Source organism: Cupriavidus sp. CPT47-8839-RL05A, from assembly GCF_058792255.1.
Window position 1 is genome coordinate 81,387 of record NZ_JBYTEG010000017.1, and the last position, 57,671, is coordinate 139,057.

Here is a 57,671-nt window from a genome sequence, read left to right on the forward strand (position 1 = left end):
GGCCGAAGCCGAAGCCGAAGCCGAAGCCGAAGCCGAAGCCGAAGCCGAAGCCGAAGCCGAAGCCGAAGCCGAAGCCGAAGCCGAGGCCGAGGCCGAGAGCGGAGATCACGCCGTTGTCATTGGGGAATCCGAAGCGCTGGCAGCTGCCGAGCCCGAACTGGATGTCACCGGTGCCGAGGCCGTAGCCCAGGCCGTGGCAAGCTCCGCGATGGAAGAGGGCAGCGCTCTCGATGCCAGCATCCCGGCACCCGCGGAGGACAACGAACCCGGCGGATTGATGGACGGCAATGGCCTGATCGCCGAGGACGCGGAAGCGGATGCGGCCGAGCCTGCTGGAACAGCAGAAGCGCCTGAAGCGACGGAAGCCCCGGAGGTCCCTGAGCCTGCTGAGACACCTGCACTGAACCAGGCGCCGACCCCGGCCGCCAAGCCGCGCATCGTGCTGCCCGCCGTGGTCGGCCGCACCGTGCCGCTCGCTGCCGCCCAGCCTGCGCCCGTGCCGGTGCCGGTCGCGCCGCCGCCGCGCCCCGTCGTCGACTACCGCCTGCCACCGGCCGAACTGCTGGAGACCGGCGTCGACAGCGCCGAACAGGTATCGGAAGAGCGCCTGCGCGAAACCGGCGAGCTGATCGCCCAGCGGCTGGCCGAGTTCAAGGTGCCAGTGGCCGTGGTTGGCGCCGGTGCCGGCCCGGTGATCACCCGCTTCGAGGTCGAGCCCGCCATGGGCGTGCGCGGCGCCCAGGTGGTCGGGCTGATGAAGGACCTGGCGCGCGCGCTGGGCGTGACCTCGATCCGCGTGGTCGAGACCATTCCCGGCAAGACCTGCATGGGGCTGGAGCTGCCCAATGCGCGCCGGCAGATGATCCGGCTGTCGGAGATCGTCAACGCGGCCTCGTTCCAGGCCCACCATTCGCGGCTGGTGCTGGCCATGGGCAAGGACATCACCGGCAATCCGGTGGTGACCGACCTGGCCCGCGCGCCGCACCTGCTGGTGGCCGGCACCACCGGCTCGGGCAAGTCGGTGGCGGTCAACGCCATGATCCTGTCGATGTTGTACAAGGCCACGCCCGAAGACGTGCGCCTGATCATGATCGACCCCAAGATGCTGGAACTGTCGGTCTACGAGGGCATCCCGCACCTGCTGGCGCCGGTGGTCACCGACATGAAGCAGGCCGCGCACGCGCTCAACTGGTGCGTCGGCGAGATGGAAAAGCGCTACAAGCTGATGTCCGCGCTGGGCGTGCGCAACCTGGCCGGCTACAACCAGAAGATCCGCGCCGCGGAGGCCGCCGAGCGCAAAGTGCCGAACCCGTTCTCGCTGACGCCGGACGCGCCCGAGCCACTGTCGCGCCTGCCGATGATCGTGGTGGTGATCGACGAACTGGCCGACCTGATGATGGTCGCCGGCAAGAAGATCGAAGAACTGATCGCGCGCCTGGCACAGAAGGCGCGCGCCGCCGGCATCCACCTGATCCTGGCCACGCAGCGCCCCTCGGTGGACGTGATCACCGGCCTGATCAAGGCCAATATCCCGACGCGCGTGGCGTTCCAGGTCTCGTCCAAGATCGATTCGCGCACCATCCTCGATCAGATGGGCGCCGAGAGCCTGCTCGGCCAGGGCGACATGCTGTTCCTGCCGCCCGGCACCGGCTACCCGCAGCGCGTGCATGGCGCCTTTGTTGCCGACGACGAAGTGCACCGCGTGGTGGAGCACTGGAAGCAATTCGGCGAACCGGACTACGATGAAACCATCCTCGCCGGCGACCCGGCCGAGGCCGGCAGCACCGACCTGTTCGGTGACGGCGGCGGCGAGGGCGAGGCCGACCCGCTCTACGACGAAGCCGCCAGCTTTGTGCTGACCAGCCGCCGTGCATCGATCTCCGCCGTGCAGCGCCAGTTGCGCATCGGCTACAACCGCGCGGCACGCCTGATCGAGCAGATGGAGGTAGCTGGATTGGTGTCGCCGATGGGCCGCAACGGCGCGCGCGACGTACTGGCGCCGGGGCCGGGCAACTGACGGGTTCGGCAACCACGACTTCCCGGAGGCAGCATGCAGCCTGAACACGGAAACCTGCTGGCGGACGTCCCGGCCGGCGCGGCCCAGGAACTCTTCCAGCCGCTGCTGGAACGGCCCGGGCTGCGGATCGAGCGCATCGTCTCCAACGGGCAGACCAGTCCTGAGGGCTTCTGGTACGACAGTGCAGAGGCGGAATGGGTGCTGCTGGTCAGCGGCAGCGCCGCCATCGAGATCGAAGGCCAGTCCGGCCAGCATCCCATGAAGCCGGGTGACTGGCTGCACCTTCCGGCCCACTGCCGCCACCGGGTGGCGTGGACCGATGCCAGCCAGCCCAGTGTCTGGCTGGCGGTGCATCACGGCGCGGGCTGAGCGCCCGCGCGCATTGCGGCTGGCGCCTGACGGCTTACTCCCCGGATTGCTCCGGAAACACCGGCTCGCCCAGGTTCAGCATCAGCCGGTTCGCCCAGGCAAAGATGGCGATCGAGTGGATCAGGTCCAGGATTTCCGCATCCGTGACGCCCGCTTCCCGCAACGGCTTGAGTTGGTCGGCAGTGACTACGGCGGGCCGCTCGGTCAGTTCGATCGAGAACTTCGCGATTGCCCGCTCGCGCGCAGTCGTGCCGGCGGTATGGGGATCGTCGAACACCTGGCGGATCACGTCGTTGCGCTTGGCCAGTTGTTCGAAGCGCTGGGCATGGACCGATGCGCAGTAGACGCAGCCATTGATGCGCGACACCACCGTGGTGGAGAGCTCGCGTTCGGCGCGCGGCATGCCGCCGGGGGCGTACATGATGGCGTTGAAGGCGGTGGAGCGCTGGCGCAGGATTTCGGGCTGGTGCACCAGGAAGCGGTAGTAATCCTGGACCTTGGCCTTGGGATGGCTCTCTTCGAGTACGGCGACCTGCTCGGGCGTGGCCTGGTCGAGTTCGACCACGTCCAGCCAGGCCTTCCAGTCGAGGACTTCATTAGTGAAGCCGTGGGATTTGATGATCTCGCTCATGCCTGGGCTCCTGCGGCGTTGTCGTTCAGTGCTTTCAGCGCATCCAGGCCGGCCACCAGCCGGACCTGGTACGACAGGAAGGCGACCAGTTGCGCCAGCGTGACCACTGCCGGGGTGCTCAGGCCGGCGGCGGGCAGGGCCTGCAGCGCGGCCTTGTCGCCCTCAACGGGCTTTTCGATCAGCTTGCGGGTGAACTCCAGCATGGCGCGCAGGCGCGTGTCGGCAATATCCTCCGGCTGGCCTTCGGCCGCGGCGCGGACCTGGCTGGCATCTGCGCCGGCTTGCTCAAGGCGCGCGCGATAGTGTGCGGCCAGTGCCGTCGACGGCGTCAGGCGTGCCGCGTACAGCGCAACCAGCAGGCGCTCTGCCAGCGACAGGCCAGGCAGGGCGGGGTCGAACAGGGCGTCGTAGCTGCCTTGCGTGGCGGCCACGACCTTGTTGCGCTGGTGGCGCAGCGCGTGCGTGGCGCTACCCGGCGCGAGGCCGGTGAGCTGGTCGATCAGGTCGACCGTGGAAGTCGGGGGCTGGGTCATCGGACTCTCTAGGTTCAGGTCGGGTGGGATTCAGGCCTTGGCGGTGCGCAGCGCCGGCGGCGGGGCCGGCACCCATTCGTCGCCGAAGACTTCGGGTTCGGCATAGGCCTGCAGCGCGGCGTAGTGCAGCTCAACGTCTTCCTGGTACAGCAGCGCGGCAATGCCCTGGCCGAGCCGGCGTGCGCCGTCGCTGATCGCCGGGATGTCGCCGGACACGGTGCCATGGGACAGCGCCGCCGGATAGCAGAAGCAGTGGATGCGCGTGACGCCGGGGCAGGCGCCGGGCGTCTTCTCCTGGAATTCGAAGGCTGCGCCGAGATCGGGAGAATCGGACAACTCGCGGTCTTCCTGGCCCGCGGGCGGCGCATGGCGGTCGCGCCAGAAGCGGATATGCGGGGCGAAGGCGGCGAACTCCGGCCGTGTTTCCAGCGCGATGCGAAAGCCCGTCGAGAAGATCAGGAAGTCCAGCTCGAACGTGCCCTGCGGTGTCTGCACGTACAGGACATCGCCTTGCGCCTCGATCGCTTCCAGCGCTGCGCCCAGGTTGAAGTAGGCATTGGCATGGCGCGACACGCGCAGCGTGCTGCCGCGCGGCGGCGGCACCTGCTGGGTGTTGATGTAATGGCGCAGCCGCCATTTCCAGGCATCGGACAGCCCGTAGTGGCCGAAAGTCAGGCCCGGATTGCCGGCGCCCTTGCTCTTGTTGACGCGCGGAATGTCCGGGCGGCGGATCAGCATTTCGACGCTGGCGGCGCCCGCCTCCAGCGCGGTCGCGGCGCTGTCCATGCCCGAGGCGCCTGCGCCGACCACGCCCACGCGCTTGCCGCGCAGCTTGGCGTAGTCCATCTCGTCCGAAGAATGCGCCCACAGGTGGCGCGGCAGCGTGTCCGCGACCGGCGGCACGTAGGCACCGCCCAGGCCGTCACGGCCGGTGGCCAGCACCACGCGGCGCGCCAGCACGGTGTGCGGGCCGTCCGGGGTCTGCATCGACAGCGCCACCAGGCCGTCCGCGCGCGGCACGATGGCATCGACCTGGTGCTGGTTGCGGATATCCAGCGCCAGCACCTCTCGGTACCAGCGCAGGTAGTCCATCCATTGCAGGCGCGGGATCTTGTCCAGCGTTTGCCAGGCGGCCTCGCCGAACTGCGCCTCGAACCAGGCGCGGAAGGTCAGGGCCGGCAGGCCCAGCGCGGGGCCGGTCAGCTGCTTGGGCGAGCGCAGCGTCTCCATGCGCGCGGTGGTGGCCCACGGGCCTTCGAAGCCCGCCGGGGCGCGGTCAAAGGCGCGCACGCGGATGCCCAGGTGCGTCAGCGTGGCGCAGGCTGCGAGTCCCGCCATGCCGCCGCCGATGACGGCGGCGTCGAGCACGTCCTGGCCATCGTGGCTGCGCGGCATGGTCCAGGCCTTGGCGGGCAGGTCCAGCCAGGACAGGTCCCGGCGCAGGCGCGCTTCAAGCGCGGCCAGGCCGGCGGCGGGGATAAGGGCGGGAGCGGATAGGTCAGTCATGGCTTGGAAGTCCGGCATCTTGCGTGAGCGTGTCAGCGTCGTCGCTGGCATTGCCATAGAGCGATTGCAGCAGCGCGCCGTGTTCGGCGGGATCGCGCCGCACCAGGTCGGGCAACAGCGCGGCGGCGGCGTCCGCCACGGCCTGCACCAGCCCCAGCACCGCCGTGCTGGCCGGGCGGGCCTGTGGCGTGATCACGCCGAAGTAGAAAGGGATATCGGCATCGATGGGCCGCACGGCGATATCGGCCAGCGGCAGGCCGCGGGCGGTCACCGGCTCCAGCACGGCGATGCCCAGCCCGGCGCGCACCAGGGTCAGCGCGCTGATCGAGGTGTTGGTGTCGATCACGCCCGCTTTGGGCACGCCGGCGCCAGCCAGGGCCCGGTCGACGCGGCGGCGCAGCCGGTACGGGTTCTGCATGGTGACGATGCGGCGCCGGCGGCAGTCCTGCAGCGCGATCGCAGGCTGCGCGGCCAGTGCGTCGTCGGCACGCACGGCTGCGACGCATGCGGACTGGCCGATCCAGTGCACGGTCACGCCGCGGTGTTCCAGCGGCAGGCTGTTCAGGCCGATGTCGGCGGCGCCGGTCAGCACCGCGTGCACCACCTGTTCGGGCGACACACTCTGCACCGCGACACGTTCCGGCGCGCACAGCCCGCGCTCAAAGGCCAGCGCCAGCGCCGGCGGCAGCAGGCCGGCCGCCAGCGCCGGGGTCGCGGCAATGCGCAGGGGCCGGCCATCGCCGCGCGCCAGCGCCGCGGCGCGGGTGCGGATCTGCTGCATGCCGGCCAGCGTCTGCTCGACTTCGTCATAGAGCAGGAAGCCTTGCTCGGTCGGGCTGACGCGCGGGCCGCTGCGGGTGAACAGGGCAAAGCCCAGCTCGGCCTCCAGCTCCTGGATCAGCCGCGTGATGGCCGGCTGCGAGCGGCCGAGCAGGCGCCCGGCGGCGGTGACGCTGCCGGTGGTGACGACTGCGGCGAAGGCTTCCAGTTGCCGGATTTCCATGGCGGGCCGGGTCTCGGGATTAATGTATGTGTAATCCGGATTCTGACGCCTTCATCATGCAAATGGCAAATACTATTTCGGGATAAGGACATGCGACAGCTATGATGTAGCGATGCCGGGCGCACACCGGCCCCATATCGGGACAGACGTTTTGGCTTGGATCCACGGCAGTCGGGAGATTGGGAGAACAGGGCGCGCGCTGTGGCGGGCAGTGGCGTGGGTGCTGGCTGCCGCACTCGCGGGCGCGATGCCGGCGCGCGCGGCAGATCCGCTGCGCATCGGCTCCAAGCGCTTCACCGAGTCGTACATCCTTGGCGAACTGCTGACCCAGGCCGCGGGGCCGCCCGGCGCCGCGCAGCACCAGCCAGGGCTGGGCAATACCGCGATCGTCTTCGAGGCGCTGAAGGCCGGCAGCATCGACCTCTATCCCGACTACACCGGCACGCTCGCCGCCGAAATCCTCAAGCTGCCCCCCGGGGCCGGCCTCGATGCCATCCAGCGGGCACTGGCGCCGATGGGGCTGGGCGCGGCAATTCCGCTTGGTTTCGAGAACACCTACGCGCTGGCTGTGTCCGATGCCCGCGCCGGCGCGCTGCGCCGGCTGAGCGACCTCGCCGCGCAGCCGCAGTTCAGGCTCGGCCTGTCCCACGAGTTCCTGGGGCGCGCCGACGGCTGGCCGGGGCTGGCCAGCCGCTATGGGCTGCCGCAACGCCCGCTCGGGCTGGATCACGGCGTCGCCTACGAGGCCTTGGCCGCGGGACAGGTCGATGCCATCGACATCTATTCCACCGACGCCAAGATCCGCAAGTACAAGCTGCGCGTGCTGGAGGACGACCGGCATTACTTCCCGCGCTACGACGCGGTAGTGGTCTACCGCCTCGACGTTCCGCAGCGCTTCCCGCAGGCCTGGCAGGCATTGGAGCGGCTGGCCGGGCGCGTCAGCGCCGACGACATGATCGCCATGAATGCGGCGGCGGAGATCGATGGCCAGTCATTCGACGCGATCGCGCGCGCGTTCCTGGCCGGCACTGCGGGGCAAAAGGCAGCGCATGACGGTGCCGGGCCGCGCGGCCGGCTGTTTGCCGCGCTGTTCGGGCCCGACACCACGCGCCTGGCGCGGCGCCATGTCGGCCTGGTGGCGGGGGCGGTCGGTGCCGCCACGCTGGTCGGCGTGCCGCTGGGGATGCTGGCGGCGCGGCGGCGCCGCACCGGACAGGCGGTGCTTGGCGTGGTCAGCGTGCTGCAGACGGTGCCGTCGCTGGCGCTGTTGGCGATGCTGATTCCGCTGCTGGGCCGCATCGGCGTCTGGCCGGCCATGGTGGCGCTGTTTCTCTATGCCTTGCTGCCGATCGTGCGCAATACCGCGACCGGGCTGGAACAGGTGCCGCAGGGTATGCGCGACGCGGCGCGTGCGCTCGGGCTGCGCGGCGGGCAGGTGCTGCGCTACGTGGAGCTGCCGCTGGCCTTGCCGGTGCTGCTGGCGGGCATCAAGACCGCGGCCATCATCAGCGTGGGCACTGCGACCATCGCGGCCTTTGTCGGCGCCGGTGGTTTCGGCGAGCGCATTGCCACCGGGCTGGCGCTCAACGACACCACGCTGCTGCTCGCGGGCGCGATCCCGGCAGCGGTGCTGGCACTGGTGGTGCAGGCCGCGTTCGAAACCCTGGAGTGGGCGCTGCGCCGCCATCGCGATGCGCGCTAGCTGCCTTGCTGCGCGATCAGCCGCCCGAGGGTGGCGACGGCGGCCTCGGCCTCGTCGCTCCACAGGTGCCCGTAGTTGAGCCGGATGCAGTTGCGGTAGCCCTGCCGCGCGGAGAAGATCGGACCCGGCGCAATGCCGATGCCGGCGTCGAGCGCGGCATGGTGCAGCGCCAGCGCATCGAAGCCCGGCGCAAACTCGACCCACAGGAAATACCCGCCCTCCGGCCGTGACACGCACACGTCTTCCGGGAAATGCTGGCCGATGGCATCGATCATGCGGCCCTGCTGCGTCTCCAGCATGTGGCGCAGCTTGCGCAGGTGCTTGTCGTAGCCGCCGTGCTGCAGGTATTCGGCCAGCGCCACCTGCGTGGGCACGCCGGCCGACAGCGTGGTCATCAGCTTGAGCCGCTGGATGGCCTCGCCAAAGCGGCCCGGCGCCACCCAGCCGATGCGGAAGCCCGGCGCCAGCGTCTTCGAGAACGAGCTGCAGTGCATCACCAGCCCCTGCGTGTCGAAGGCCTTGGCCGGCAGCGGGCAGCGGTTGCCGAAGTAGAGCTCGCCATAGACATCGTCCTCGATCAGCGGCACCTGGTGGCGCGCCAGCAAGGCCACCAGCGCCTTCTTCTTGTCTTCCGACATGCTGGCGCCGAGCGGATTCTGGAACTGCGTCATGAACCAGCACGCCTTGACCGGGTGCCGTGACAGTGCGGTGTCGAGCGCGCCCAGGTCGATGCCTTCGGCGGGGTCGACCGGGATCTCCACGGCCTTGAGCCGCAGCCGCTCCAGCGCCTGCAGCGAGGCATAGAAGCCGGGCGATTCGATTGCCACCACGTCGCCCGGCTGCGTCACCGCCATCAGGCACAGGTTGAGCGCCTCGAGCGCGCCGTTGGTGACGATCAGGTCCTCGGCCGGCTGCGGCGCGCCCGCGCCCAGGTAGCGCAGTGCGATCTGGCGGCGCAGCGCGGCATTGCCCGGCGGCAGGTCGTTGACCGAGTACCACGGGTCGAGCGCGCGGCCGGCGCGCGCCAGCGACTTGCCCAGCCGCTCCCACGGGAACAGCTCGGGCGACGGAAAGGCCGAGCCGAACTGCACCAGCTCGCGGTCGCGCGCGCCTTCCAGCACGGCGAACACCAGCTTGGAGATGTCCACCTGCGTCGACACCTGGCGCGACGGCCGCGCCTGCGGCTGGGGCAGCTCGCGCCGTGCCGGTCCCGCCACGTAGTAGCCGGAGCGCTCGCGCGCCCGCACCAGTCCGCGCTCTTCCAGCCGGTAATAGGCCTGGAACGCGGTCGAGGGGCTGACGCCATACTGGGCCACGGTCTTGCGGATCGACGGCAGGCGCGTGCCCGGCGGCAGGCTGCCATTGCGGATATCGGCGGCCAGGGTTTCGGCAAGGGCTTCGTAGCGTTTCATGGCGGCTTGGCGGGGGCGGGGCGGGTCAGCGCATTATCTCCCCGCCAGGCAAACTGATACGTAAATTTTCCTGGTATCTGATGCTGTTATGGATGGCGCGCACAGCCCATAATCGGCATCTCGTACACAAAGGCGTTGTGCAAGGAGATGCCATGAACCCGTTGAGGCTGTTGCGGACCGTGCTGTGGGGCTTCTTTGGCCTGCGCCAGGGGCAGGAGCACCAGCGCGACCTGGACACCTTGCGCCCGGTGCCGCTGATCCTGACCGGCGTGGCCGTGGCCGCGGGGCTGGTGGTGTGCCTGGTGCTGGCGGCAAACTGGGCGGTGTCGGCTGCGTGAACTGACTGCCCCCATGCTTCTCTTGCCCCAAGGACTTGATATCGCCACATCCCGCGCGCTGCGCAAGCTGGCCAGCCTGACGCTGGCGGTGCTGCTGCCCATGGGCATGGCGCTGGCCGCCACCGACACGCAACAGATCGAACGCGGCCGCTACCTGGCGCGCATCGCCAACTGCGCCGCCTGCCATACCAGCGAAGGCGGCAAGCCTTTCGCCGGCGGCCTGCCGATCCGCACGGCGGTCGGCACGATCCATTCGACCAATATCACGCCCGATACCGGCAGCGGCATCGGCGCCTATACCCTGGCCGAGTTCGACCGCGCCTTGCGCCACGGCGTGGCGCGCGACGGCAAGCGGCTCTATCCGGCGATGCCGTATCCCTCGTACGCGCGCATGCGCGCCGAGGACGTGGCGGCGCTGTACGCCTACCTGCGTGCCGAGGTGGCGCCGGTCACCCAGCACAATCCCGCGCCGCAGATGCGCTGGCCGTTCAGCATGCGCAGCCTGCTGGCGGTGTGGAACGTCCTGTTCGTCGATGACGACCCGGTCCGCACCGACCCCGCGCGCGGCGCAGCCTGGAACCGCGGTGCCTACCTGGTGCAGGCGGTGGCGCACTGCGGCGCCTGCCATACGCCGCGCGGCAACCTGTTCGCCGAGAAGGGGCTGGACGAGCGCAGCCGCCATTTCCTGTCCGGGGCGAGCGTGGAGGGCTGGTCCGCCACCAACCTGACCGGCGACCAGGTCACCGGCCTGGGCGCGTGGTCGCGCGCGGATATCGCCGAATTCCTGCGCACCGGGCGCAACGGGCACGCGACCTCGTTCGGGCCGATGTCCACGGTAATTTCCACCGCCACCCAGTACATGAGCGCGCCCGACCTCGATGCCGTGGCCGCCTACCTGAAATCCCTGCCCGGCGCGCGCGGCGAGGACAAGCCGTTCCGGCACGATGCCGCCACCGCGCAGCAGCTGCGGCAGGGCCGCTTCGATGTGCCCGGTGCGCGCCAGTACGCGGTGTTCTGCATGCCTTGCCATGGCGCCGACGGCAAGGGCTTTGCCCGCGTGTTCCCGCCGCTGGCCGGCAACCCCACCGTGGCCGATCCCGACCCGGCCTCGCTGGTGAACCTGCTGCTCGACGGCGCCGTGACCGCGCGCGTGGGCACCGCGCCGGCGGATTACCACATGCCCGGCTATGGCTGGACGCTGGACGACCAGGAACTGGCCAATGTGCTGACCTTTATCCGCGGCAGCTGGGGCAACCGCGCGGCGCCGGTGCCGGAAGCCGCCGTGGCGGCACGGCGCAAGGCGCTGGCCGCGCAGCACCCGGCCGCGGCAGGCGACGCATCCCGATGAGCACCCGATGACGATTACGCGCAGAGACTTCCTCAACGGCACCGCCCTGACCATTGCCGCCGGCCTTGCGCCCGTGCAGTTGCTGCACGCGCAGCAGGGCGGGGCAGGCGTGGCGTATCCGCCCGCGCTGACCGGCCTGCGCGGCAACCATGCCGGCACCTACACGCTGGCGCACAGCCTGGCGCGCGAGGGCGCGAAATACCCGGTCGTAATGGCGCGCGAGGCTTTCGACCTGGTGGTGGTCGGCGGCGGCCTGAGCGGGCTGGCGGCGGCGTGGTTCTACCGGCGCCGTTTCGGCGCCAACCGGCGCATCCTGATCCTGGACAACCACGACGACTTCGGCGGCCATGCCAAGCGCAACGAGTTCACGGTGCGCGGCAAGCGGCTGGTGACCTATGGCGGCAGCGCAGAAATGCCGGCAGGCGCTGCCAGCGACGCCGCGGTGCGCGAACTGCTGGCGGGGATCGGGCTCGATGCCACGCGCCCGCCTGGCACTGTGCCTGCGGATCCCTATGCCGCGCTCGGCATGGGCCGCGCCGTGTTCTTCGATGCCGAGCATTTCGGGCGCGACCAGTGGGTGGCTGGCGATCCGTTCGGCGAGCTGATCGATTCCCGCAGCGGGCAGCAGGCCGGTGCCCCGGATGCGGCTGCCCTGTCGCGCTTCCTGGACAACACGCCTTTGCCTGCCGCGGACCGCGCTGCGCTGGCGCGGCTGGCCGCCGGCACCACTGATTACCTGCCGGCGCTGTCCGGGGCCGAGCGCGCGGCAGCGCTGCGCTCCATGCGTTACGCCAGCTTCCTGCGTGACAAGGCCGGCATCGGCCTGGCCGGGCAGCGCTTCCTGCGCAGCCGCAGCAACGATGCCTATGCGCTCGATGCCGATGGGATTTCGGTTGCCGACGCCATTGCCATCGGCCTGCCTGCCGGCGCCAACATGCCCGCGCCGGCGGGCAATGCGCGGCTTGGCAAGTCGCCGGCATCGCGCCTGTGGTTTCCGGATGGCAATGCCTCGCTGGCACGGCTGCTGGTGCAGAGCCTGATCCCGGGCGCGGCGTCGATCGCGCGGCCGGCCGATGTGGTGTCGGCCGCGTTCGACTACAGCCGGCTGGACCGCGACGGGCAGCCGGTGCGCCTGCGCCTGAACAGCACCGCGATCGCGGTCGAGCCCGACGGCAATATCACGCGCGTGACCTACGGGTTCAGCGGCAACCTGCATCGCGTCGAGGCGCGCCACGTGGTGCTGGCCGGCTACAACATGATGATCCCGTACCTGCTGCCGTCGCTGCCGGCCAAGCAGAAAGAGGTGCTGCACAACGAGGCCAAGGCGCCGCTGGTCTACACCAAGGTGGCGCTCGACCACTGGCAGGCGTTCGCCGCGCTGCGCACGCGCCGCATCCACGCGCCGGCCATGGCCTATACCGACCTGTGGCTGGAGCCGCCGGCGGGCAGGCAGCCCTCCGATCCGGCCGTGCTGCACATGCTCTATGTGCCGACCGTGCCTGACAGCGGCATGCAGGCGCGCGACCGCTTCCGCGCGGGCCGCGCCTTGCTGCTGGGCACGCCGTTCGACACGCTGGAGCGCGACATCCGCGCGCAGCTTGACCGCATGCTCGGGCACAAGGGCTTTGCTTCGAAGGACGTGATCCGCGGCATCACCGTCAACCGCTGGGCGCATGGCTACAGCTATATGCCCGACAGCCTGGCCGCTGAGAACGTGGCGCCCGACGCGGTGTGGCCAGGGCTGGCCGGCGTGGGCAATATCAGCATCGCCAACAGCGACAATGCCGGCAGCCCTTCGCTGACCGCGGCGGTGGGACAGGGGAAGCGGGCAGTCGAGCGGCTGCCCGGGTAGCAGGGCTTCAGCCTTCGCGCGGCGGCGTCAGCGCATCGATCTCGGCGTCCTTGGCTTCCCACTGGCGTGCCAGCCAGTTGTGGAATTCCGTGCGGAAGGCCTTGTCGCTGCCGTAGTCGGCCTCGCAGAAGGCCGGCGGCACCGGCAACTGCCGCATGCGCACCAGCACCGGGCCGGCGCGTCCGCAGGCCAGGTCCCAGAAGCCTGGCGCGCCTTCCGGGTACACGATGGTGACGTCGAGCAGGGAGCGGAACTTGTTGCCCATCGCATTCAGCGCCACCGCCAGCCCGCCGGCCTTGGGCTTGAGCAGATGGCGGTACGGTGAGTCCTGGGCCGCGCGCTTGGCCTCGGTGAAGCGGGTCCCTTCGGCAAATACCATCACGCTGGTCGGCACCAGCGAAAACTTCGCGCAGGCGCGCTTGGCCGTTTCCTGGTCCTGGCGCCGCAACGCCGGATTGCGCCGCAGCTGCGCCTTGCCGTGGCGCTTCATGAACGGAAAGTCCAGCGCCCACCACGCCAGCCCGATCACCGGCACATAGATCAGCTGCTGCTTCAGGAAAAACTTCAGCAGCGGGATGCGCCGGTTCAGCGAGCGCTGCAGCACGAAGATATCGGCCCACGACTGGTGGTTGCAGTTGACCAGGTACCAGTCGGCATAGCGCAGTCCCTCATTGCCCTGGACGTCCCACGGCTCACGCTGGATCCACGCGAACCAGCCGGTGTTGCCGGAGATCCAGGCGGTGGCGATGCCGTTGAGCATCGGATCGATGCGCCGCCTGACGGCGGCAAACGGCAGCACCAGCTTGAGCAGCGCGAGCGGGAACAGCAGCGCGCACCAGAACAGCGTGCTGCCGCTCAGCAGCGTCCAGCTGAGCGTGCCGGTGAGCCACGCGAAGCGGCCGCGCGGCACCGGAGCCGGACGGCGGCGAGTTGGCGGTGGGGAGGGCTGACTGGTTGAGGCATTGGTGCCGGTGGCACCGGTTGAAGGGGAGGGAACTGAGGTCATGGATGCCAGTTTGCAGGCTTGAAAAGGTTGAGGGCTTGCGCGTGATCAAGGCAGGCACTATTGCGTGCGTACTTCAACTTGCCCAAAGGGGTGCATGGCATGCATTCTGCCTTGCCGCGGGGGAACGCACAGGCCTCAGAACACGATAGTCGCCGTCCCCATGAATGTGTTCGTACTCTTCAGGCGGTTCTTGCTGGCGACGGTCGGCACCCAGCGCAGGCCAAGCGAGAGCAGACTCTTGGCGCCGATCTTGGTGTCGTAGGTGACGATCGGGCCCACCGCCCAGTCATGTCCGCGGAAGCCGTTCAGGCGGTCGGCGAGCGGGCCGCTGTCGTCGCCGAGCTGCTGCGTCGTGCCCGCGATCAGCCCGAGGCCGGCACCGTTGGCAAAGCGCTTGAGCAGCATGGTGTCGAGCGTGAACAGCGGCGCGTTCTGGTAATCGGTGGCGTTGTTGCGGGTGTAGAACTGGATCCCCGCCACGGCATCGAACTCAAGCCCTTGTTCGGGAAACAGCTTGGTGTAGGCCACCTGCGGAATGAAGGTCCAGTTGTTCAGGCTGGGGTTGGCCAGGGCGTTGGGGTCGTACTTGCCGGTCGGCGCCCACACGTTCAGGCTCAGCGCCACGTGCTCGGTCTTCGAGAAATGGTAGCCCGCGATGATCGGTGCGAAGGTAATGTCGAACAGGTTCGATGCGGTGTCCTGCGTCTTGCCCCCCAGCCCGCCCACGCTGAGGTTGGCGGTCACCTTGGTCCAGACATAGGGCAGCGTGAAGCTGGAGGCAAAGTTCCAGGGGCCGGTGTCGGTGTCCCAGACTTTCATCACCGTTGCCAGGGTGAACGCGACTTTGCCGTCCACGCCCAGCGCTGCCTTGCCCGCGATGGGCACGCTGCGGCTGCCGCTGATCGAGCCATCCAGGTAGATCTCGCCGACGTTTACGATCAGCGCCGGCTCCGGCGACACGACCCCTACATTGGGAAGCACGCTGGTGCCGGTCACGGGTCGCCCCAGGGCGCCTTCAGTCGCGTGCGCACCTGCACAGGCAAAGAGGAAGGGGGCAGCAACGGCGAGCCGGTTTGCGATGGTCTTTGACATATTCACGGAATATGAAGTGCAAGGCCGGCCCGGCGCTTGCCGGAATGCCGGACCCTGGCGCATGCCTGCCAGCGCCAGCTACAGTGAAATCACACGGTAAGGCAATGCCCAACCCTTATATTTTTGCGAAATTGCATACTACCAGCAAAGACCGCCGTCACTGCCAGCGCGCAAACCGATGAAAATCTTCATCACGGCATCGTAAATATTTACTTCACAAGCCCTGAGACGCTCTGCGATGATGGAAACGCCATATTCAATGGCGGGTGTTACCAATTTCGTTCAGGGCGGCCTTTCGAAATGAATTCAGTCATGCAGAAACTACGGCTAGCTGCGGGTAGCGTTGCGGTGATCTTGCCGCTGCTTGCCAGTGCGGCCGGGCCATCGACAGAGGACATGAATTCGTCAAACAATCCGCTTAGCCCGACTATTACCCTGAACCTGCAGGACCAGTATGTCGGGCGCTATTACGGACTCGGCGACGAGGACGGCAACAGCGTCTTGTTGCGCGGCACCATTCCACACAAGCTGTTCGGGTTGCCGCAGATCGTCCGGTTTACGATGCCGGTCGTGACCACGCCGAACGTGGCGCCGGACGGCAGCAAGACCGGGCTGGGCGACCTGAACCTGTTCAACCTGGTCCTGCTCAAGGGGATGGGGATGGAATGGGGCATCGGGCCCCAGCTGACCATCCCGACGGCATCGCGCGACCAGACCGGCACCGGGAAATGGCAAGCCGGCCTGGCCGGCGTGGCTATCTCCCCGCAGAAATGGGGCATGGTCGGCGGGCTCGTGACCTGGCAGCATTCATTTGCCGGGGAAAGCGACCGGCCCACCCAGGACAACCTGACCGCGCAGCCGTTCCTGATCTATAACCTGCCGCAAGGCTGGTACCTGCGCAGCACCGCCACCTGGAATTTCGACCTCAAGCGTGGGAATTATTACATCCCCCTCGGTATCGGCGCGGGCAAGATCTGGAAAATCGGCAAGGAAACTTACAACGTGTTTGCCGAGCCGCAATGGACGGTGGGGCACGAGGGAGTCGGGGTGCCCAAATTCCAGGTGTTCATGGGCTTGAATATCCAGTTCCCACTGTAGCCATAAACAGGGACCCTTCATAACTTGCTGATGACCCGCTCCCAGGCAAGCCAGCGCATTGCATCGCTGCTAGGCGCACTGGCCTTGCTCTGGTGCGGCGCCGCCTTCGGCCAGGCTGAAGCGCCGGCTGAAAAGAAACCGCTGTCGTTCTTCGATCCTGAGGACGGCAAGCTGGACATGAGCGACTTCCTGCTCAATCACAAGGGCGCGCTGCCGGTGCCGGTCGTTATCACGGAACCAGCCGTTGGCTACGGCGGCGGGCTGGGGCTGATGTTTTTCTCCGAATCCATGGCGGATGCGGCGGCCAGCGCCAAGGCCAGTGGAAAGGGGCCCGCACCGCCGAACATTACTGCCATCGGCGGTGCGTATACGGAAAACGGCACCTGGGGCGCCGGCGTGGCGCACTTCCATACCTGGGACGGCGACCGCTACCGTTATCTTGGGGGCATCGCCAAGGTCAATGCAAACCTGGACTACTTCGGCTTGCTGAACCAGCCCCGTGCCTACGAACTCAGAGGCGTGGCATTGGTGCAGCAACTGCTCGTGCGGGTTGCCGATACGCGTTGGTACGTGGGGCCGCGCTACGTGTATTTCGATTCGACCGCGACCTTCAAGGTTGGCGATGCGGGTGAACTCGGCAGCTTCGACAAGACCCAGCGCATCGGCAAGGCCGGGCTGGTGGTGGACTACGACTCGCGCGACAACATCTTCTATCCCAGCCGCGGCAGCTATGCCGAGCTGGAGGCGCAGTTTGCGCGCGGCGGCTTTGGCAGCACGCAGTCATTCAATATGTACAACGCGCGCGGCTTCACCTGGCTGCCGCTGGCGCGCACCGTGATCCTGGGGCTGCGCGCCGATACGCGCTTTTCCACCGGCGACGTGCCGTTCTACGCGCAGCCGTTCGTGGACTTGCGCGGGGTGCAGAAGGGGCGCTACCAGGACCGCAATGCGCTGGCGGCTGAAATGGAGCTGCGTTGGGACGTGACGCCGCGCTGGTCGCTGCTGGGCTTCACCGGTGTCGGCAAGGCATACGGGCGCTGGCATGATTTTTCCGATGCCTCGACCGTCTACAGCGTCGGTGCGGGCTTTCGCTACCTGATTGCGCGCAAGCTCGGTGTCTCGATCGGTCTTGACGTGGCCCACAGCAAGGGCCAGAACGCCTTCTATATCCAGGTGGGGAGCGCATGGCACTGAGTTGCCGGAACCGCTCCATGTGCCGGTAGGGTGTCCTGGCGCCCACGCGCTCAACCTGCTCGCTACGCTATGGCAGCCAAGAAGATCAAGGACAGGAGGGGCATGATCGCCAGGCTGTCTGCCCCCGATGAGACGGCCAGCCGGAACTACCTACGCGAAGCGGTGCTGCTCTGCGAAACGCATCTGGCCGGGCTGCCGGATGTCTCCAGGCCTTACTTCGGCGGGCACTTCGTCTGGCAAAACCGCGTTCACTACTATGTGGCCGGCCAGGAGAACGGCGGCCGCAGCCGCTTGATCGAGGTGTTCGTGATCGACGCTGGCGAAAACCTGGAGCCGCTGCACGCCTTTCAGTATCCGCCACCGCTGGCAGCGCTGTTTCCGGCAGACTACGGCATCCTCAATGAGGGTGAGGAAGATCCGGCGGCCCTGACGAAGATGGTGCCAAGGGCAGATAGCGAGCGATGAGCAGGGCGCCAGTGGCAGTGCGCGCAAGAAAAACTTAATTCACTTGGCCTCCGAACGAGAAAAAGCTGACTTCTGATAGCCGTAGCCATCTGAGATCATGGTTTGCGCTGAGTCAGCATGATTCTTGTATACAAAGAGGCGGAGTGAATGAGCGGACGACGTAAAGGCAGCAATCCCGGCGCGGGCGCGGGGCGTTCCGGCTCGGTTGCGCTTGCCGCGGGACGGCGCAGCGGGCAGAAGGCACTGATCCTGGTGCTGCTGGGTCTCGGGGTCGCAGCAGGCCTCGGCGCCAGCTACTGGTACATGCAGGGGCGGACGCCAACGGCGCCCGCCATCGTCATCGGCGATGGCAAGCGCGGACCCGCTGGCATGGTGCGCGTGCCCGGCGGCGAATTCCTGATGGGCAGCGACAGCAAGATGGCCCAGGCCAACGAGAAGCCGGCACACAAGGTGCGTGTGCACGCCTTCTGGATGGACCAGCACCACGTCACCAATGCGGAATTCCGCAAGTTCGTCGAAGCCACCGGCTACGTCTCGACCGCGGAACGGGCACCTGACTGGGAAACCCTGCGGGTCCAGCTGCCGCCCGGCACGCCGCGCCCGCCCGACAGCGCCATGGTGGCCGGCGGCATGGTCTTCGTGGGCACGCCGCGGCCGGTGCCGCTGCAGGACTACTCGCGCTGGTGGCGTTATGTGCCCGGTGCCGACTGGCGCCATCCGACCGGCCCCGGCAGCTCGATCGAAGGCAAAGACAACCACCCGGTGGTCCAGGTCTCGTATGAAGACGCGCAGGCCTACGCCAAGTGGGCCGGCAAGCGCCTGCCCACCGAGGCGGAATGGGAGTTTGCCGCGCGCGGCGGGCTGGAGCAAGCCACCTATGCCTGGGGCGAGCAGTTCGCCCCCGACGGCAAGCAGATGGCCAATGTCTGGCAGGGCCAGCAGAACCAGCCGTTCCCGGTGGTCAGCCCCAAGGCGGGCGGGGCGCTCGGCACCAGCCCGGTTGGCACGTTCCCGCCCAACGGCTATGGCCTGGCCGACATGACCGGCAATGCCTGGCAGTGGGTGTCCGACTGGTATCGGGCCGACCAGTTCCGGCGCGAGGCCGGCAAGGCCCAGCCGATCGAAAACCCGATGGGGCCGCTGGTGTCCTGGGATCCGTCCGAACCCGGCGTGCCGGTCAACGCGCCCAAGCGCGTCACGCGCGGTGGCTCGTTCCTGTGCAACGAGGATTTCTGCCTGAGCTACCGCCCCAGCGCACGGCGCGGGACCGATCCCTTCAACAGCATGTCGCACCTCGGCTTCCGCCTGGTGATGGACGAGAGCCGCTGGGCCGAACTGCAGCGGCGGCCACCGGTGGCCATGGCCGGCAAAGCAGACCCGTTAGCGCGCTAGCCCCGCGCGCGACACGTGACTTCAACCACGGCAGCACGTGACAGGAGCGAACAACATGAACATCGCAGCGTCCCCGTCAATCCTTGCCAGCCACTTGCGCAAAGTCATCGCGGCGCTGGCGCTGGCCGGCCTGGCGCTGGCCGGCTGCTCCACCCCCGCGACTGCGCCCGCTGCGCCGGATACCGCGGCGCAGGCGGTGCAGCCGGCGGGGACGGCACTGGCGTCGTGGCGCGATGGTCAGGCCCGGCAGGCACTGCTGAAGTTCGTTGCCGACGTGACGCGGCCGGGATCGCCCGGTTTCGTCGCACCCGAGGAGCGCGTCGCCGTGTTCGACAACGACGGCACGCTGTGGAGCGAGCAGCCGCTGTACTTCCAGTTCTTCTTCCTGCTCGACCAGATTCGCGCCGCGGCGCCGCAACACCCGGAGTGGCGCAGCAACCCCGCCTTCAAGGCGCTGATGGCCAACGACATGGAGGGCCTGATGCGCAACGAGAAGCAGCTGGCCGGCCTGATCGCCACGGCCAACAGCGGCATGACCACGGACGAGTATGACCGCACCATCCGCGACTGGCTGGCGAAATCGCGGCATCCCAAGTTCAACCGGCCCTATACCGAGCTGGTCTATCAACCGCAGCTGGAACTGCTGTCCTACCTGCGCGCCAACGGGTTCAAGACCTACATCGTCTCCGGTGGCACCATCGAGTTCATGCGCCCCTGGAGCCAGGCTGCCTACGGCATTCCGCCCGAGCAGGTGATCGGCTCCTCGCAGGCCGTGCGCTACCTGGTGCGCGACGGCAAGCCGGTGCTGGTGCGCGACCCCAAGCTGGAATTCGTGGATGACGGGCCGGGCAAGCCGGTCGGCATCTACCGCCATATCGGCCGCCGGCCGATCCTTGCCGTGGGCAACTCCGACGGCGACCTGCAGATGCTGGAGTACACCACCGGCGGCGACGGTCCGCGCATGGGCGTGCTGGTGCATCACGACGATGCCGAGCGCGAGTTCGCCTATGACCGCCAGTCAAAGGTGGGCAAGCTCGACAAGGCACTGGACGCTGCCCGCGCCAAGGGCTGGACGGTAGTCAGCATGAAGCAGGACTGGCAGCAGGTTTACCCCACGGCTGGTGCGAAGTAGGCAGAAAAGGAAGCCGGCATGCCACGTGTGCCGGACGCAGGTCGAAGCAGTTTGACTATCGGGAGCAGCAATGCAACGAATGACAGAGTCCACCCCGGCAAGGCGCGGCGCGCGCTTTGCCATGGCCGCAATGGCGATCGCCATTGCGGCGATCGCCGGCTGCAAGAAGGCAGACGAGCCCAAACAGCAGGCGCCTGCCGCGCAGCAGCCGGCAACGCCGGCTCCGGCAGCGGCGCCGGACACGTCCGCGACGCCGGCACAGCCGCCGGCGCAGTCCAACCTGCCGGTTGCGCCTGAAGCCGCTTCCGCGCCAGCTGCTGTCAATACGTCGGGCAAGAAGCCCAACATCCTGGTGATCTTCGGCGACGACATCGGCCAGACCAACATCAGCGCCTACAGCATGGGCGTGATGGGCTACCGCACGCCGAACATCGACCGCATCGCCCGTGAGGGGATGATGTTCACCGACTACTACGCCGAAAACAGCTGCACGGCGGGCCGCTCGTCGTTCATCACTGGCCAGTCGCCGCTGCGCACCGGTCTGTCCAAGGTGGGCGCACCGGGTGCTCCCGTCGGCCTGCAGGCTCGTGACGTGACCATTGCCGAAGCCCTCAAGCCGCTGGGCTATGCCACCGGCCAGTTCGGCAAGAACCACCTCGGCGACCGCGACGAGTATCTGCCGACCAAGCATGGCTTCGACGAGTTCTACGGCAACCTCTACCACCTGAACGCCGAGGAAGAGCCGCAGCGCCCGTACTGGCCGAAGGACAAGAACGACCCGTATGTGAAGAATTTTTCACCGCGGGGCGTGCTGCACTCCACGGCCGACGGCAAGATCGAGGATACGGGCGCACTGACCACCAAGCGCATGGAGACCATCGACGACGAGACCACCGACGCTGCGCAGAAGTTCATCACCAAGCAGGTCCAGGCCGACAAGCCGTTCTTTGTCTGGATGAACACCACCCGCATGCACGCGTTTACCCATGTGCGTCCGTCCATGCAGGGCCAGAGCGGCATGCCCGGCAACGAATACGCCGACGGCATGATCGAGCACGACGGCGACGTCGGCAAGCTGCTCAAGACGCTCGATGACCTGAAGGTCGCGGACAACACCATCGTTATTTACACCACCGACAACGGCCCCAACCAGTGGTCCTGGCCAGACGCGGCAACCACGCCGTTCCGCAGCGAGAAGGACACCAATTGGGAGGGCGCGTTCCGCGTACCGGCGATGGTCCGCTGGCCAGGCAAGATCAAGCCAGGCACCGTCAGCAACGAGATGTTCTCCGGGCTGGACTGGTTCCCGACGCTGCTGGCGGCCGCCGGCGATGGCGATATCAAGGACCGGCTGCTCAAGGGCGCGTCACTTGGCAGCAAGAACGCCAAGGTGCACCTCGACGGTTACAACCAGTTGGGATACCTGACCGGCCAGACCAACAAGGGCGCACGCAACGAGTTCTTCTACTTCAATGACGATGGCGATCTGGTGGCAATGCGCTTTGACAACTGGAAGGTCGTGTTCTGCGAGCAGACTACGCCGGGCGGTTTCCAGGTATGGCAGGACCCGTTCAAGTGCCTGCGGGTACCCAAGGTCTTCAACCTGCGCATGGACCCGTATGAGCGTGCGGATATCGTGTCTGACCAGTACAACGACTGGCTGGGCAAGAACGCGTACCTGACCGGCATGGCAACGCTGAAGGCGACGGCCTTCCTGGAGACCTTCGTCACCTATCCGCCGAGCCAGCATCCGGCGAGCTTCAGCATCGACCAGGTACGCAAGCAGGTCGACAAGAAGATTGAAGAATCGATGAAGAAGAAGTAATGCAGTCAGTCATCAGCGCCGTCCGCCTGTGACGGCAGTTGAAACCGGCGAAGGCCCACGTACGCGCGGGCCTTCGCGCCAACGGTCCAGTTCATGATCGAATCTCATGCCGCCCCGGGCGGCAATGGTGGCAAGGACGGGCGCCGGGCGCGCTCCGCGAAGACCGAATATTCCGCATCCGCCTTGGCGCTGCGGGGCAACACGGCCGACCAGACGTGGCTTTGGGCGGCCGTTTTGCTGTTTATATCCGGCACGGCCGGACTGGTTTACCAGATCGTCTGGATCCGCCAGCTGTCGCTGGTGGTGGGCGTCGACGTGCACGCGGTCACCACCGCGGTCAGCGCCTTCTTTGCCGGGCTGGCCCTGGGCGGCTGGCTGTTCGGCCGCGTGGCCGACCGCCACGGCAATCCGCTGCGCCTGTATGCGTGGCTCGAAATCGGCGTGCTGGTGCTGGGCATCGGCGCCACCGTGGCGCTGGCGCATGCGGCAGCGCCGTTCGCCTGGCTGGAGCAGCGCACCGGATGGCTGGCGTGGGCCTTGCCCTTTGTGCTGGTGATCCTGCCTGCAGCCGCCATGGGCGGCACCTTGCCGGTGCTGATGCGCGTGCTGACGCCAGGCGCCGGCCGTGTGGGCGTGCATGGCGGGCGGCTGTATGCCGCCAACACCGCCGGCGCGATCGCCGGCACGCTGCTGGCCGGCTTTGTGCTGGTGTCGCTGCTGGGCATCCTGGGCAGTGCGGTGGCGGCGGGCGTGCTCAATGGCGCCGCCGCGCTGGCGGCCTGGTTGCTGGCGGCACGTACGCGAGCTGCGGCCGAACCGGTTGCCGCCGCTGCCGGGCAAGGCGCCGCTGCCGGCGGCGATGCCGCCAACGGCCGGCTGGCGCTGGTGCTGTATGCCGCTGCCGGCGGCATTGCCCTCGGCTACGAAGTGGTCTGGTCGCAGGCCATCGTGCAGTTTCTCAGCACGCGTACCTTCGCCTTTACCGTGGTGTTGGCAACGTACCTTGCCGGCCTGGCCATTGGCAGCGCGCTGGCTGCGCGCCATGCCGACCGGGTGCGCGACCCCTGGGGCGCCTTCGGCCTGCTGGTGGCGGGGGCGGGGCTGGTGGCGTTGCTTGAATTCGTGTTGCTGGGCGAATGGCTGCTGCGTGCGCAGGGCAGCCTGTCCGCCTGGGTGCAGGGGCTGACGTCCAGCCCGCTGGTGGCGGCCTGTGCCAGCTTTGCGCTGGCGGCGCTGTCGGTCGTGTTCGTGCCCACGCTGTTGCTGGGCGCGGCGTTCCCCTTCGTGCTGCGCGTGAGCGTCGATAGCCGGCACGTCGGCGCCGGCGTCGGCAGCGTGGTGGCGCTCAATACTCTGGGCGGCATCGCCGGCACGGCGCTGGCCGGTTTCGTGCTGGTGCCTTACCTGGGGCTGGTGCACACGCTGTCGCTGCTGGCAGTGGCGGCCGCCGTGGTCGGCGTGGTGGCGGTGGCGCTGGGTAGCGGCGTGGGCCGCGTAGCGCGCTGGGCGGTGCCGATGGTCGGCGTGCTGGCGGTGCTTGCCGCCGCGCTGGCCCCTGCGGACCGGCTCGCCACGCTGCTGGCGCGGGCGCGCGGCGGCGAACTGGTGTTCTATGAGGAGGGCCGTGGCGCGACCGTGGCGGTGGTGGAGCAGACCTCGTCCAGCAACCGCTTCCGGCGCCTCTATATCCAGGGCGTCTCCAATTCAGGCGATGCCATGACCTCGCAGCGCTATATGCGGCTGCAGGCGCTGTTGCCGCTGATCGTCCATAGCGGCACGCCGAAGTCGACCCTGGTGATCGGTCTTGGCACCGGCATCACGGCAGGCGCCACGCTGGCCTGGCCTGGGCTGGAACACCGCGTGGTGGCGGAGCTGCTGCCGCCGGTGGCGCGTGCCGTGCCCAGGTTCGAGGGCAATTTCGGCGTGGCCACCGACAAGCGCATCGACATCCGCCTGCGCGATGGCCGGCGCGAGCTGCTGCAGAGCGCGCAGCAGTACGACCTGATCACCCTGGAGCCGCCGCCTCCGTCGGCGGCCGGCGTGGTCAATCTGTATTCGACCGATTTCTACCGCCTCGCGGCAGCGCGGCTGCAACCCGGCGGGCTGGTGGCGCAGTGGCTGCCGCTGCCGACGCAGAACGACGAGGACACCCGCATGCTGGTGCGCAGCTTCCTGGACGTGTTCCCGCACGCCATGCTGTGGACCACCGAGCTGCACGAGATGATGCTGGTGGGTTCGCTGTCGCCGCTGGCGCTGGATGCCGCGCGCATCCGCACGCGCTTTGAACAGCCGGAAGTTGCTGCCGCGCTGCAGGCCGTGGGGGTGCGCTCGCCGGCGGCGCTGATGGCGACCTGGGTCACCGACCGCGCCGGCCTGGACTGGTATGCGGCCGATGCGCCGGCCGTCACCGATGACCGCCCGCGCATCGAATACGCCGGCTGGGTCCGCCGCGACGCCTTCCCGGAAACCCTGTCCAGGCTGCTGTCGCTGCAAAGCGAACCGCCGCTGGCGGGCGCCGATGACGCATTCTGGCGCGACCTGCGCCGCGAGCGCGAAGTGCTGCACACCTTCTACCGCGCCGGCCTCGATGCCTACCGCGGCGACCGCGAAGCCTGGGCCAGCCATATCACGCAGGCCATGCGCGCTGATCCCGACAATCCCTACTACGCCTGGTTCGTCGGCGGCCAGTCAGCTCGCCCCGCCCGCCGCGCACCTGCTGAACCAAGGAACACGCCATGAGCGCACGCGACGACGTCCTGGCCCTGCAGCAGCGCATGGGCGAATCGATTGTGGGGCAGCAGCGCATGATCGAACGCCTGCTGCTTGGCCTGTTGGCCGATGGCCACCTGCTGGTGGAAGGGTTGCCGGGGCTGGCCAAGACGCGGGCCATCAAGATGCTGGCGCGCAACCTGGATGCGCGGCTGTCGCGGATCCAGTTCACGCCGGACCTGCTGCCCGCCGACATCACGGGCTCGGAGGTCTACTTCACCGAAGGCGGCAAGGGCGAGTTCCGCTTCCAGGCCGGCCCGGTGTTCGCCAACCTGGTGCTGGCGGACGAGGTCAACCGCTCGCCGGCCAAGGTGCAGGCGGCTCTGCTGGAAGCCATGGAGGAGCGCCAGGTCACCGTCGGAGGGACCACCCACAAGCTGGAGCCCCTGTTCCTGGTCATGGCCACGCAGAACCCCATCGAGCAGGAAGGCACCTATCCGCTGCCTGAAGCGCAGATGGACCGCTTCCTGATGCACGTCAACGTTGGCTATCCGGAGGCAGATGCTGAAGGCGAGATCGTCAGGCTGGCGCGCGGCGAGGAAGTTGCCGACGGTGCTGCAGGTACGGCGACGCAGGCGCACAAGCTTGCGCAGGACATCATCTTCGCGGCCCGTGCCGAGATTCATGCGATTCACGTGAGCGATGCCGTGGCGCGCTATGTGGTGGCACTGGTGCACGCCACGCGCGAGCCCAAGCAGGTCGACGACGATCTCGACAATTGGATCCAGATCGGAGTCAGCCCGCGCGGGTCGATCGGGCTCGACAAGGTGGCGCGGGCGCATGCGTGGCTGCGCGGGCGGGACTTCGTCACGCCGGAAGACGTGCAGGCCATCGTGCACGAAGTTTTTCGCCACCGGCTGATCCTGTCGTACGAAGCGCATGCCGCCGGCATCACGGCTGACGCTGTCATCGACCGCCTGGTGCAGCAGGTCGCCGTAGCCTGATCCGCCGGAGGCGACCGCATGCGCGCCAACCTTCGATCCCGGACCCGCTCGCCCGTGCCGGACGCCCATGACGCGGCCAGCCGCGCCACGCCGGGCGTCAGCGTGGATGCAGCGGCACTGGCCGCGCTGGAAGTGGCTGCGCGCGACTTCCACTTCCTGCCGCGCCAGCCGGTGCACAGCGTGCTGGCCGGCCGCCACGCCTCCAAGGTGCGCGGACGCGGGCTGACCTTCGAGGAACTGCGCCTGTACCTGCCCGGCGACGATATCCGCAGCATGGACTGGCGCGTGACCGCGCGCACCGGCCAGCCGCACGTGCGCGTCTACACCGAGGAAAAGGACCGCCCAGTGCTGCTGGTGGTGGACCAGCGCATCAATATGTTCTTCGGCAGCCGGCGCGCGATGAAGTCGGTCAGCGCGGCCGAGGCCGCGGCGCTGGCCGCCTGGCGCGTGCTGGCCGAAGGCGACCGCGTCGGCGGCGTGGTGTTCGGCGATGCGAAGGCCGAGGAGTTCACCCCGCGCCGCAGCCGCGAAGCCGTGCAGCAGCTGCTGGGCGGCATCGCGCGCTTCAACCAGGCCTTGCGCGCCGATGCGCCGGCGCGGCGCGCCGCGGGGCAGCTGAACGCGGCGCTGGAGCGCGCCGCGCGCATGGCGCGCCATGACTGCCTGGTTATCGTCATCAGCGATTTCGACGGCCATGACGACCGCACCCGCGACCTGATGCTGGAAATGGCCGCGCGCAACGACGTGCTGACCATCCTGGTCCACGATCCCTTCCTGATCGAGTTGCCGGAGTCCGGCCAGCTGGTGGTCAGCGACGGCGAACTGCAGGTGGAGCTGGGCTTCGGCCATGCGGCCACGCGACGCAGCATTGCGGAGTTTGTCGATACGCACGCCAAGGCGCTGCTGGACTGGCACCACGCCATCGGCGTGCCGCTGCTGCCGCTGTCGGCGGCAGAGGAAACGGCGCTGCAGCTGCGCCGGCTGCTGGGCCGCCCGCTGCAGCAGACGCCGGTGCGGCAACGCGCAGGAGCGGCGCGATGAGCCTCACGCACAGCACCGCAGCGGGCGTCGAAGACAGCACGGGCGTCGCTACGCTGGCCACCCTTGCCGACGTAGCCGTGCCGCCGCCCCCGTCGTGGGTGCCGCAAACCATCGGCTGGCCGATCGCCGGCGGCTTGCTGCTGCTGGTCCTGGCCTGGGCCGGCTGGCGCGCGTGGCGGCGCTACCGCGCCAACCGCTACCGGCGCGAGGCGCTGGCCGAACTGGCAGGACTGCCGCTGGGCGCTGACCCCGCGCACCGCGTCGCAGCGCTGCGGCAGATGGCGGCGCTGCTCAAGCGCACGGCGCTGGCCGCGTGGCCGCGCGCCCAGGTTGCCAGCCTGGCCGGCGGCGGCTGGGCCGAATTCCTGCAGGCACACGCCGGGCGCGCCCAGGATGCCGCGCCGCTGCTGGCTGCGCTGGTGCAGGACGCCGAATACCGCGACGACGCGGTGCTGGCGCAATGGCCCGAGACGCAGGTGCAGGCGGTGGCCGGCGCGTGCCGGCGCTGGATTGCGGAGCACCATGTACCAGTTTGAATACCCCTGGCTCTTCGTGCTGCTGCCGCTGCCGTTGCTGCTGTGGTGGTGGCTGCCGCCGTACCGCGAGGAAAGCCCGTCGGTGCGCCTGCCGTTCTTTGGCGAGGTGGCCAGCGCCGCCGGCCTGACCCCGGCCACCGGGGCCGTGGTGCCGCGCCGCAACCGGCTGCAATGGGTGCTGGCGCCGCTGGCGTGGGTGCTGGTGGTGACGGCGCTGGCGCGGCCGCAGTTCCTGGAGGCGCCGATCCAGAAGGTGCAGCCGGCGCGCGACCTGCTGATCGCGCTGGACCTGTCGCAGTCGATGGACACGCGCGACTTCCGCGACCCGTCCGGCGCGCTGATCCCGCGCGTGCAGGCGGTGCGGCAGGTGGTGAGTGGTTTTGTCGCCAGGCGCCCGGGCGACCGCATCGGCCTGATCGTGTTTGGCGACGCGCCGTACCCGCTGGCACCGTTCACGCTGGATCACCCACTGGTGCAGACGCTGATCACCGGCCTGCTGCCGGGCATGGCCGGGCCGAGCACGGCGCTGGGCGATGCCATCGGGCTCGGCATCAAGATGTTCGAGCACAGCGAAGCGCCCGAGAAAGTGCTGATCGTGCTGACCGACGGCAACGACACCGCCAGCCGGATGCCGCCCGAGCGCGCGGGGGGGATCGCCAGGGAGCGCAAGGTGGTGGTGCATACCATCGGCATCGGCGATCCCAATGCTTCGGGCGAGGAGAAGGTCGATCTCGGCGTACTGCAGCGGCTGGCCGCGCAGACCGGCGGGCGCTACTTCTTCGGCGCCGACCAGGCCGGGCTGGAGACCATCTACGCGACGCTGGACCGGATCACGCCGCACAACCAGAAGACCTTGTCATGGCGGCCGCGGCGCGAGCTGTTCATGTGGCCGCTGGGGGCAGCGCTGGCGCTGGTGCTGGCGTACCAGTTGCTGATGTTCGGCTACTCGGCGTGGTTGTCGCGCCCGCGCCATTCGGCTGAAAGCGCCGACGAGATGGTGAATGCCGGCGGGGAGGGGCGCTGATGCAAGCCCTGCTCGACACGCTTGCGCACTTCCATTTCCTGCGCCCGTGGTGGCTGCTGGTACTGGTGCCGGCAGCCCTGCTGGTGTGGGCGGTGCAGCGCCGCGGCGACGTGCGGCGGCGCTGGCGCCAGACCATCGCGCCGCACCTGCTCGACGCGCTGATGATCAGCGAACGCCGCCGCGTGGCGCTGCGCCCGGTCCACCTGACCGCGCTGCTGCTGGCACTCGGCGCCATCGCGCTGGCGGGGCCGAGCTGTCGGCAGGAGCGCCCGCCGTTCCTGGACGACAAGGCGCCGCTGGCGATCGCCGTGGACTTGTCGCGCACCATGGACGCAGTGGACGTCACGCCCACGCGGCTGGAGCGCGCCAAGCTCAAGATCAAGGCGCTGCTGGCGCGCCGCGACGGCGGCCGCACGGCGATCTATGCCTATGCCGGCTCCACCCACCTGGTGCTGCCGCTGACGGACGACACCAACCTGCTGCAGACCTTTGTCGATGCGCTGCAGACCCGCATCATGCCGGTGCCGGGGCGCGACATGGCACAGGCGCTGCGCACCATCGACGCCGACCTGGCGCATGAGCCGGTGCCCGGCACCATCCTGTTCCTGACCGACGGCGTGGACCCCGCCGCCGCCAGGGCCTTCCGCACGCAGGCGGACAGCGGCCGCAGCCAGCCGGTGGTGCTGGCCATCGGCACGGAACCGGGCGGGCCGCTGCGCAATGCAGAGGGCGGCTATGTCGAACAGGACGGCGCGCGCGTGTTCGCGCGGCTGGACGTGGCGGCGTTCAAGCGCTTCGGCGACGACAGCGGCGCACCGCTCGCCACCTTCACGCCCGGCAGCGACGACGACGTGGCGTGGGTGCAGCGCCATGTGCAGTCGCACCTCGAACAGATGCAGGCTGGCGACCGCACGCGCTGGAAGGATGAAGGCTGGTGGCTGGTGCTGCCGGTCACGCTGCTGGCCATGCTGTGGTTCCGCAAGGGCTGGACCGTGCGCTGGAGCGCCGGCCTGCTGCTGGCGCTGGCGCTCGCCGCACCGCAGCCGGGCTTGCGCGCACAGCAGGCCGATGCCGCGCGGCCGTGGCGCTTTGCCGACCTGTGGCTGACGCATGACCAGCAAGGCCGCCGCGCCTTCGAGCAGGGCGACTTCGCGCGCGCCGCGACGCTGTTCGACGATGCGATGTGGCGCGGCGTCGCCCAGTATCGCGCCGGCCAGTACGCGCAGGCGGTGCAGAGCTTCGCGCTGGTCGATTCACCGCAGGCCGACTACAACCAGGGTAATGCGCTGGCGCGGCAGGGTCAGTACCAGCAAGCCGCCGCGCGCTACCGCCAGGCCCTCAGGCGCCAGCCGCAATGGCCGGCGGCCACGGCCAACCTGGCACTGATGGAAAAGCTGCTGGCGCAGCAGAAGCCGAAAGACAAGCCAGAGCCCGACGACCAGGAAGAGCCCCCCGACGTGCCGCCGGATGAAATCAAGTACGACGCCGCGAAGCCGCCGGAGCAGGGCGGCCAGTCCATGCATATCGGCCTGACGCAGGACGCCGAGATGTGGATGCGCGCGATCCAGAGCACGCCGACCGACCTGCTGCAGCGCAAGTTCGCGCTGCAGCGCGGGCAGGCCGCACCGCAGCAGGGGCAGCCATGAGCGGCCGCGCCGTGTGTCAGCGCGCGTGGCTGCGGCAGCTTGCGCCGCTGGTCTTGCTGATGGCGGCATTGCTGCTGCCCTTGCTGGCGCGTGCCGCCGAGCCCATCGTGCGCGTGGAAGTGGGCGCGAAGCAGCCGGTGCTGGTCGGCCAGCAGGTCAGCATCGATGTCACCATCCTGGCGCCCAACTTCTTCATGTCGGCGCCGGCCTTCCCGGTGCTCCAGGTGCCGGGCGCCGTCGTCACCATGCCTGACCAGCGCGCGCTGAACTCGATCGAAACCATCGATGGCGTTGCCTACGCCGGCATCCGCAAGACCTATGCCTTTACCGCCGAGCAGGACGGCGACTTCGAGCTGCCATCCGCGACCGTGCGCTTCACTTATGCAGGCGACGACGGCGCGCCGCGCGAGGGCAGCGTGACCTTCCCGCCCACGCGGATCAGCGCGGGAGCCGGCGGCGCGGTGAAGGCCGGCGCCGGAACCGGAGGGCCCTTGCTGCCGGTGGCCCGGCTCACCGTGACGCAGGCGCTGGACCACGCCTCCGACGAAGGCACCGTGCGGCTGCGCGCGGGCGATGCCCTGGTGCGCACCGTCACCACCTTTGCGCCGCAGACCCAGGCCATGATGATCCATCCACCGCACGCCGCGGCGCCGCGCGGGGTGCGGGTCTTCAGCGCCGATGCGCGGCTGTCCGATCACGCCCAGGACGCGCCCGGGCCGGGCGGCACGCGCGTGGATGCCATCACCTACGTGTTCGAGCGGACCGGTACCTACACGCTGCCGGCGGTGACAGTGGATTGGGTCGATCCGATCACACGCAAGCCGGCAAAGTCCGAAGCGCCCGCGATCAAGGTGGTAGTGGCTGCCGCGCGCGCGGGCAGCGCGCTGGCCCCGGGCGGTCCGTCTGCCGGCGCGCTTCCGGGCGAGGGCGGCTTGCCCTGGCGGACGTTGCTGTGGGGGGCAGTGGGGCTGCTGGCTGTGCTGGCAGCCGGGCTGTCGTGGTGGCGTATGCGGCCGGCGCTGGCCCGGCTGCGCCAGCGGCTGGCCGAGCGCAAGCGCGCCCGCGCCGAAGGTGCCGACGCGCAGCTGGAAGCAACGCTGCAAGCCTGCCAGGCAGGCAATGCCGCTGCCGCCAGCCAGGCGCTGGGGGCATGGACGCGCGCCGCCCATGGCACCACCCCCGCAGTGTGGGCAGAGTCGCTCGGCGATGCCGCCCTTGCCGATGCCGTGACCGGCCTGCAACGCCACCTCTACGGCGCGTTGCCGGCCCAGGCCGCCTGGAATGGCACCCCGTTGGCCCAGGCCCTGCGCCGCCATGCCGCCAGGGCACCGGTGCGCCGGCACCGGCAAGCCATACGCGCACTGCCTCCGCTCAATCCCTGACAACAAGTCCCCCGCAAGCGACGCCCCCTATGAAATGCTCCGTTGATCTGTTTGCAGGCAACCCGTTGATGGTGCTCTTCATCACCGTGGGCCTGGGTTACTTCATCGGCAAGGCACGCGTGGGCCCGATCCAGCTAGGGGGAGTCTGCGGCACGCTGATCGTCGCGCTGTTCATGGGGCAGACCGGTTGCCAGATGCACGGCGAGCTCAAGGACATGGCCTTCGCGTTGTTTATCTTCGCCATGGGCTACTCCGGCGGGCCGCAGTTCTTTGCCAACCTGAACCGGTCGAGCCTGCGCTATATGGTCCTGCCGGTGGTGGAAGCCATCGTCGTGCTCGCCATCGCCATCGGTGCGGCCGCCTACCTGGGCTTCGATCCCGGCACCGCCGCCGGCCTGGCCGCCGGTGCGGCGACGGAATCGGCCGTGGTCGGCACCGCCGCCGAAGCGCTGAAGCACCTGGGGCTGGACGCCGCCACCGTGAGCCGCTACGAGGCCAATATCGCCACGGCGTATACGCTGACCTACCTGGTCGGCCTGATCAGCATTGTGTTCTTCACCAGCCAGATCGCGCCGGCCTTGCTGGGCATCGATCTGCGCAAGGCCGCCAGGGAAGTCGCCGCGAAGATGGATGCCGCGTCCGAGGACGACGTCGCGACGCAACCCGCGCTGCCGCGCCTGATCGGGCGCGCCTATTCCGTGCACCAGGCCGCCGGCATGACGGTGAGCGAGCTGCAGCAACAGGTGGGTGGCCGGGCGTCCATCGTCACGGTGCTGCGTGATGGCACCAGCATCGAGCTTGGCGATGACGACAAGGTCCAGGCCAGCGATATCCTGGCCATGGTCGGGATCCGCAGCAACCTGCTGAAGGCGGCAGCCCTGATCGGGCCCGAAGTCCTGCTGCCCGAGGCCCACACGGATGCCATCCAGCTGGTCGAAAAGCAGGTCATCGTGAACAAGCCCAGGGTCAACGGCAAGACCATCGGCGAACTGGCCCGCCTGGCCGGCGCACGCCGCCTGCGTGAAGTCTGGATCCTGCAGGTGCGGCGCTCGGGGATGTCGCTGCCGATTACGCGTTCCACGCCGCTGCAGCATGGGGATGTGGTCACCATCGTCGGCCTGGAGCCGTCGCTGTCCGAAGCCATTGCCGGAATCGGCGTGGAAGCGAAGGCAACCGAGGTCACCGACCTGGTTTTCCTGTGCGTGGGCATCCTGGCAGGCCTGCTGGTGGGAACCCTGAGCCTGAGCCTTGGCGGGATGCATATTTCGCTTGGCAGCGGGGGCGGGGCGCTGCTCAGCGGCCTGGTGTTCGGATGGATCAATTCAAGAAGGCCGTCGCGCGGCACCTTCCCGAGGTCGGCCGTGCAGATCCTGAAGGACCTGGGCCTGGCGGTCTTTGTCGCATGCGTCGGCTTGTCCGCCGGGCCGGATGCGATCTCCCTGATCCGGGAGCACGGCGCGGTGCTGCCGCTGATCGGGCTGGCCGTGTCGCTGGGGCCGGCGTGCCTGTCCTTGTGGATCGGGCACAAGATCCTGAAGATCGAAGGCCCGCTGCTGGTTGGCGCGATTGCCGGGCAGCACGTGAGCACCCCGGCGATCAGCGCCATCCTGGCCGCCAGCCACAGCTCGGTGCCGTTGCTGGGCTACACCATTACCTATGCCATTGCCAACGTGCTGCTGCCGGTGCTGGGGCCGATCATTATTTCGCTGGCGTTCAAGTTCACTTAGCTGACATGTGCGCATGAAGGGCCGGTGCCGGCCTACGCATAATCGAGCGGCAGCGCCGTGGTGTACTTGATCTGCTCCATCGCAAAGCTGGAACTGACGTCTGCCAGCTCGGCGCCCTGGATCAGCTTCTTGTAGACGCGGTCGTAGGCGGCAATATCCGGCACCACCACGCGCAGCAGGTAGTCGGTATCGCCGGCCATGCGGTAGAACTCGGTCACTTCCGGGATCGATGCCACCAGCCCGTGGAACTGCGCCAGCCATTTCACGTTGTGCTGGCTGGTGCGGACCGAGACAAAGACCGTGACCCCGGCATTGAGCTTGTCGGCGTCGAGCAGTGCCACGCGTTTGCGGATCAGACCGGCGTCTTCCAGCCGCTGGATCCGGCGCCAGCATGGCGTCGAGGTCAGGCCGACGCGTTCGCCGATCTCTGCCACCGGCACGGTGGCGTCTTCCTGCAGGATGGCGAGAATCTGTTTGTCGTAGCGGTCCATGGCGCGTAGCGGTTCAGGTGAGGGTGGGCAGGCGCGCGCATGCGGCGCGGCTACGCGCGGAAAAAGCTAGGCGTCGGCGGTCGCCACCAGCAGGTTCACGCCGGTGGCAATGTGGTCGCGGTGCACGCCGTAGAGGTGCAGGGACACGGCGATCTCGTCGCTGGCATTGCCCAGCGCATGGATATGCTGCAGCCCGGCCGGCACGCTGAAGGTATCGCCGGCCATGCGCGTGACGGTGTTGGCATGGCGCGCCTGCCGGCTGGCGGGATCCCACCGGTAGTGCTGCTCGCTCAGCGTGCCGCGCAGCACGCGGTAGGCACACCAGGTGCGATGGCCGTGCACGGGGCTGGCCTGGCCCGGGCGCCAGACCAGCACCATCGCCGAGAAGCGCTCCAGCGGGTCGGCATGGACCAGGTGGCGGGCATAGGTATCCGGCTTGCCGAGCAGGGCGCCTGGCGGCAGTGTTGCAAGCAGCGTGTCGGTGTCCGGCAGGTGCATGGCGATGTGGCCGGCCACCATGCGCGCGCTGTGGGCGAAGGTGGCCTCGAGATTGAGCGCCAGCTGGTCGAGCGGCGCGGCTGGCGAGGGGAGATGCGGGAGAGTTGCCGGAGGGGCGGCAGTCAGGGGAGATCCGGTCGGCATGGCAGGCACCTTGGTCTTGTTCTGGGTACGTGTCCATGATATTTGCGGGCAGGAGCACAGGCGTGCGAACTGTCGTTCAAAATCGACAGGAATTGTAATTCTATTCCTCAGATCAGCATATCCTTAGAATCAGATGCTCGAATCAGGTCGGGGCAGGTGGTTGGACAGCTCCCTCATGATCTTCAGTCCAGCTCGGCGAGCAACGCCTTGGCCTGCTGCAGGTCCGCGGTGTCGAAGCCTTCGGTGAACCGGCCGTAGCCCTCGGCCAGCATCTCGCGGGCGTCGACCTCCTTGCCGTGTTGCCGCCACAGCCGGCTCAGGGACATCACCGCGCGCAGCTCCAGCGACAGGGCGCCCTGGCGGCGCGCGATCGCAATCGCCTGCTGGAAGCAGGCCTCGGCCTCGTCCCGGCCGGTGCCCGCCGCGCCCGCGCAGCCTGGCTGCAGCAGCGTCAGTTCCCCCTTGAGCCGATACAGCTCCGCCTCGTACAGGCGCTCGTGGGTTCGGTCCGCCACGGCCAGCGCCTCGGCCAGCATCTGCAGCCCTGCCTCGGCCTGTCCCGCTTTCCCGTGGGCTTCGGCCAGCAGCGCCAGGAAATGTGTCTGCCAAATCGCTGCCCCGGTGGCCCGGTAGGCGCTCAGGCCCTGCTGCATCGTCTCGATGCCTTCCGCCGTGCGTCCCTGCGCGACCAGCGTCCAGCCCGAGAGGATGGTTCCGGAAGTCAGCCAGAACGGGAAGCCGTGCTCGGTCGAGAGGGCGAGAAGTGCTTCAACCAGTTCATGCATCGGCTGCGTCTCGCCGCGGTACAGGCGAAGCATGGCGGCGAAGGTCAGGGCATTGGCCGAGTCAGGAGGGTGGGACAAGGTCCGGGCCAGCGCGAGCATTTCCTGGCTGCGCGCGAGGGCCTGGTCCGGATAGCCGAGCAGCCACAGGTCCAGGGCCAGGCAGGCCAGCGCCAGCACACCGGGCTCCAGGAAGAAGGCAGGCGACTGGCACTTGCCCGAGTCATAGAGCACCAGGGCCTGTTCCAGCTGCGTGCGGGCAGCGCCCAGTTCGCCGAGAGCGAGCAAGCTGACGCCCACCGCCCGATAGGCTTGTACCAGCAACGCCGGGTCCTGCGCCTCCTGGGCCAGCGTCAGGAGTTGTTTGCCCAACTCGTGTGCGGTCGACAGCTCCCCGCGGACGATGAGCGACGTGCGCAGCCCCATCAAGGCGGGGAAGAGCTGATTCGCTTCCCCGAGTTGTCGACACAGTGCCAGCGCGCGGGTGTAAGTCGCCTCGACTTCCGGGGCAGCGAGTCCATGGGTGGACATCCAGGCCGGACCGAGCGTGATCTGCAGTGCAAGTTCCTGCCGTGCGCGTTCGGGACCATCAGGCAACGTCTTGAGCAAGGCGAGGGCCTTGGTCAGGTGGGCGACCGCTTCGGCATTGGCAGAGCGCTGCGCCGCCTGCCGCCCGGCGCAATGCAAGTATTCCACTGCCTTCGGCGCGTTGCCGCTGCGGCTGAAATGATGCGCCAGATCGCTGCAGTGTTCTTCGAGCCGGGCCTCAAACAGGGCCTCGATCGCCTGGGCGGTGCGCTCATGCAGCGCACGGCGCCGCTCGCTCAGCAGCGAGCCGTAGGTCACTTCCTGGGTCAGCGCATGCTTGAAGCTGTACTCCACCTCCGGAAACGCCGGCTGCTCGTAGATAAATTCCCCGGCTTGCAGCCGCGTCAGCAGGTTCTTGATTGTGTCCTCGGGCTGCTCGATGACGCGTGCGAGCAGGCTCCAGGGAAATACCTTGCCGACCACCGCCAGGGTCTGCAGCAGCGCTTTCTCGGCCGGCTGCAGGCGGTCGATGCGGGCGGCGAGCACCCCCTGCACGGTGGTCGGGATGTGCAGCATGGTCGGGATCTGCTCGAGACGGTAATGACCGCGCTCGCCGCGCAGCACGTTCTCCTCGATCAGCGTCTGCACTACTTCCTCGATGAAGAAGGGGTTGCCTTCGGTCTGTTCCAGGATCAGGTGCTCGAGCGGTGCGAGTCCGGCGGAGTCGCCCAGCAAGGCCCGCAGCAGTTCCCGGGCGTCGGCTTCGTCCAGGGGATCCAGCCGCAGCTGGGTGTAGTAGCTCTTGCGGCCCCAGTCGTGCCGGTACTCGGGCCGGTAATTGACCAGCAGCAGGATGCGGGCGCTGGCCACGCTCTCGCCGAGAAAACCAAGGAAGGCCTCGGTCTCGCTGTCGAGCCACTGCAGATCCTCGACGATCAGCTCCAGCGGCTGGGCCAGGCTCTCGCGCACCAGCAGCCGCTTGATTGCCTCGAAAGTACGCTGCCGGCGGACCTGGGCGTCCATCTGCGCCAGCACCGAGTTCGGCTCGGCGGCACCAAGCAGGTGGAACAGATAGGGCAGGGTGTCTTCCAGCGCGCGATCCAGGGTCAGGACCTTGCCGGTCAGCTTCTCGCGCCGCCGGCGCTCATTGTCTTGCGCCGTGATCTCGCAGTAGTTCCGCAGCAGCTCGATCAGCGGCAGATACGGATAGGCCTTGCCGTGTGATACCGAGAAGGTTTCCAGCACCAGGCATTGGCGCGGCGCGAGCTGCTTGAACTCGAGGCATAGCCGCGACTTGCCGACCCCCGGCTCGCCGACCACGCCGACGATCTGGCCGTGTCCGGCTTGCGCCCGCGCGCGCGCTTCGCGCAGCTGCTCGAGCTCGCGAGCGCGGCCGACAAAGCGCGCCAGCCCGCGGCTGGCCGACACCTGCAGCCGGGTGCGCAGCGGGCCGAGGCCGAGGACTTCGAAGACCGCGAGCGGCTCGGGCAGCCCCCTGATCGCCGTCGCGCCGAGCGCCTTGAAGGCGAAATAGCCTTCGGTCAGGTTGTGGGTGTGTTCGCTCGCGACAATCGAGCCGGGCACCGCAATGCCCTCCATGCGCGAAGCAATGTGGATCGAATTGCCCACCGGGTCGTAGTCGGTGTGCAAATCCTCGGTGCGGATCGCGCGCACCACCACTTCGCCGGAGTTGACGCCGACGCGGATCTGCAGCGCGATCCCCTGGGCCAGACGCACCCCATCGGCGTAGCGGCGCATGGCCTCCTGCATGCGCAGCGCCGCCAGCAAGGCCCGCTGCGGATGGTCTTCGTTCGCGATCGGCGCGCCGAACAGCGCCAGGATGCCATCGCCCATCGACCTGGCCACATAACCTTCATAGTGATGCACGGCCTCCATCATCAGCGCCAGCACCGGGTCGATCAGGCGGCGCGCGTCTTCGGGATCGAGGTCATGGATTAGCGCGGTCGAGCCGGCCATGTCGGCGAACAGCGCGGTCACCGTCTTGCGCTCGCCGTCCGCCTCGCCGCGGGCTTCCATGTCCGCCTGCGCCGCCCGGATGCGCTCGGCCAGGTAGGAAGGTGTGTAGTCGACGGGGGCGCTGGGCGCAAGTGTGGTGATCGGGGGCGTCGCGCTTGACGGGGTCAGCGGCGCGCCGCATTCGCTGCAGAACTTGGCGCTCGCGCTAGCCTCTTGCCCGCAGGCCGGGCAGGCACGCACAAGCCTGGCGCCACATTCCTCGCAGAACTTGGCGCCTGCCGGATTCTCGAACCCGCAGCTTGCGCAGCGCATAGGGCTTGTCCCCTTTCCGGGACTTGCAAGACTCAACGATTGAATTTTATCAAACGATGCGGTCTCCTTTGGCCCGACGACTGAGCTGAAATCGTCGTCACGAAAAGCAAGTCGACCTGCCGGGAAAGATACTTGATGAATTGCCCCCGCGGTGGTGAGACGCAGCATCAACCCGGCCTGATTGCCTCGCCTACAATGATTCAGGCTGCACGATTTGCCCCGGACCCATGCATGGCTGCGCGGCAGCTCGGGCGACGGTGCCGCAAAGGAGCTTGATCGATGCGCTCGCCAGCGAGGGACGCCACGCGCCTGAGACGCCTTGCGACCTGGGTTGTTGCCGCCATCGTCGCGCTGATCGCTGTCGGCCGCGTCGCCGGCCTCATCGTTGACTGGCTGTGGTTTGCCTCGGTTGGCTACGCCGGGGTGTTCCGCACGATATTCGCCACCCAGGCGCTTCTGTTCCTTGCCGTATTCGCCGTTTCGGCAGGCGCGCTCTGGCTATCGGGCTGGCTGGCGCACCGCAGCGCGAGCCAGGCGCAGGCCTGGAGGCCGGAGGTCCTGGGCCAGCCGGTTGGCGAGATTGCGGCGCGCGTCCCCTGGCGCGCCGCCATTGCCGGCGTCGCCGTCCTGGTGGGGCTGCTCATGGCAGTCGGTGAACTGTCGAGCTGGGCCATTGCGCTGCGCTATTTCCATCAGGTGCCTTTCGGCAAGACCGATCCGATCTTCGCCAAGGACATCGGTTTCTACTTCTTCACGCTGCCGGCGTATCTTGCACTGAGGAACTGGCTGCTCCTGCTGCTGTGCTGCAGCGCAGTAGTTGCCGGCGTGGTCTACGGCTTGCGCGGCGACATCGCGCTGGTCCGGTCGCCGCGCGGGCTTTCGCCGGCGGCCGCTACCCATGGATCGGCATTGCTCGGCTTGTTCTTCGCGCTGCAGGCGTGGTCCTACTGGCTCGACCGCTTCATGCTGCTCTACGGCGACAACGGGGTCGTGGTCGGCGCGAGCTATACCGATGTCCATGTCGGGCTGCCGCTCCTGTGGCTGCAATTCGGCCTGGCTGCCGCGGCTGCCGCCGCTTCGTGGGCCAATATGCGCTGGCGGGACTACCGGGTGCCTGCGGCCGCGGCGCTGCTGGTGGTCGGTAGCGCAATCGTGCTCGGCACGATCTGGCCGGCACTGTTCCAGCGTTTCTATGTCAAGCCGAACGAGCTGCAACTCGAGACACCGTATCTCCAACACAATATTGCGCTGACGCGCGAGGCCTATGGCTTGACGCAGATCGAGGTAAAGCCGTTTCCGGTCGAACAGAACCTGAATCTCGCCGCGCTCCAGGCCAATCGGCCGACCATCGACAACATCCGCCTGTGGGACCTGCAGCCGCTGCGCGATACCTATGCGCAGCTGCAGGAGATCAGGACCTATTACAAGTTCCTCGCGACGGACATCGACCGCTACCAGCTCGGCGCAGGCTACCAGCAGGTCATGCTGTCGGCGCGGGAGCTTGAGCCGGCACTGATTCCGGCCAATGCCCAGACTTGGGTGAACCTGCATCTGTTGTTCACCCATGGCAATGGCGTGGTGATGTCGCCGGTCACCGAGAAATCCGCCGAAGGCCTGCCCTCGCTCTATCTGCATGACATTCCCCCGCTCTCCGACGGCGGCCCGGTCATCCAGGAGCCGCGCCTCTATTTCGGTGAAGGCGGCAAAGGCTATGTCATCGTCAAAGGCAGCGTGCCCGAGTTCGACTACCCCAAGGGCAAGGACAACGTCTATACGGCCTACCGCGGGCGCGACGGCATCGGAATCGGCGGCATCGCGCGCCGGACCCTGTTCGCCTGGCATCTCGGCGATCCCAATATCCTGCTGAGCGGCTACATCACGCAGGAAAGCCGCATCCTGCTCCATCGCAATATCCGGGACCGCGTGCGCACGATTGCGCCGTTCCTCAGCCTCGACCATGACCCCTATGTGGTCGTGAGCGACGGTCGCCTCTACTGGATCCAGGATGCCTACACCACCAGCCGCTGGTTCCCTTATTCGCAGCCCGGCACCGGTGGCGGCGCCAACTACATCCGCAACGCCGTCAAGGTCGTGATCGATGCGTACAACGGCACGGTCGACTTCTACACCAGCGACCCGGCCGATCCGATCGTGCAGGTGTACCAGCGCATCTTCCCGGGCATGTTCAGGCCGCTGGGCGCCATGTCGCAGGACCTGCAGCGGCATATCCGCTACCCTGAGGACCTGTTCCTGATCCAGGCGCGGATCTACCGCGCCTACCACATGGAAGCGGCAGAAGTCTTCTATAACCGCGAGGATCTGTGGGAGTTTCCTCGCCAGCTGACCGGCATGAGCACAGGGAACACGCCCGCCGCGCGGATGATGCCCTACTACATGATCCTGCGGCTGCCGGACGAACCGCGCGCCGAGTTCGTCCTGATGCTGCCGATGGTGCCGAGCCAGCGCGAGAACATGATCGCCTGGCTGGCTGCGCGCTCCGATCCCCCCAGCTACGGCAAGCTCGTCGCCTACACCTTCCCCAAGGAAAGGCTGGTCTACGGGCCGTTCCAGATCGAGGCGCGCATCCAGCAGAATACCGAGATCTCGCAGCAGATTTCGCTGTGGAACCAGATGGGCTCGCGCGTCATCCGCGGCCATCTGCAGGTCGTGCCGATCGAGAACTCCATCCTCTATGTCTCGCCGCTCTACCTGCGTGCGGAGTCCGGCCAGTTGCCCGAACTCAAGCGGGTGATCGCCGCCTATGGCGATCGCGTGGTCATGGAGGACACCCTGGGCGCAGCGCTTGCGGCCCTGTTCAAGGAATCCGCGCCGGCGGCGATTCCGGCGCAGGGCGCAGCGAACGCCCGCGCGCGCGAAGCACTCGCGCACTATGACCGCGCCGTCGAGCGTTTGAAGGCGGGGGACTGGAGCGGCTTTGGCGCGGAACTCGATGCCTTGCGGCCGCTGCTCGAGGCGCTCGGGGCAGGGGGTGCCGATGAGCGGAAGTGAGCGGCGTGCCGGGAGCCGCCGGCAGGAGCGCCATCCTATGTCGCCAGCTCCCTGATCTTCTCGACGACCTCCGGATTGGCAAGCGTGGATACGTCGCCAGGCTCCTGGTGGTTGGAGATCGCCGCCAGCACGCGGCGCATGATCTTGCCCGAGCGTGTCTTGGGCATGTCGGGAACAATCACGACCCGATGCGGACGCGCAATCGCGCCAATCTGGGATACCACCGCGGCCGAGACCTTGTTCGCGATCTTGGTGGAAGGCGACAGTCCCGGCTTGAGCGATACATAGAGATCAGGCACCTTGCCCTTGACCTCGTCGGCCACCGGCACCACCGCCGCCTCGGCGACGTCCGGCACCAGCAGTGCTGCGGATTCGATCTCCTTGGTGCCGAGGCGATGGCCGGAAACATTGATCACGTCGTCGATGCGGCCAAGGATGCGAAAGTAGCCGTCCGCCGCTTGCATTGCGCCATCGCCCGCCATATACGGCCAGTCGTGCCAGTCCTTGCTGTCGGGATTCTTGCAGTAGCGCGCATAGTACTGGCGCACGTAGCGGTCCGGATCCTTCCAGACGGTCTGGAATATGCCCGGCCAGGGATTGCGGATGCAGATGTTGCCCGCCTTGCCCGAGCCGGCCGGGACCTCATTGCCTTCCTCGTCAAAGATCACCGGATGAATGCCCGGGATCCCCGGGCCAGTGCTGCCGGGCTTCATCGGGTGGATGCCCGGCAGCGTGCTGCAGAGGAAGCCACCATTCTCGGTTTGCCACCAGGTGTCCACGATCACCGCCTCGCCCTTGCCGACTTCACGGTGGTACCACTTCCAGACTTCGGGCTCGATCGGCTCGCCCACCGTGGTCATGTGCTTGAAATGGCAGTCGTACTTCGCCGGCTCGTCGGGCCCGTTGCGCCGCAGCGCGCGGATTGCGGTGGGCGAGGTGTGGAAGATATTGACGCCAAGGCTTTCCGCAATACGCCAGGGCCGGCCGGCGTCGGGCCAGGTCGGCACGCCTTCATAGACGACAGACGAAGCGGCGAGCGCGAGCGGGCCATAGACGATGTAGGAATGCCCGGTGATCCAGCCAATATCGGCCATGCACCAGTAGACGTCCTCGGGGTGGATATCCTGGATGTACTTAGAGGTCCACGCCACATAGGACAGATAGCCGCCAGTGGAATGCTGGCAGCCCTTGGGCCGGCCCGTCGTGCCGCTCGTGTACATCAGGAACAGCGGCGCCTCCGCCGGCATCGGCTCGGGCTCGACACGCCTGCCGCGGAACCCGGCGAGCACGTCATTGAGAATGACATCGCGGCCCTTCACCAGTAGGGCGGCACTGGAATACTTGCCCGAGTAGCGCTGCCAGATCAGGACCTTCTCGACCTGCTGACCGGCGCTGGCGGCTTCTGCCACGGCGATGTCGGCCTTTTCCTTGTGATCGAGCAATTCACCGCCGCGGTGATAGGCGTCCATGGTGATCAGCAGCCGGCTCTCGGAGTCCGCGATGCGCTCGGCGCAGGCCTTGCCGCTGAAGCCGCTGAATACCTGCGAATGAATCACGCCGATGCGGGCGCAGGCGAGCATGGTGATGGGCAGTTCGGCCACCATCGGCATATGCAGCGTGACGCGGTCGCCGGCCTTCAGGCCGCAGAACTCGCGCAGCAGGGCGGCCAGCTCATTGACGCGAACAAAGAGTTCCTGGTAGGTGAGGTGATGCACCGCCTCATCCTCCGGCTCGGGCACGAAATGAATCGCGGTCTTGTTCCTGTATGCAGCGAGGTGGCGATCCACGCAATTGTGGCAGGCGTTGATCCTGCCGCCGACGAACCAGCGCCAGAAAGGCGGGTTGCTGGTATCCAGGGTCGTTTCCCAGTATTTGTACCAGTCCAGCAGGTCTGCGAACTCCTTGAAGCACTCGGGGAAACGTTCGAGGGAGAAGCGCTCGAAAATATGGGGATCGGTCAGATTGGCCTGCGCAATGAACTGGCCGGCCGGCGGGACATAGTCCTCCTCGGGCCAATGGACCGCGATTTCGGCCTCGGACACATCGGCCAATTCCTGCTGGGCAGCATGGCGTGGCGATTTGCCTTCAGACATGACGATCCCCCTTCACTTTCCATGGCATCCATCCAGGTATGGTCGGTGCCACTATCCTGCGATAGCTGCCTGAAACGACTAGTCCATATTAAGTCCGGGCACGGGGAGTTTCCAGGAATTCGCCCTGCCGCTGTCCGCCGAGCCCGGAGCTTGCCTGGCGGCCGCCATAAGCTAGATTCGTAGGAGGGCATTGGAGGAATGAGCAATGACCAACGATCTTCTCGTGGAACGCGTGGACGTGTGGGCGGCAACCATACCGGACCGTCCCGGCGGCCTCGCCGAGGTACTGGAGACCTTGCGCGATGCCGGTGCGGACCTGCAATTCGCGATTGCGCGCCGCACGCCGGAGGACCCCGGCAAGGGTGTCGTGTTCGTGACACCGCTGCAGAATGACAGGGAAATCCGTGCAGCTGCCCAGGTCGGCTTCAACGTCACGCACAGCCTGCATTCGGTGCGAATCATGGGCGGGGACCGGCCCGGCATCGTGGCGGAACTGACCCGAAAGCTGGCGGAAGGCGGAATCAACCTGCGCGGATTCTCTGCCTCCGTCATCGGGATGCAGTTTGTCGCGTACGTGTCGGTGGACTCGCTCGACGATGCGAACAAGGCAATGGCAATCCTGGGCAAGGGCTGAAGCGAGGTTCAGCCATCTCCTATCATGGAATCACGCCTTGCCTCTGAACGGGCAGGCAGATGGGGCCCGGCGCGAACCGGCTGATTCATGTTGATGGCGTCTCCGACGTTCCCCTCGCGGCCGGTTGCGCCGTGGCGGTCCGTCCGTTGGCGAGACTTGGCGACTTGCGCCGAAGTTGCGCATCGCTGGCATGCAAATTGGGAGAATTCCATGGGCAACAACCAGCAACAAGCTGTCTTGGCGCTGAACCAGCTGATCGAGGCTGGCAAGGACAGCGAACTGGCCTGCATGAGCGGAGCCAGCGAAGTGCGCGATGCAGCGCTGCGCGACATTCTGACCAGCACCGCGGAATCGTACCGGGCGTCGGTAAAGGAATTGCAGTCGATGGTCAGCGCCATGGGCGGCGCGCCAGCTGACCGGGGCAGCATGAATGGCATGCTGTACCGCCGCTGGATGGCATTCCGCCACATGCTGTCGCCGAACAATGACGACGCCGTGCTGGGCATGTGCGAGCACGAGGAAGATGCCGCCAGGCGCGAGTATCAGTCCGTCATGATGAAGCCGCTGCCGCCAGAGGCCAGCGCGGCGCTGCAGCGCCAGTATGAGGCGCTGACGCAGCATCATGGGCGCATTCATGCCATGCGCGGGATGCAGATTCACTGAGGGCCCGGCTTGCGCGCGATGGGAGAAAGCCATGGCAACCTACGAGTTCAAGGACAAGGATCTCCAGTTCCTTGCCCAGGGCGCCGACTCCTGTTTCCCGTCCCCTGACGCTGCCTTCGTTGAGTGCGCGGACAGCCATCCGGCGTTCCTGGTGACATGGCCGGAGAGCGGACCGACGACGATGCATCTCAAGGTGCAGATTCGGGCAAGCCAGTACGCCAGTTACCTGACGGATCCGTTCAGGGGACGCGAGGTTCTGCGCAAGGCGGTGGAAGACCGCCTTGCGCTGATCCACACGGTGAAAAGCGGGCTCCTGGTCGCACCCGACATCTAGTGCTTTTGTACCGGCTTGTGCGCCCGCGGCGGCAGTCCTGAAAACACCGCCGCTACGAGCGGATGCCGAACAAGCCGTGCCAGAACGAATCGAAGGCGCCGGCATGACGCCTGGGCCGCGTTTCCTCGTCGGGGTTTGACGCTGCCGCCCCGTCGGGCGCCTGGGCGGCCTCGGTGTCCGGCGCGTGCGCGGCCCGCGCACTTGCCCGCCGCGACTCCTGCAGCGCCCATATACTGTCCGCGATGCGTGACGCCAGTTCCGCCTCGCAGTCGCGGCCGAGCAGCACGCCGAAGATGACGTCGCGGTTGTGGCCGTCGTCGGCAAAGCGCATCGCGATACCGAGCATTTTCTCGTAATGTTCCTGCGCGATGCGCTGGCTCTCGCGTTGCGCCTCGCGCTCCTGCTCTTCCTGAGCCTCGCGCTCGGCCTGCCAGCGCTGCATTTCCCGCTCGAATACCTCGTCGTAGATCTGGCGCTGCCCGGCATCGGAGAGAATGGTGTAGGCGTCGCGAATTTCCTGGAATGCCGCATGCGCCTCAGTTTCGCGGCCAAGGTTGCGGTCGGGGTGCCACTTCATCGCGGCGCGGCGGTAGGCGCGCTTGATCTCGTCCAGGGTGGCGTCCGGTGCCACGCCGAGGGTTGTGTAGAGGGTGGTCATGGGCCGATTGGGCGTCGTTCTTCCGGGCGGGCATTCATCCTAGCACGGGGTGACCCGCAGCCATGGCATGGGAGAGCGGCCCCGGTTCAAGGGCACGCAAGCGCCGCGGCAGCGTACAGTAGCAGCGCCAGCAGCACCACCGCGGTGAATCCGACGTGGATCGCGACCAGCGTGGCAAGGACCGCCGCCACCACCGAGGCGCAGGCGTTGATGCCCCATGCCCAGGGCACCAGCGTTTCGTCGCGCGCCGCGACCCGGGCCAGGCCGAGCGGGAACGGCATTCCCATCAGGAACGCCAGCGGCGCGATCAGCAGCACGGAGACACCTATCCTGGCCGGGTCCGGCAACCCGATCAACAGCCTGAAGACCGTCGGCAGCGCCGCCAGGTAGACCAGCGCGGCCACGCAGATGCCGCTGACGGCCAGCGCCGCCTGCCGCCTGCCGCGGTCATTGCCAGCGCGCGCGGGCATGCGCTGGGCGTATCGGCTACCCAGTCCCGCAAAGCAGAGAAAGGCGCACAGCACCACCGCGACCGCATAGAGCGGGTGGCTCAGGAACAGGATGAATTTCTGGATAAAGGCGATCTCCACGAACATGAAGCCGAGGCCGACCGCCAGGAAGTAGAAGCCGGCCCGCCATTCGGGCAAGCGCCGCATGGCTGCGCCATTGCCGCCCGGCCCCGCGGCGGGCTGCGGCCGGGGGCGCCGCCGCAGGATCCAGAGCGGGACCACGATCAGCAGCAATGCCAGGGCGGTGGCCTGCAGCAGCGTGGCCACCAGCACCGGATAGCCCCATTCCAGCAAGGGCAGTCCACCCTGCGCCTTGAGCGACAGCAGTTCAGGCAGCGTGCGCCATTTGAAGAAGTGGAAGAAATACGGCCTGTCGTCGGTGGCGGGCCGCACATCGAACTTGTAGCGGGACAGGAACCGGTCGCGTTCCGGGCCGAGCAGGGCCTGCGCGGCGTCGAAGAAGTAGGGCTGGTCCAGCACGTTGTAGCGATTCGCCTGGCCGGGCTGGATGCCGGGATAGTATTCGACGTCGAAGGAACGGGCGCGGCAGAAGTCGGCGAGGGCGGCAAGCTCCGCTGCACTGAATTCCCCGTTCTTGACCACCAGCGTGGCCGTCTTCCAGCCACGGACCAGCGCCAGCCGCCGGGACGGCTCGGGCACGCCCGCGCCTTCCATGGCGGCCACGGCGGTGGTGAGCAGTTTGGGTATGTCGCGCGGCGGCAGCGTGACCCAGCGCGTGATCGCGAGCAGGCCGCCGGGCCGAAGATGGCGCAGGTAGCCCTGGAAGGCCTCCACGGTATAGAGATAGCTCTCGGAGAGCGCGTACAGTCCGGCCGATGAGGTGCTGAATGAATCGAGCAGGGCCACCTGGATGAGGTCGTAGCGTGCCGTGCTGGCCGCCAGGAAGCCGCGCGCCTCGCCGGCAAAGACACGCACGCCGGCGGCACTGTACGGCTTGCCGGAAAACGCAGCGAAGCGGCCCTGCACCAGGTCGATCACCTGCGGATTCAGTTCCACGGCATCGACCGCGCTGGCCTGGTGGTAGACCGCCTGCAACACGTCCGCACCCGCACCGCTGCCCAGCACCAGCACCTTCGGATTGCGCAGCAAGTGGTAAGGCACGGCAGAGGTGAGGTCGCCCAGGTAGGCAAGCGGTTCGCGCCGGCCGTCATGGCGGTTGAGCGCACTGAGCCCGTCGCCATCGGTAAATACGGCCAGTTGTGCTGGCGGCTCCTGGCTGGCATTGAGGCTCAGCCCGGGCGCATGCCGCAACGGGATCGAAGGGCTCTCGACCACCGTGACCAGGCCGAGCGGACTCGAGCGCTGCGCCACCACGCGCGCGTTGCCGATGCGCAGGGCCTGGCTCAGCTCCTTGTACTCGGACGGCCGCAGCGCAATCCAGTCACCTGGCACGCCGGCCGGAACGATTGCCGCCAACAGCAGCAGCGCCGGCAGCCAGGGCCGGTGCCAGCGGCATTCCACGCATGCCAGCGCTGCCGCCACCATGCCTGCCATGCCGACCAGCCGCAGCGCATCGACCGGATGCAGCACGAACAGCGCCACGATGATGCCCAGGCAGCCCAGCCCGGCGCCAAGGATGTCGAAGCTGTAGATGCGGGGAACCTGCCCGGTGAAGCGGGAAAAGCTCAGGCAGATACTGGTGGCGGCGCAAAGGAACGGCACGAACAGCAGCAGGTAGATCAGCAACAGGCGCAGCGGCTGCGATGGCTCCCACAGGATCTCCAGGGGGTTGAACGCCACGTGCTGGGCCAGGGCGAAGCAACCCATCGCGCTGACGCCGAACAGCAGGGCCCCGCCCGCGAACACTGGCACGAAATGGCGGACCAGCGTTCGCTGCGCCAGCGCCACCAGCGCACCGGCCGCGCCATAGCCCAGCAGTGCCACGCTGATCATCATGTAGGCGAAGTGATGCCACTGGATGATGGAAAGCAGCCGCATCAGCAGGATCTCGTAGCCCAGCGCGGTGGCGGAGAGCAAGGCCAGGGCGAACAGAGGGGGGCGTGGCATGGCGTCAGCTGGCCGGGCTGATGTGCCGCGCTTCAGTGCTTGCCAACCAGCGGCACGAACCTGACCGGCAGGATCTGCCTGGTGGAAACGGTGCCGTCCGCGGCCTTTTCGACCAGCAGCAGGTACTGCGTCAGGAACTGGGCGCCCACCGGGATCACCATGCGCCCGCCTGGCTTCAGTTGCCGGATCAGCGGCGGCGGCACGTGGCTGGCCGCCGCGGTGACGACGATGGCGTCATAGGGCGCGTGCTCGTCCCAGCCGTAGTAGCCGTCGCCCACCTTGCACGCCACCTGCCGGTAGGCCAGCCGCTTCAGGCGGTCGCATGCCTGCCGTCCCAGCGGCTCGATGATCTCGATGGTATAGACCGCGCGCGCCAGCCCGGTCAGCACCGCGGCCTGGTAGCCGGAGCCGGTGCCGATCTCCAGCACGGTGTCGCCAGGCTTGACCATCATCAGGTCGGTCATCAGGGCGACGATATACGGCTGTGAAATGGTCTGGCCATGGCCAATCGGCAGCGGCCGGTTCTCGTAGGCGTGCGGCTTCTGCGCGTCCGGCACAAACTCGTGGCGGGGCACTTGGCCCATCACGGCCATGACGCGCGGGTCGATGGCATGCCTGCCGCTCTGGGCGGCGGCCCCTGCCGCGACCGCGGCGATCTCCCTGACCATGTCGGCGCGCTGCGGGGCAAGGGCGTCGTCGGCGGCGGTGGTCGAGCAGGGCAAGGCCAGCGCGATGGCGGCAACCAGGATTGGGAGGAGTGGGCGGGGCGCTGATGGCTTCACGAGTGGGGCAGGCAAGGAGCCTACCGTCATCGTAGATCATCGGTCTGGCTGGCGCAGACAAGTGGCAAATGAGGCGCCTGCCAGTCGCATGGCGCTGGTCTGCTACCCCGCGATCAGCTTGAGCCCGGCGGGCAGCGCCTCCCCAAACACCCGTCCCTCGTCCACGGTATTGAGTTCCACCACCTCGCGCACCATGGCAATCCAGCTTGGCGGCGCGTTGGCGGCCTCCAGCCGGCGCACCACGGTTGCCCGGATCTCGTCAGGCAGGTCCCGGCTGCGATCGCCGGTCATGCGCGCGATCTGCACGGCGGCGAACGCTGCCGGCTCGACCTTTTTCCAGTCGAGGGCCAGGATCGCGTCCACCCATTGGGCGGCGGTCCCGGCCGGCACCACGCTGTGCGCGCTGCCGTAGAACGGCCGGCGCGCGCCGATGCGGCCCACGGCCCACCAGCCCTGGCTGTTTTCGGATGGCTTGCGCAGCCGGGCCAGCAGCCAATCGGCCAGTTCGATCTTGGCGTCGGCGGGAATGCGCTCGAGCGAGCCGGCAAGGCGCACCATATCGGCATAGCCGCCCCTGGCGGGCCCGGCGGGCTTCTTGTAGCGGGTGCTGCCGGGTGGCTGCAGGTAGAAGGCCATGTCTTCCAGCAGGCGCAGTTGCGCGCTTTCGTCCAGCCCGCCTGCCGCGCGCCGCCACAGCGTCCACCACTCGGACCAGTTCTGGCTTTCGTTGACGTACTGGATGCCCTGGTCGTACTGCGACCAGAGTTGCACGACGCGCCATTCGTCGAGCGGATAGCCGAATCCCGGGCGCACGCAATAGCCGGCCAGGTTCAGCCACAGGCGTTCATGGTCGGCAGTGCGCCGCCTGCGCCGGGCGCGTTCCCAGAAGGCACCGAACAGCTCGCGCAGCACGGCGCTGTCCCATTGCTCGCGCGCACCCAGCAACTGTTCCAGCTGCGCACGCAGCCGCTTGACCTCCTTGGGGCCGACGTCCTGCGAGCGCGCGCCAAAGGTGCGATCGATCGCCTCCAGGGCCTGGGGCAGGGACGGGTGTGCCGTATCGGGCGCCGGTGCCGCCTGGGTGTCATTGCCACGCAACTGGAACTCAAGGCGCCATCGCTGCGAGGCATCCGCAATGTCGATGCAGTGGACCTCGAGCGTGCCGACCTCGGTCAGCGAGGCGGTGATCTGCACCGGCGTTTCCCGCGGGCCGCTGGCGCCGCGCGGCGGCACGACGGTGGCGATCGGCGGCAGGCGGATGAAGTCGCCCGCCGACAGGTCGGTCAGCTGACCGGGCTGATATGCCGTGTCGGCGACGGAGGACGCCAGGTGGAACTGCACCGGATGGCCGAGCCGCAAGGCGAAGGTGCGGTCGCTGAGGTGGATTTCGTGGCCTTCCTCAGTGCCGCGCGGCAGCAGGCAGATCCCTTGCTGCCCCGACGCGCCATCATCGAGAACCAGAAAGTAGCTGCGCGGCGAGCCGCCGCCGATGCGCGGGGCCTGCCCGGCACGGGCCCGGGCATACGCGACCGCGCCCCGGGCCACGGCAACGTCGGGATTGTCGTTGTGCAGGACCTGCAGCGGCGCGCCGCGCCACGTGCCCAGCGTGTCGGCGATGCGGCCGGCCAGCGCCTGCGCCCTGAATACGCCGCCGTTGAGGAGCAGGGTATCGGGCATCGGCAGGGCATCGGCCGGCGCCTGTGGTGCGTCCAGTGCCGCCCGCGACTGCGCCGCGTGCTGGCTCAGGAACGCCGCAACGTGCCGGGTCACGGCGGGGTCGGACGCATACGGCAGGCCGAACTCGACAATCGCGCCCCGTGCGCGCCCCGGCCTTTCGCTGGCCGGCACCTTGGGGAAGAAGCCGTCTACGACAAGCTGTTCGACCTCCTGCCGCGTCACTTCCACCGAGCGTGCGCCGCCGACCAGCCTGGCGCCCGCGCCCAGCAGCGTCACCGTGACCGAGTCCGGCGCCTGCGCGCCGAGCAGCTGTTCCTTGGCGGCGCGGCAGCGCGCGACCAGTTGCGACAGGCCGGCCGCCGACAGCCGCGGCTGCGCGGGCCCGCCGGCCCCGAGGCGCGCCTCGACCACGTGCGCCAGGCCAAGATCCATGTTGTCGCCGCCGAGCATCAGGTGGTTGCCCACGCCGATGCGGGTCAGCTGAGGCTGCCCGTCCTGCATGTCCACCCGGATCAGGGTGAGGTCGGTGGTGCCGCCGCCCACGTCGCAGATCAGCACCAGGCGGGTTTGCGCCAGGTCGGTGTCCAGGCTCTGGCGATGATGGAACAGCCAGTCGTAGAGCGCAGCTTGCGGCTCCTCGAGCAGGCGCAGGGCGGGCAGCCCGGCCAGGCGCGCCGCCTCAAGCGTCAGCGCGCGCGCGCCTTCGTCGAACGAGGCGGGCACGGTGAGGACCACGTCCTGGTCCTCGAGCCGCGCATCGGGAAAGCGGTGGTTCCATGCCGCGCACACGTAGCCCAGGTAGCTGGCGCTGGCGACCACCGGCGAGATCTTGTCGAGATCGTCGTCGCCGCCCCAAGGCAGGATGGCCGCGGTGCGGTCGACCGAAGCATGCGACAGCCAGCTCTTTGCGCTGGCTACGAGCCTGCCGGGCACCTGCGCGCCGAGCGTGGCCGCCAGGCGGCCGAACACGGTCCGGCGCGCGGCGGCGCTGGCGCCGGATTGCCAGGGCAGCTGCAGGTCGTCGCCGCTGAGCTCGCCCGGTGCCGCGTGGTAGCGCACCGAGGGCAGCAGGGGACGGGCCGCGACCTCGCCCGGGCTGACCAGCTGGTCGATATCGAAGACGCGGATATCGTCGGACCCGGCCTTCGCGTAGGCGACGACGGTGTTGCTGGTGCCGAGGTCGATGCCGACGACGTATTGCTTCGTCGCCGGCCCGGCCGCTTGCTCAGGCATCGGCGCTGCCGCGCACGTCGAACTCGACCTTCCAGCGCTCAGCGCTGCCGCCGGGCACGGCTTCGAGTTCCAGGGTGCCGGCCTCGGTCACCCGCGCATGCAGCCTGACCGGTACCACTTCGCCCGCGGTGCGGCCTTCGGCCGGCAGGGTCGCCTGGATTTCTTCCAACTCCTGCAGTTCCTCCGGCCCCCAGTAGTCCAGCAGGGTGCCGACCTGGTCCTGGCGGCGCACCGACGAGCCAAAGAAGCGGAAGTGCACGGGTTCGCCCACCACCAGGCCGAATTCCTGCGGCGGCAGCGCAGCCTCGGTGCCTTCCTCCATGCCGAACGGCGCCACGCACAGGGCCTGGATCGGCGGTTCGAAGCCGGGCACGGCGGGCATCGACGATTCCACGGCGATGTAGTAGGCGCGCGCGGTGCCGCCACGAATCCGCACCCCCTTGCCGCGCCGCACGTAGCCGTAGTAAGCGGCGCCGCGTGCCACGGCCAGGTCCAGCTCGGCGCCGTCAAGCAGGCGGGCAGGGGCCGCGCCTTCCGCGGCGAGCCAGCCGTTCAGCGTCCGCAGGATGCGGTCCGCCAGCAGGCCGGACTTGAACACGCCGCCATTGAACAGGACGGCGGTCGGGTGGAGCAAGGTCGCGCCTTCCGGCTGTGCGCCCTGCAAGCCTTCGATTTCGGCCAGCGCCGCCACCTGCCGGCCCAGGAACGCGGCCAGGTGCCGCGTGATGGCAGCATCCTGCGCATAGGGCAGGCCAAGCTGCGTCAGGCCGGCGCGTGCCCGGCTCACCGGGCGGGCCGAGGCCTCGACTTGCGGGAAGAAGCCTTCCAGGATGGTCTGGGTCAGCTCGGCGCGGGTCAGGTCCGTGCGGATCGAGCCGCCGATCAGCTTGGAGCCGCGGCTGGGCACCACCAGCGGCACGGTATCGGTATCCGGGTCGGTCAGCAGCGTTTCCTTGGCCGCGCGGCAGGCATAGGTCAGCGCGCGCAGTTGCCACGGATCGGCCTGGGTGCCCTGGGCCGCCAGCTTGCGCGCCACCACGTGGGCCAGCGCCAGGTCCATGTTGTCGCCGCCGAGCAGGATATGGTCGCCGACTGCGATACGGTGCAGCTCAAGGTTGCCGTCGCGCTCGATCACGGCGATCAGCGAAAGGTCGGTGGTGCCGCCACCCACATCGACGACGAGGATGATGTCCCCGACCTTGACCTGCTTGCGCCATTGGCCGGCGCTTTTCTGGATCCAGCTATAGAGCGCGGCCTGGGGTTCCTCGAGCAGGGTCATGCGGGCATAGCCGGCCGCGGCGGCCGCCTCGGCCGTCAGTTCCCGTGCGGCTGGGTCGAACGATGCGGGAATCGTCACGGTGACGTCCTGCTCGCCAAACGGCGCTTCGGGGTGGGCCTGGTCCCAGGCTTCACGCAGGTGCGTGAGATAGCGCACGGAAGCCTCCAGCGGCGACACGCGCGTCACCTCGGGCGGTGCGTCGTTGGGCAGGACCGGCGCGCGGCGGTCGATGCCGGGATGGCACAGCCAGCTCTTCGCGCTCGACACCAGGCGGATCGGCGTGGCCGCGCCGCGGCTGCGCGCCAGCTCGCCCACGGCGAAGTCGCGCGCGGCGTTCCACGGCAGCGCCAGGTCGCCCGGGGCGAGTTCGCTGGCGTGCGGCAGGTACAGGAAGGAGGGCAGCAGGTCCAGGTCTTCGACGGCCCCCGGCGCGGTCAGCTGCGTGATGGGCAGGACGCGCTGGCTGGTCTTCTCGCCATCGCTGGCGGCCAGGTCGACGTAGGAGACCGCGCTATGGGTGGTGCCCAGGTCGATGCCGATGGCATAGCGTGCTTCGCTCATCAAAGCTCCACCTCGGCGGGGGCAATCACGGTGGCGTCATGGCGTTCGGCCACGCGTGGCAGGCGGACTTCCTCGACCTTCCAGCCGCGGTGGCTGATGCTGCCATGGAACGGCGCGCTGCCTACCACGTTGCCGGTCAGGCGGATGGCGGTGGCATCGAAGCCGTCGGCCAGCGTGACACGGCTGCCCTCGGCTTCCTCGCGCACCGGCCGGATGGTGAAATGCTCGCGCAGCACGCCGCGGCAGCCATCGTGCACCAGGCGCGCGGCGGCGCCAATCTCCGTGTCGGAATAGCGCGCGATATCTTCCTCGACGAAGTCGATGAAGCGTGCATCGCGCTGGAGCAGTCCGAGCAACTGCAGCGCCGCCACCGGGCTGGCTTCCTTCAGCACGGGTGCGGCAGCCTCCGCCACCGGGGCGGGAGCAGGTGCCGATACAGGCGCGGGCGCCGGCGCCGCGGCGAATCCCTCGCCGTCACGCAGGCGCCTGACGCCGGCCGCGAGTTCGCGGTTGCCAAGGATGGCGAAGAAGGTGCCCATGGCAAGCGAGACCCTGCCGAAGAAAGATAGGTTCGAGTCAGTCATCCGAAAGCTCCTGTCTGCTCTGTGTCAGTCGGCCAAGCGGCTGTTGCCGGCAAGTATCAGGCGTCGCGCAGATAGGTGATCAGCTGGTCTGCCCGGCTGGGATGCCTCAGCTTCTTCATCGCCTTGCTTTCAATCTGGCGGATCCGCTCGCGCGTGACATCGAACTGCTTGCCGACTTCTTCCAGCGTGTAGTCGGTGGACATATCGATGCCAAAGCGCATCCGCAGCACCTTGGCTTCACGCGGCGTGAGCTCGTCGAGCATCTCGCGCACGACGGCACGCAGGCCCGCCTGCAATGCGGCGTCGGCGGGCGTGGCCGTGTCCGAGTCGGCAATCATGTCGCCCAGGCTGGTATCGCCATCCTCGCCGACCGGGGTTTCCATCGAGACCGGCTCTTTCGCGATCTTCATGATCGAGCGAACCTTGTCTTCGGTCATGTCCAGGCGCTCGGCCAGCACCGCCGGATCGGGTTCCTTGCCGGTCTGCTGCATGATCTCGCGCGACAGGCGATTGAGCTTGTTGATCTGCTCGATCATGTGCACCGGGACGCGGATGGTGCGGGCCTGGTCGGCAATCGCCCGCGTCACGGCCTGGCGCACCCACCACGTCGCGTAGGTGGAGAATTTCCAGCCGCGGCGGTATTCGAACTTGTCGACCGCCTTCATCAGGCCGATGTTGCCTTCCTGGATCAGATCCAGGAACAGCATCCCGCGGTTGGTGTACTTCTTGGCAATCGAGATCACCAGCCGCAGGTTGGCCTGCGTCATCTCGTGCTTGGCCTGCCGCATCTGCCGCTCGGCTGCCAGCATCTTGCGGTTGACGCCCTTCAGGTCGGGCAGCGACAGCGCCGCCCGGGCCTGGATGTCGATCAGCTTCTGCTGGTGCGCCTCGAGGTCCGGCAGGGCCCGCGCGACCGCCGCGCTGTACGGACGGGACTGGGCGACCAGCTCCTGCCCCCAGGCCAGGTTGGTTTCATTGCCGGGGAAGCGGGCGATGACCTCCTCGCGCTCCATCCCGCAGCGCTCGACCAGCAGCTGGACCACCTGGCGCTCGACCGTGCGCACCTCGTCGACCATGGCCTGGACGTTGGCGCACAGGCGCTCGATGGTTTTTGCGGTAAAGCGGATCGTGCGCAGTTCTTCGCGCACCGCATCCCTTGCGGCCAGGAAGGCTGCCGAGCCCGCGCCATTTGCGGCGCTTTCCTGGCACATCAGCTCGAATTGCGCGGTGACGCGCGCGAACCGCTTCAGGCATTCCTCACGCAGCTGGGCCAGGGCCTTTTCATTGCTTTGCTGGGTCGAGCCTTCGTCGTCGGAGTCTTCGGAGTCGTCATCGGCCTCGTCGGCACTATCGACGCTGTCGTCGGTCTCGTCAGCTGCCGCCGCCACGGCTGCTTCGGCAATACTCTCGTCGCTCAGGCCATCGACCAGGTCGTCGATGCTGATTTCATTGCTGGCGACCTTGCCCGACAGCTCGAGAATCGCGGCGATGGTGAACGGGCAGGCCGAGATGGCATGCACCATATTGTTCAGGCCTTCCTCGATGCGCTTGGCGATCTCGACTTCCTGCTTGCGCGTGAGCAGCGTTGCCGAGCTCATTTCGCGCATGTACATGCGCACCGGGTCGGTGGTCCGGCCGAACTCGGAGTCCACGGTCGCAAGCGCTACCTCGGCCTCTTCATCGGCCTGGTCGTCCGAGGCCACCACCGGGCCATCGCTGAGGAGCAGCGTCTCGGCATCCGGCGTCTGCTCATAGATCTTCACGCCCATCTCGGCGAACGTGCTGACGATGCTTTCCATCGCCGCCGTGTCAGTGAAGTTCTCCGGCAGGTGGTCGCTGATATCCGCGTGGGTCAGGTAGCCGCGCTGCCTGCCCAGCTGGATCAGCGCACGCAATTGCTGGCTACGCGCGGCGGCTTCCGTCGATGGATCAGGCTGCGCCGTCGACCCTGCGCTGGTCTGGCCAGGGTCCTTGATTGCGCCTGCTTCTCGTGTTTTAGCTGCCGTTCGTTGTACGCCGCTTGTCATTTACTACTGTTTCCTTCGTGAATCGCGTTTCGACAGCAGCGCGCACGCTGTGCGTGCGCTATCGGGCCTGCTGTCAAGGCTCGTGAGGTACCGGTGCGGCGCGGGCCGATATCGGACGCCGTGACCATTGGAATCGGGGAGGACGCGTATTCTACAGCCATTGCTGCTTCGCAGCGTCAACTCGCCGTATCCCGGTGGAGCCGGCGCACAGTTGAGGGTAGCCGGTGCGCCACTGCCTGCGCGTGCTTTGCGTTCGCGCGTTGTCGTCCTACAACTGGAAGTGTGGGCCGGAAGCCACCGGGCCGCACCGGTCAAGGAGGAAGCATCATGTGCCGCTGGCTGGCTTACTCGGGCAAATCCGTTCCGCTGGAAACGGTGCTGTTCCAGCCAGAACACTCGCTGATCGACCAGAGCCTGAATTCGCGGCTGGGTCATACCACGACCAATGGCGACGGGTTCGGCGTCGGGTGGTATGGACGTCACTCGGAGGTGCCGTTCCGCTACCGCTGCCTGCACCCGGCATGGAGCGACACCAACTTGCGCGAGACGGCGCGGGCGGTGAGAGCGCCACTTTTCGTTGCCCATGTGCGCGCAGCCACCGGCACCCCGACGCAGGAGACCAACTGCCATCCGTTCCGCTTCGGCCGCTGGCTGTTCGTCCACAACGGCCTGATCCGCGAATTCCCGCTGTTGCGGCGCGACCTGATGATGGCCGTGGCGCCGCACCTGTTCCGCTGGATCGAGGGATCGACCGATTCCGAGGTGATGTTCTTCCTGGCCCTGAGTTTCGGCCTGGAGCGCGACCCGGGCGGCGCGCTGGAGCAGATGGCCGGGCTGATCGAGGACGTGGGCCACCGCTACGACGTGCAGTTTCCGCTCAACATGACCGTCTGCGTGACCGACGGCCAGCAGATCGTGGCGGTGCGCTATTCGAGCGAGACGGACTCGCGCTCGCTGTTCCACAGCACCTCGTTCCGGCAATTGCGCGCGCTTTACCCGGACGATCCGCGCATCATCGCCGCCGGCGACAATGCCTTCCTGGTGCTGTCCGAGCCGCTGATCGAGGTGCAAGGGTTGTGGGAGGAAATTCCAGAGGCGACCACCCTGGTGGCCCGCGGTGGCGAGATCGCGCGCAGCTGCTTCGTGCCGCGGCTGCCTTCCCAGCCGGCCTGAGGGCGTAAAGGAGCAAGGGAGCGTGGCAGGATCCAGCTCCGCGGAACAAGTCCTTACTCGTGACCCTTCACGGCCTTCTTGGTCGCGCGATAGCCCTGTTTGGTGGTATCGGCAATCGCATGGCCGGCCGCCTTTGCGCCGCGGCCAATGGCATGCGCGCCGTCGCGCACCGCATGCCCGGCCTGCTTGCCAGCCGACTTGACGCCGTTCTTGAGCCCGCGCGCGTCCTCGGCCACGCCCGCATGCGCCATCGGGGTGGCCAGGGTCACCAATACGAATGCAATGATCGAGGCTCTTGCCTTCATCGCGACAACCTCTTCGATTCTGACTGAACCGCGGTCGGGGCCTGGAAGTGATCCCGACGTGGTTCCCATGACTACATTCTAGCCGTGCCCGCGCCTGTCCCCGGAGCGCTGCCCGCCGGGCCGCGCCGGCCTGGGCAATCAGTTCCGGTCCGCGATGGACAGCCCGACCGGCGACGCCGGCAGCCCGCTCATTTCGTCGTAGCGGGCCGATGCCGAGCGCCTGTGATCGATCAGCAGGACCGCGCCCATGCCAATCACGGCCGGAATGGCGATCGCGATGAAGTTCTGCTGCAGCGGGAGTTCCATGGCGACGAGCACCCCGATGACGATTGGCGCGAGGATGGCCCCGCTGCGGCCGATGCCCAGTGCCCAGCCAAGGCCGGTGGAACGGATGGCGGTCGGGTAG

The 57,671-nt window shown here is 67.9% G+C and carries 45 protein-coding genes (1 of these 45 only partly in view); 25 read left to right on the forward strand and 20 right to left on the reverse strand.

Going from position 1 to position 57,671, the window contains the following annotated elements; all coding sequences use genetic code 11:
• Both AC3WVS_RS21005 and AC3WVS_RS21010 read left to right on the forward strand, forming a co-directional pair.
• Positions 1-2,017: DNA translocase FtsK (locus AC3WVS_RS21005; protein WP_492320195.1), on the forward strand; the 2,017-nt coding region annotated here is incomplete at its 5' end.
• A gap of 33 nt (positions 2,018-2,050) precedes the next feature.
• Positions 2,051-2,386 carry a cupin domain-containing protein gene (locus AC3WVS_RS21010; protein WP_492320196.1) on the forward strand — a complete coding sequence of 112 codons (336 nt, stop codon included), beginning with the start codon at positions 2,051-2,053 and terminating at the stop codon, positions 2,384-2,386.
• Positions 2,387-2,420: 34 nt separating this feature from the next.
• Here the strand turns inward: AC3WVS_RS21010 and AC3WVS_RS21015 are convergent, their stop codons facing one another.
• Genes AC3WVS_RS21015 through AC3WVS_RS21030 form a run of 4 tightly spaced genes read right to left on the reverse strand, consistent with a single transcriptional unit; the run spans position 2,421 to position 6,059 of the window.
• Positions 2,421-3,017 (reverse strand): peroxidase-related enzyme, encoded by a 597-nt coding sequence (locus AC3WVS_RS21015; RefSeq protein ID WP_492320197.1) that lies wholly within the window; start codon positions 3,015-3,017, stop codon positions 2,421-2,423.
• On the reverse strand, positions 3,014-3,550 hold the full coding sequence (locus AC3WVS_RS21020) for a CMD domain protein (RefSeq protein ID WP_492320198.1): 537 nt from the start codon (positions 3,548-3,550) through the stop codon (positions 3,014-3,016). Before AC3WVS_RS21020 ends, AC3WVS_RS21015 begins: the two co-directional genes overlap by 4 nt.
• Positions 3,551-3,580: 30 nt before the next feature.
• A complete protein-coding gene (locus AC3WVS_RS21025; protein WP_492320199.1) occupies positions 3,581-5,056 on the reverse strand; it encodes an FAD-dependent oxidoreductase in 1,476 nt (491 codons plus the stop codon).
• Positions 5,049-6,059, reverse strand: coding sequence for a LysR family transcriptional regulator (locus tag AC3WVS_RS21030; protein ID WP_492320200.1), 1,011 nt, complete (start codon positions 6,057-6,059; stop codon positions 5,049-5,051). Before AC3WVS_RS21030 ends, AC3WVS_RS21025 begins: the two co-directional genes overlap by 8 nt.
• Before the next feature lie 247 nt (positions 6,060-6,306).
• Here AC3WVS_RS21030 and AC3WVS_RS21035 point away from each other — a divergent pair, with 247 nt between their 5' ends.
• Positions 6,307-7,761, forward strand: a complete 1,455-nt coding sequence (locus AC3WVS_RS21035) for a glycine betaine ABC transporter substrate-binding protein (RefSeq protein ID WP_492320264.1) — start codon at positions 6,307-6,309, stop codon at positions 7,759-7,761.
• On the opposite strand, the gene AC3WVS_RS21040 is transcribed toward AC3WVS_RS21035, so the two are convergent.
• A complete protein-coding gene (locus AC3WVS_RS21040) occupies positions 7,758-9,173 on the reverse strand; it encodes an aminotransferase-like domain-containing protein (protein ID WP_492320201.1) in 1,416 nt (471 codons plus the stop codon). The genes AC3WVS_RS21035 and AC3WVS_RS21040 overlap by 4 nt on opposite strands.
• Before the next feature lie 152 nt (positions 9,174-9,325).
• Between AC3WVS_RS21040 and AC3WVS_RS21045 the strand changes: the two genes are divergently transcribed.
• The 3 genes from AC3WVS_RS21045 to AC3WVS_RS21055 are packed head-to-tail and all read left to right on the forward strand — an operon-like array spanning position 9,326 to position 12,711.
• Positions 9,326-9,511 (forward strand): DUF2970 domain-containing protein, encoded by a 186-nt coding sequence (locus tag AC3WVS_RS21045; protein WP_010811552.1) that lies wholly within the window; start codon positions 9,326-9,328, stop codon positions 9,509-9,511.
• A 13-nt stretch (positions 9,512-9,524) separates the two neighbouring features.
• Complete coding sequence (locus tag AC3WVS_RS21050; RefSeq protein WP_492320202.1) at positions 9,525-10,859, forward strand: c-type cytochrome; 1,335 nt, start codon at positions 9,525-9,527, stop codon at positions 10,857-10,859.
• Positions 10,860-10,866: 7 nt separating this feature from the next.
• Complete coding sequence (locus tag AC3WVS_RS21055) at positions 10,867-12,711, forward strand: NAD(P)/FAD-dependent oxidoreductase (protein ID WP_492320203.1); 1,845 nt, start codon at positions 10,867-10,869, stop codon at positions 12,709-12,711.
• A 7-nt stretch (positions 12,712-12,718) separates the two neighbouring features.
• On the opposite strand, the gene yihG is transcribed toward AC3WVS_RS21055, so the two are convergent.
• On the reverse strand, positions 12,719-13,621 hold the full coding sequence (gene yihG / locus AC3WVS_RS21060) for a 1-acylglycerol-3-phosphate O-acyltransferase, YihG family (RefSeq protein ID WP_492320265.1): 903 nt from the start codon (positions 13,619-13,621) through the stop codon (positions 12,719-12,721).
• Positions 13,622-13,852: 231 nt separating this feature from the next.
• Positions 13,853-14,809, reverse strand: a complete 957-nt coding sequence (locus AC3WVS_RS21065; protein WP_492320204.1) for a SphA family protein — start codon at positions 14,807-14,809, stop codon at positions 13,853-13,855.
• A 312-nt stretch (positions 14,810-15,121) separates the two neighbouring features.
• On the opposite strand from AC3WVS_RS21065, the gene AC3WVS_RS21070 reads away from it, so the two are divergent.
• The 14 genes from AC3WVS_RS21070 to aspT all read left to right on the forward strand — a co-directional run bounded on the left by AC3WVS_RS21070 (position 15,122) and on the right by aspT (position 32,984).
• Positions 15,122-15,907: a hypothetical protein gene (locus AC3WVS_RS21070; RefSeq protein ID WP_492320205.1), complete on the forward strand. Its 786-nt coding sequence runs from the start codon at positions 15,122-15,124 to the stop codon at positions 15,905-15,907.
• A gap of 30 nt (positions 15,908-15,937) precedes the next feature.
• Positions 15,938-17,101 (forward strand): BamA/TamA family outer membrane protein, encoded by a 1,164-nt coding sequence (locus tag AC3WVS_RS21075; protein ID WP_492320206.1) that lies wholly within the window; start codon positions 15,938-15,940, stop codon positions 17,099-17,101.
• Between the two features lie 69 nt (positions 17,102-17,170).
• The gene (locus AC3WVS_RS21080) at positions 17,171-17,566 is read left to right on the forward strand and encodes a hypothetical protein (protein WP_492320207.1); all 396 of its coding nucleotides are present in this window, start codon (positions 17,171-17,173) and stop codon (positions 17,564-17,566) included.
• A 147-nt stretch (positions 17,567-17,713) separates the two neighbouring features.
• Positions 17,714-18,958, forward strand: a complete 1,245-nt coding sequence (locus AC3WVS_RS21085) for a formylglycine-generating enzyme family protein (protein ID WP_492320208.1) — start codon at positions 17,714-17,716, stop codon at positions 18,956-18,958.
• Between the two features lie 55 nt (positions 18,959-19,013).
• Positions 19,014-20,090: an HAD family hydrolase gene (locus tag AC3WVS_RS21090; protein ID WP_492320209.1), complete on the forward strand. Its 1,077-nt coding sequence runs from the start codon at positions 19,014-19,016 to the stop codon at positions 20,088-20,090.
• A 79-nt stretch (positions 20,091-20,169) separates the two neighbouring features.
• Complete coding sequence (locus tag AC3WVS_RS21095; protein ID WP_492320210.1) at positions 20,170-21,915, forward strand: arylsulfatase; 1,746 nt, start codon at positions 20,170-20,172, stop codon at positions 21,913-21,915.
• A 93-nt stretch (positions 21,916-22,008) separates the two neighbouring features.
• Entirely contained in the window at positions 22,009-24,654 is a 2,646-nt protein-coding gene (locus tag AC3WVS_RS21100; protein WP_492320211.1) for a fused MFS/spermidine synthase, read from the forward strand.
• Positions 24,651-25,628, forward strand: a complete 978-nt coding sequence (locus AC3WVS_RS21105; RefSeq protein ID WP_492320212.1) for an AAA family ATPase — start codon at positions 24,651-24,653, stop codon at positions 25,626-25,628. The genes AC3WVS_RS21100 and AC3WVS_RS21105 overlap by 4 nt, the downstream gene beginning before the upstream one ends.
• An 18-nt stretch (positions 25,629-25,646) precedes the next feature.
• Positions 25,647-26,669 (forward strand): DUF58 domain-containing protein, encoded by a 1,023-nt coding sequence (locus AC3WVS_RS21110; protein WP_492320213.1) that lies wholly within the window; start codon positions 25,647-25,649, stop codon positions 26,667-26,669.
• Positions 26,666-27,205, forward strand: coding sequence for a DUF4381 domain-containing protein (locus AC3WVS_RS21115; protein WP_492320214.1), 540 nt, complete (start codon positions 26,666-26,668; stop codon positions 27,203-27,205). Before AC3WVS_RS21110 ends, AC3WVS_RS21115 begins: the two co-directional genes overlap by 4 nt.
• The gene (locus AC3WVS_RS21120; protein ID WP_492320215.1) at positions 27,192-28,229 is read left to right on the forward strand and encodes a vWA domain-containing protein; all 1,038 of its coding nucleotides are present in this window, start codon (positions 27,192-27,194) and stop codon (positions 28,227-28,229) included. Before AC3WVS_RS21115 ends, AC3WVS_RS21120 begins: the two co-directional genes overlap by 14 nt.
• Positions 28,229-29,875: a VWA domain-containing protein gene (locus tag AC3WVS_RS21125; protein ID WP_492320216.1), complete on the forward strand. Its 1,647-nt coding sequence runs from the start codon at positions 28,229-28,231 to the stop codon at positions 29,873-29,875. The genes AC3WVS_RS21120 and AC3WVS_RS21125 overlap by 1 nt, the downstream gene beginning before the upstream one ends.
• Positions 29,872-31,257: a BatD family protein gene (locus tag AC3WVS_RS21130; protein WP_492320217.1), complete on the forward strand. Its 1,386-nt coding sequence runs from the start codon at positions 29,872-29,874 to the stop codon at positions 31,255-31,257. Before AC3WVS_RS21125 ends, AC3WVS_RS21130 begins: the two co-directional genes overlap by 4 nt.
• Positions 31,258-31,286: 29 nt before the next feature.
• Complete coding sequence (gene aspT / locus AC3WVS_RS21135; protein ID WP_492320218.1) at positions 31,287-32,984, forward strand: aspartate-alanine antiporter; 1,698 nt, start codon at positions 31,287-31,289, stop codon at positions 32,982-32,984.
• 32 nt (positions 32,985-33,016) lie between these two features.
• On the opposite strand, the gene AC3WVS_RS21140 is transcribed toward aspT, so the two are convergent.
• The 3 genes from AC3WVS_RS21140 to AC3WVS_RS21150 all read right to left on the reverse strand — a co-directional run bounded on the left by AC3WVS_RS21140 (position 33,017) and on the right by AC3WVS_RS21150 (position 37,716).
• Positions 33,017-33,475, reverse strand: a complete 459-nt coding sequence (locus AC3WVS_RS21140; RefSeq protein ID WP_010811575.1) for an Lrp/AsnC family transcriptional regulator — start codon at positions 33,473-33,475, stop codon at positions 33,017-33,019.
• Positions 33,476-33,541: 66 nt separating this feature from the next.
• On the reverse strand, positions 33,542-34,117 hold the full coding sequence (locus AC3WVS_RS21145; protein WP_492320219.1) for a cysteine dioxygenase family protein: 576 nt from the start codon (positions 34,115-34,117) through the stop codon (positions 33,542-33,544).
• A gap of 182 nt (positions 34,118-34,299) precedes the next feature.
• Positions 34,300-37,716 carry an adenylate/guanylate cyclase domain-containing protein gene (locus AC3WVS_RS21150; protein WP_492320266.1) on the reverse strand — a complete coding sequence of 1,139 codons (3,417 nt, stop codon included), beginning with the start codon at positions 37,714-37,716 and terminating at the stop codon, positions 34,300-34,302.
• 279 nt (positions 37,717-37,995) lie between these two features.
• Between AC3WVS_RS21150 and AC3WVS_RS21155 the strand changes: the two genes are divergently transcribed.
• On the forward strand, positions 37,996-40,725 hold the full coding sequence (locus AC3WVS_RS21155; protein ID WP_492320220.1) for a UPF0182 family membrane protein: 2,730 nt from the start codon (positions 37,996-37,998) through the stop codon (positions 40,723-40,725).
• A gap of 35 nt (positions 40,726-40,760) precedes the next feature.
• Here the strand turns inward: AC3WVS_RS21155 and acs are convergent, their stop codons facing one another.
• Positions 40,761-42,818: an acetate--CoA ligase gene (gene acs, locus AC3WVS_RS21160; RefSeq protein WP_492320221.1), complete on the reverse strand. Its 2,058-nt coding sequence runs from the start codon at positions 42,816-42,818 to the stop codon at positions 40,761-40,763.
• A gap of 205 nt (positions 42,819-43,023) precedes the next feature.
• On the opposite strand from acs, the gene AC3WVS_RS21165 reads away from it, so the two are divergent.
• The 3 genes from AC3WVS_RS21165 to AC3WVS_RS21175 all read left to right on the forward strand — a co-directional run bounded on the left by AC3WVS_RS21165 (position 43,024) and on the right by AC3WVS_RS21175 (position 44,449).
• Entirely contained in the window at positions 43,024-43,452 is a 429-nt protein-coding gene (locus AC3WVS_RS21165) for an ACT domain-containing protein (RefSeq protein WP_492320222.1), read from the forward strand.
• Between the two features lie 210 nt (positions 43,453-43,662).
• Entirely contained in the window at positions 43,663-44,115 is a 453-nt protein-coding gene (locus tag AC3WVS_RS21170) for a PA2169 family four-helix-bundle protein (protein ID WP_011615190.1), read from the forward strand.
• Between the two features lie 31 nt (positions 44,116-44,146).
• Positions 44,147-44,449: a hypothetical protein gene (locus AC3WVS_RS21175; RefSeq protein ID WP_010811581.1), complete on the forward strand. Its 303-nt coding sequence runs from the start codon at positions 44,147-44,149 to the stop codon at positions 44,447-44,449.
• Positions 44,450-44,501: 52 nt separating this feature from the next.
• On the opposite strand, the gene AC3WVS_RS21180 is transcribed toward AC3WVS_RS21175, so the two are convergent.
• The 7 genes from AC3WVS_RS21180 to rpoD form a co-directional block, all read right to left on the reverse strand.
• A complete protein-coding gene (locus AC3WVS_RS21180; protein ID WP_492320223.1) occupies positions 44,502-45,107 on the reverse strand; it encodes a J domain-containing protein in 606 nt (201 codons plus the stop codon).
• Positions 45,108-45,193: 86 nt separating this feature from the next.
• Complete coding sequence (locus AC3WVS_RS21185; protein WP_492320224.1) at positions 45,194-47,644, reverse strand: spermine/spermidine synthase domain-containing protein; 2,451 nt, start codon at positions 47,642-47,644, stop codon at positions 45,194-45,196.
• A gap of 32 nt (positions 47,645-47,676) precedes the next feature.
• The gene (locus tag AC3WVS_RS21190; RefSeq protein ID WP_492320225.1) at positions 47,677-48,456 is read right to left on the reverse strand and encodes a protein-L-isoaspartate(D-aspartate) O-methyltransferase; all 780 of its coding nucleotides are present in this window, start codon (positions 48,454-48,456) and stop codon (positions 47,677-47,679) included.
• A gap of 72 nt (positions 48,457-48,528) precedes the next feature.
• Positions 48,529-51,336 carry an Hsp70 family protein gene (locus tag AC3WVS_RS21195; protein ID WP_492320226.1) on the reverse strand — a complete coding sequence of 936 codons (2,808 nt, stop codon included), beginning with the start codon at positions 51,334-51,336 and terminating at the stop codon, positions 48,529-48,531.
• Complete coding sequence (locus AC3WVS_RS21200) at positions 51,329-53,176, reverse strand: Hsp70 family protein (RefSeq protein ID WP_492320227.1); 1,848 nt, start codon at positions 53,174-53,176, stop codon at positions 51,329-51,331. The genes AC3WVS_RS21195 and AC3WVS_RS21200 overlap by 8 nt, the downstream gene beginning before the upstream one ends.
• Positions 53,176-53,760 (reverse strand): DUF2760 domain-containing protein, encoded by a 585-nt coding sequence (locus AC3WVS_RS21205; RefSeq protein ID WP_492320228.1) that lies wholly within the window; start codon positions 53,758-53,760, stop codon positions 53,176-53,178. Before AC3WVS_RS21205 ends, AC3WVS_RS21200 begins: the two co-directional genes overlap by 1 nt.
• Before the next feature lie 56 nt (positions 53,761-53,816).
• Complete coding sequence (gene rpoD / locus AC3WVS_RS21210) at positions 53,817-55,787, reverse strand: RNA polymerase sigma factor RpoD (protein WP_439671651.1); 1,971 nt, start codon at positions 55,785-55,787, stop codon at positions 53,817-53,819.
• 327 nt (positions 55,788-56,114) lie between these two features.
• On the opposite strand from rpoD, the gene AC3WVS_RS21215 reads away from it, so the two are divergent.
• Positions 56,115-56,960 (forward strand): class II glutamine amidotransferase, encoded by an 846-nt coding sequence (locus tag AC3WVS_RS21215; protein ID WP_492320229.1) that lies wholly within the window; start codon positions 56,115-56,117, stop codon positions 56,958-56,960.
• A 53-nt stretch (positions 56,961-57,013) separates the two neighbouring features.
• Here AC3WVS_RS21215 and AC3WVS_RS21220 read toward each other — a convergent pair whose 3' ends face one another.
• The gene (locus tag AC3WVS_RS21220) at positions 57,014-57,334 is read right to left on the reverse strand and encodes a hypothetical protein (protein WP_492320230.1); all 321 of its coding nucleotides are present in this window, start codon (positions 57,332-57,334) and stop codon (positions 57,014-57,016) included.
• A 69-nt stretch (positions 57,335-57,403) separates the two neighbouring features.
• Positions 57,404-57,671, reverse strand: partial view of an MFS transporter gene (locus AC3WVS_RS21225; protein ID WP_492320231.1) — the final stretch only. The gene runs 1,106 nt beyond the window's last position; the window shows 268 of its 1,374 coding nt (coding positions 1,107-1,374); its start codon lies off the right edge, out of view; the stop codon is at positions 57,404-57,406.

Bases quoted from the DNA above. Each gene is read 5' to 3' on its own strand.
- AC3WVS_RS21140 (WP_010811575.1), bottom strand. From the start codon at position 33,475: ATGGACCGCTACGACAAACAGATTCTCGCCATCCTGCAGGAAGACGCC.
- AC3WVS_RS21185 (WP_492320224.1), bottom strand. From the start codon at position 47,644: ATGCCACGCCCCCCTCTGTTCGCCCTGGCCTTGCTCTCCGCCACCGCG.
- AC3WVS_RS21165 (WP_492320222.1), top strand. From the start codon at position 43,024: ATGACCAACGATCTTCTCGTGGAACGCGTGGACGTGTGGGCGGCAACC.
- AC3WVS_RS21075 (WP_492320206.1), top strand. From the start codon at position 15,938: ATGACCCGCTCCCAGGCAAGCCAGCGCATTGCATCGCTGCTAGGCGCA.
- AC3WVS_RS21050 (WP_492320202.1), top strand. From the start codon at position 9,525: ATGCTTCTCTTGCCCCAAGGACTTGATATCGCCACATCCCGCGCGCTG.
- AC3WVS_RS21120 (WP_492320215.1), top strand. From the start codon at position 27,192: ATGTACCAGTTTGAATACCCCTGGCTCTTCGTGCTGCTGCCGCTGCCG.
- AC3WVS_RS21110 (WP_492320213.1), top strand. From the start codon at position 25,647: ATGCGCGCCAACCTTCGATCCCGGACCCGCTCGCCCGTGCCGGACGCC.
- AC3WVS_RS21180 (WP_492320223.1), bottom strand. From the start codon at position 45,107: ATGACCACCCTCTACACAACCCTCGGCGTGGCACCGGACGCCACCCTG.
- AC3WVS_RS21115 (WP_492320214.1), top strand. From the start codon at position 26,666: ATGAGCCTCACGCACAGCACCGCAGCGGGCGTCGAAGACAGCACGGGC.
- AC3WVS_RS21170 (WP_011615190.1), top strand. From the start codon at position 43,663: ATGGGCAACAACCAGCAACAAGCTGTCTTGGCGCTGAACCAGCTGATC.
- AC3WVS_RS21045 (WP_010811552.1), top strand. From the start codon at position 9,326: ATGAACCCGTTGAGGCTGTTGCGGACCGTGCTGTGGGGCTTCTTTGGC.
- aspT (WP_492320218.1), top strand. From the start codon at position 31,287: ATGAAATGCTCCGTTGATCTGTTTGCAGGCAACCCGTTGATGGTGCTC.
- AC3WVS_RS21150 (WP_492320266.1), bottom strand. From the start codon at position 37,716: ATGCGCTGCGCAAGCTGCGGGTTCGAGAATCCGGCAGGCGCCAAGTTC.
- AC3WVS_RS21090 (WP_492320209.1), top strand. From the start codon at position 19,014: ATGAACATCGCAGCGTCCCCGTCAATCCTTGCCAGCCACTTGCGCAAA.
- AC3WVS_RS21195 (WP_492320226.1), bottom strand. From the start codon at position 51,336: ATGCCTGAGCAAGCGGCCGGGCCGGCGACGAAGCAATACGTCGTCGGC.
- AC3WVS_RS21155 (WP_492320220.1), top strand. From the start codon at position 37,996: ATGCGCTCGCCAGCGAGGGACGCCACGCGCCTGAGACGCCTTGCGACC.
- AC3WVS_RS21085 (WP_492320208.1), top strand. From the start codon at position 17,714: ATGAGCGGACGACGTAAAGGCAGCAATCCCGGCGCGGGCGCGGGGCGT.
- AC3WVS_RS21175 (WP_010811581.1), top strand. From the start codon at position 44,147: ATGGCAACCTACGAGTTCAAGGACAAGGATCTCCAGTTCCTTGCCCAG.
- AC3WVS_RS21205 (WP_492320228.1), bottom strand. From the start codon at position 53,760: ATGACTGACTCGAACCTATCTTTCTTCGGCAGGGTCTCGCTTGCCATG.
- AC3WVS_RS21105 (WP_492320212.1), top strand. From the start codon at position 24,651: ATGAGCGCACGCGACGACGTCCTGGCCCTGCAGCAGCGCATGGGCGAA.
- AC3WVS_RS21030 (WP_492320200.1), bottom strand. From the start codon at position 6,059: ATGGAAATCCGGCAACTGGAAGCCTTCGCCGCAGTCGTCACCACCGGC.
- rpoD (WP_439671651.1), bottom strand. From the start codon at position 55,787: ATGACAAGCGGCGTACAACGAACGGCAGCTAAAACACGAGAAGCAGGC.
- AC3WVS_RS21070 (WP_492320205.1), top strand. From the start codon at position 15,122: ATGCAGAAACTACGGCTAGCTGCGGGTAGCGTTGCGGTGATCTTGCCG.
- acs (WP_492320221.1), bottom strand. From the start codon at position 42,818: ATGTCTGAAGGCAAATCGCCACGCCATGCTGCCCAGCAGGAATTGGCC.
- AC3WVS_RS21025 (WP_492320199.1), bottom strand. From the start codon at position 5,056: ATGACTGACCTATCCGCTCCCGCCCTTATCCCCGCCGCCGGCCTGGCC.
- AC3WVS_RS21010 (WP_492320196.1), top strand. From the start codon at position 2,051: ATGCAGCCTGAACACGGAAACCTGCTGGCGGACGTCCCGGCCGGCGCG.
- AC3WVS_RS21040 (WP_492320201.1), bottom strand. From the start codon at position 9,173: ATGAAACGCTACGAAGCCCTTGCCGAAACCCTGGCCGCCGATATCCGC.
- AC3WVS_RS21190 (WP_492320225.1), bottom strand. From the start codon at position 48,456: ATGACGGTAGGCTCCTTGCCTGCCCCACTCGTGAAGCCATCAGCGCCC.
- AC3WVS_RS21100 (WP_492320211.1), top strand. From the start codon at position 22,009: ATGATCGAATCTCATGCCGCCCCGGGCGGCAATGGTGGCAAGGACGGG.
- AC3WVS_RS21220 (WP_492320230.1), bottom strand. From the start codon at position 57,334: ATGGGAACCACGTCGGGATCACTTCCAGGCCCCGACCGCGGTTCAGTC.
- AC3WVS_RS21080 (WP_492320207.1), top strand. From the start codon at position 17,171: ATGGCAGCCAAGAAGATCAAGGACAGGAGGGGCATGATCGCCAGGCTG.
- AC3WVS_RS21125 (WP_492320216.1), top strand. From the start codon at position 28,229: ATGCAAGCCCTGCTCGACACGCTTGCGCACTTCCATTTCCTGCGCCCG.
- AC3WVS_RS21145 (WP_492320219.1), bottom strand. From the start codon at position 34,117: ATGCCGACCGGATCTCCCCTGACTGCCGCCCCTCCGGCAACTCTCCCG.
- AC3WVS_RS21055 (WP_492320203.1), top strand. From the start codon at position 10,867: ATGACGATTACGCGCAGAGACTTCCTCAACGGCACCGCCCTGACCATT.
- AC3WVS_RS21200 (WP_492320227.1), bottom strand. From the start codon at position 53,176: ATGAGCGAAGCACGCTATGCCATCGGCATCGACCTGGGCACCACCCAT.
- AC3WVS_RS21215 (WP_492320229.1), top strand. From the start codon at position 56,115: ATGTGCCGCTGGCTGGCTTACTCGGGCAAATCCGTTCCGCTGGAAACG.
- AC3WVS_RS21130 (WP_492320217.1), top strand. From the start codon at position 29,872: ATGAGCGGCCGCGCCGTGTGTCAGCGCGCGTGGCTGCGGCAGCTTGCG.
- AC3WVS_RS21020 (WP_492320198.1), bottom strand. From the start codon at position 3,550: ATGACCCAGCCCCCGACTTCCACGGTCGACCTGATCGACCAGCTCACC.
- AC3WVS_RS21015 (WP_492320197.1), bottom strand. From the start codon at position 3,017: ATGAGCGAGATCATCAAATCCCACGGCTTCACTAATGAAGTCCTCGAC.
- AC3WVS_RS21095 (WP_492320210.1), top strand. From the start codon at position 20,170: ATGACAGAGTCCACCCCGGCAAGGCGCGGCGCGCGCTTTGCCATGGCC.
- AC3WVS_RS21065 (WP_492320204.1), bottom strand. From the start codon at position 14,809: ATGTCAAAGACCATCGCAAACCGGCTCGCCGTTGCTGCCCCCTTCCTC.
- AC3WVS_RS21035 (WP_492320264.1), top strand. From the start codon at position 6,307: ATGCCGGCGCGCGCGGCAGATCCGCTGCGCATCGGCTCCAAGCGCTTC.